This window comes from Paenibacillus sp. sg306046, assembly GCF_059821225.1.
The window spans coordinates 115,344-172,434 of sequence record NZ_JCAMRT010000008.1; the positions used below are offsets into that span (position 1 = coordinate 115,344).

Annotated in this window: 57 protein-coding genes and 1 pseudogene (2 of these 58 only partly in view); 41 read left to right on the forward strand and 17 right to left on the reverse strand. The window is 55.9% G+C overall.

Features of this window, described 5'->3' with window-relative positions; translation table 11 throughout:
* Together AC6ROY_RS10495 and AC6ROY_RS10500 are read right to left on the reverse strand one after the other, a co-directional pair.
* Window positions 1-65, reverse strand: partial view of a vWA domain-containing protein gene (locus tag AC6ROY_RS10495; RefSeq protein ID WP_500100299.1) — the start only. The gene continues 1,705 nt to the left of window position 1, outside the view; the window shows 65 of its 1,770 coding nt (coding positions 1-65); it begins with the start codon at window positions 63-65; its stop codon lies off the left edge, out of view.
* Window positions 66-108: 43 nt separating this feature from the next.
* On the reverse strand, window positions 109-1,410 hold the full coding sequence (locus tag AC6ROY_RS10500; protein ID WP_500100300.1) for an AAA family ATPase: 1,302 nt from the start codon (window positions 1,408-1,410) through the stop codon (window positions 109-111).
* A gap of 116 nt (window positions 1,411-1,526) precedes the next feature.
* Here AC6ROY_RS10500 and AC6ROY_RS10505 point away from each other — a divergent pair, with 116 nt between their 5' ends.
* The 4 genes from AC6ROY_RS10505 (at window position 1,527) to AC6ROY_RS10520 (ending at window position 5,307) form a co-directional block, all read left to right on the forward strand.
* The gene (locus AC6ROY_RS10505; RefSeq protein ID WP_500100301.1) at window positions 1,527-2,006 is read left to right on the forward strand and encodes a glutathione peroxidase; all 480 of its coding nucleotides are present in this window, start codon (window positions 1,527-1,529) and stop codon (window positions 2,004-2,006) included.
* Between the two features lie 198 nt (window positions 2,007-2,204).
* Window positions 2,205-3,047 (forward strand): ATP-dependent sacrificial sulfur transferase LarE, encoded by an 843-nt coding sequence (gene larE, locus AC6ROY_RS10510; RefSeq protein ID WP_500100302.1) that lies wholly within the window; start codon window positions 2,205-2,207, stop codon window positions 3,045-3,047.
* Window positions 3,040-4,062, forward strand: a complete 1,023-nt coding sequence (locus AC6ROY_RS10515) for a 2-hydroxyacid dehydrogenase (RefSeq protein WP_500100303.1) — start codon at window positions 3,040-3,042, stop codon at window positions 4,060-4,062. Before larE ends, AC6ROY_RS10515 begins: the two co-directional genes overlap by 8 nt.
* Before the next feature lie 264 nt (window positions 4,063-4,326).
* Window positions 4,327-5,307: a cation diffusion facilitator family transporter gene (locus AC6ROY_RS10520; RefSeq protein ID WP_500100304.1), complete on the forward strand. Its 981-nt coding sequence runs from the start codon at window positions 4,327-4,329 to the stop codon at window positions 5,305-5,307.
* Between the two features lie 399 nt (window positions 5,308-5,706).
* Here AC6ROY_RS10520 and AC6ROY_RS10525 read toward each other — a convergent pair whose 3' ends face one another.
* Both AC6ROY_RS10525 and AC6ROY_RS10530 read right to left on the reverse strand, forming a co-directional pair.
* Window positions 5,707-7,857: a HelD family protein gene (locus AC6ROY_RS10525; protein WP_500100305.1), complete on the reverse strand. Its 2,151-nt coding sequence runs from the start codon at window positions 7,855-7,857 to the stop codon at window positions 5,707-5,709.
* Window positions 7,858-8,032: 175 nt separating this feature from the next.
* Window positions 8,033-8,179 (reverse strand): DUF4023 domain-containing protein, encoded by a 147-nt coding sequence (locus AC6ROY_RS10530; RefSeq protein WP_500100306.1) that lies wholly within the window; start codon window positions 8,177-8,179, stop codon window positions 8,033-8,035.
* A 283-nt stretch (window positions 8,180-8,462) separates the two neighbouring features.
* Here AC6ROY_RS10530 and fumC point away from each other — a divergent pair, with 283 nt between their 5' ends.
* From fumC to nrdF, 5 genes are all read left to right on the forward strand, one after another.
* Window positions 8,463-9,854: a class II fumarate hydratase gene (gene fumC / locus AC6ROY_RS10535; protein WP_500100307.1), complete on the forward strand. Its 1,392-nt coding sequence runs from the start codon at window positions 8,463-8,465 to the stop codon at window positions 9,852-9,854.
* A 398-nt stretch (window positions 9,855-10,252) separates the two neighbouring features.
* A complete protein-coding gene (locus tag AC6ROY_RS10540; RefSeq protein WP_500100308.1) occupies window positions 10,253-10,795 on the forward strand; it encodes a hypothetical protein in 543 nt (180 codons plus the stop codon).
* Window positions 10,796-11,514: 719 nt separating this feature from the next.
* On the forward strand, window positions 11,515-11,874 hold the full coding sequence (nrdI, locus tag AC6ROY_RS10545; RefSeq protein ID WP_500100310.1) for a class Ib ribonucleoside-diphosphate reductase assembly flavoprotein NrdI: 360 nt from the start codon (window positions 11,515-11,517) through the stop codon (window positions 11,872-11,874).
* Window positions 11,861-13,945 carry a class 1b ribonucleoside-diphosphate reductase subunit alpha gene (nrdE, locus tag AC6ROY_RS10550; RefSeq protein ID WP_500100312.1) on the forward strand — a complete coding sequence of 695 codons (2,085 nt, stop codon included), beginning with the start codon at window positions 11,861-11,863 and terminating at the stop codon, window positions 13,943-13,945. The genes nrdI and nrdE overlap by 14 nt, the downstream gene beginning before the upstream one ends.
* A 32-nt stretch (window positions 13,946-13,977) precedes the next feature.
* Window positions 13,978-14,940, forward strand: a complete 963-nt coding sequence (gene nrdF, locus AC6ROY_RS10555) for a class 1b ribonucleoside-diphosphate reductase subunit beta (RefSeq protein ID WP_500100313.1) — start codon at window positions 13,978-13,980, stop codon at window positions 14,938-14,940.
* Between the two features lie 103 nt (window positions 14,941-15,043).
* Here nrdF and AC6ROY_RS10560 read toward each other — a convergent pair whose 3' ends face one another.
* The 5 genes from AC6ROY_RS10560 to AC6ROY_RS10580 all read right to left on the reverse strand — a co-directional run bounded on the left by AC6ROY_RS10560 (window position 15,044) and on the right by AC6ROY_RS10580 (window position 19,526).
* On the reverse strand, window positions 15,044-16,147 hold the full coding sequence (locus AC6ROY_RS10560) for a low temperature requirement protein A (protein ID WP_500100314.1): 1,104 nt from the start codon (window positions 16,145-16,147) through the stop codon (window positions 15,044-15,046).
* Between the two features lie 172 nt (window positions 16,148-16,319).
* Window positions 16,320-16,721, reverse strand: coding sequence for an anti-sigma factor (locus AC6ROY_RS10565; protein WP_500100315.1), 402 nt, complete (start codon window positions 16,719-16,721; stop codon window positions 16,320-16,322).
* A 75-nt stretch (window positions 16,722-16,796) separates the two neighbouring features.
* Entirely contained in the window at window positions 16,797-17,414 is a 618-nt protein-coding gene (locus AC6ROY_RS10570; RefSeq protein WP_500100317.1) for a sigma-70 family RNA polymerase sigma factor, read from the reverse strand.
* A 268-nt stretch (window positions 17,415-17,682) separates the two neighbouring features.
* Window positions 17,683-18,849 (reverse strand): hypothetical protein, encoded by a 1,167-nt coding sequence (locus AC6ROY_RS10575; protein WP_500100318.1) that lies wholly within the window; start codon window positions 18,847-18,849, stop codon window positions 17,683-17,685.
* 128 nt (window positions 18,850-18,977) lie between these two features.
* Complete coding sequence (locus AC6ROY_RS10580; protein ID WP_500100319.1) at window positions 18,978-19,526, reverse strand: glutathione peroxidase; 549 nt, start codon at window positions 19,524-19,526, stop codon at window positions 18,978-18,980.
* 282 nt (window positions 19,527-19,808) lie between these two features.
* Between AC6ROY_RS10580 and AC6ROY_RS10585 the strand changes: the two genes are divergently transcribed.
* From AC6ROY_RS10585 to AC6ROY_RS10595, 3 genes are all read left to right on the forward strand, one after another.
* Window positions 19,809-22,259 (forward strand): DNA topoisomerase 3, encoded by a 2,451-nt coding sequence (locus AC6ROY_RS10585; protein WP_500100320.1) that lies wholly within the window; start codon window positions 19,809-19,811, stop codon window positions 22,257-22,259.
* Between the two features lie 16 nt (window positions 22,260-22,275).
* Window positions 22,276-22,683, forward strand: a complete 408-nt coding sequence (locus AC6ROY_RS10590) for a DUF4395 domain-containing protein (protein ID WP_500100321.1) — start codon at window positions 22,276-22,278, stop codon at window positions 22,681-22,683.
* Window positions 22,684-22,883: 200 nt separating this feature from the next.
* Entirely contained in the window at window positions 22,884-23,507 is a 624-nt protein-coding gene (locus tag AC6ROY_RS10595) for an acetate uptake transporter (protein ID WP_500100323.1), read from the forward strand.
* A gap of 208 nt (window positions 23,508-23,715) precedes the next feature.
* On the opposite strand, the gene trhA is transcribed toward AC6ROY_RS10595, so the two are convergent.
* Together trhA and AC6ROY_RS10605 are read right to left on the reverse strand one after the other, a co-directional pair.
* Entirely contained in the window at window positions 23,716-24,351 is a 636-nt protein-coding gene (gene trhA / locus AC6ROY_RS10600) for a PAQR family membrane homeostasis protein TrhA (protein WP_500100325.1), read from the reverse strand.
* 57 nt (window positions 24,352-24,408) lie between these two features.
* Complete coding sequence (locus AC6ROY_RS10605; protein WP_500100326.1) at window positions 24,409-25,914, reverse strand: N-acyl-D-glucosamine 2-epimerase; 1,506 nt, start codon at window positions 25,912-25,914, stop codon at window positions 24,409-24,411.
* Window positions 25,915-26,014: 100 nt separating this feature from the next.
* Between AC6ROY_RS10605 and AC6ROY_RS10610 the strand changes: the two genes are divergently transcribed.
* The 13 genes and pseudogenes from AC6ROY_RS10610 (at window position 26,015) to AC6ROY_RS10670 (ending at window position 36,126) form a co-directional block, all read left to right on the forward strand.
* Window positions 26,015-27,232, forward strand: coding sequence for a CobW family GTP-binding protein (locus AC6ROY_RS10610; protein WP_500100327.1), 1,218 nt, complete (start codon window positions 26,015-26,017; stop codon window positions 27,230-27,232).
* Between the two features lie 198 nt (window positions 27,233-27,430).
* Window positions 27,431-27,571 (forward strand): MerR family transcriptional regulator, encoded by a 141-nt coding sequence (locus tag AC6ROY_RS10615; RefSeq protein ID WP_500100433.1) that lies wholly within the window; start codon window positions 27,431-27,433, stop codon window positions 27,569-27,571.
* Window positions 27,572-27,631: 60 nt separating this feature from the next.
* Window positions 27,632-27,739: pseudogene (locus AC6ROY_RS10620) on the forward strand (IS607 family transposase); the annotation flags it as partial.
* The gene (locus tag AC6ROY_RS10625) at window positions 27,717-28,826 is read left to right on the forward strand and encodes an RNA-guided endonuclease InsQ/TnpB family protein (protein WP_500100329.1); all 1,110 of its coding nucleotides are present in this window, start codon (window positions 27,717-27,719) and stop codon (window positions 28,824-28,826) included. The pseudogene AC6ROY_RS10620 and the gene AC6ROY_RS10625, both read left to right, overlap by 23 nt.
* A 314-nt stretch (window positions 28,827-29,140) precedes the next feature.
* Window positions 29,141-29,554 carry a Fur family transcriptional regulator gene (locus tag AC6ROY_RS10630; protein WP_500100435.1) on the forward strand — a complete coding sequence of 138 codons (414 nt, stop codon included), beginning with the start codon at window positions 29,141-29,143 and terminating at the stop codon, window positions 29,552-29,554.
* Window positions 29,555-29,629: 75 nt separating this feature from the next.
* Complete coding sequence (locus tag AC6ROY_RS10635; RefSeq protein WP_500100437.1) at window positions 29,630-29,881, forward strand: DUF2164 domain-containing protein; 252 nt, start codon at window positions 29,630-29,632, stop codon at window positions 29,879-29,881.
* A 234-nt stretch (window positions 29,882-30,115) separates the two neighbouring features.
* Complete coding sequence (locus tag AC6ROY_RS10640) at window positions 30,116-31,222, forward strand: sulfate ABC transporter substrate-binding protein (RefSeq protein ID WP_500100330.1); 1,107 nt, start codon at window positions 30,116-30,118, stop codon at window positions 31,220-31,222.
* 20 nt (window positions 31,223-31,242) lie between these two features.
* Entirely contained in the window at window positions 31,243-32,079 is an 837-nt protein-coding gene (gene cysT, locus AC6ROY_RS10645; protein WP_500100332.1) for a sulfate ABC transporter permease subunit CysT, read from the forward strand.
* Window positions 32,080-32,098: 19 nt separating this feature from the next.
* The gene (gene cysW, locus AC6ROY_RS10650) at window positions 32,099-32,986 is read left to right on the forward strand and encodes a sulfate ABC transporter permease subunit CysW (RefSeq protein WP_500100333.1); all 888 of its coding nucleotides are present in this window, start codon (window positions 32,099-32,101) and stop codon (window positions 32,984-32,986) included.
* A gap of 5 nt (window positions 32,987-32,991) precedes the next feature.
* Window positions 32,992-34,053: an ABC transporter ATP-binding protein gene (locus AC6ROY_RS10655; protein WP_500100334.1), complete on the forward strand. Its 1,062-nt coding sequence runs from the start codon at window positions 32,992-32,994 to the stop codon at window positions 34,051-34,053.
* A gap of 22 nt (window positions 34,054-34,075) precedes the next feature.
* Window positions 34,076-34,909, forward strand: coding sequence for an alpha/beta hydrolase (locus AC6ROY_RS10660; RefSeq protein WP_500100335.1), 834 nt, complete (start codon window positions 34,076-34,078; stop codon window positions 34,907-34,909).
* Between the two features lie 31 nt (window positions 34,910-34,940).
* Complete coding sequence (locus tag AC6ROY_RS10665; RefSeq protein WP_500100336.1) at window positions 34,941-35,144, forward strand: YezD family protein; 204 nt, start codon at window positions 34,941-34,943, stop codon at window positions 35,142-35,144.
* Between the two features lie 124 nt (window positions 35,145-35,268).
* A complete protein-coding gene (locus AC6ROY_RS10670) occupies window positions 35,269-36,126 on the forward strand; it encodes a transporter substrate-binding domain-containing protein (protein WP_500100338.1) in 858 nt (285 codons plus the stop codon).
* A 25-nt stretch (window positions 36,127-36,151) separates the two neighbouring features.
* On the opposite strand, the gene AC6ROY_RS10675 is transcribed toward AC6ROY_RS10670, so the two are convergent.
* From AC6ROY_RS10675 to AC6ROY_RS10685, 3 genes are all read right to left on the reverse strand, one after another.
* A complete protein-coding gene (locus AC6ROY_RS10675; protein ID WP_500100340.1) occupies window positions 36,152-37,348 on the reverse strand; it encodes a M20 family metallopeptidase in 1,197 nt (398 codons plus the stop codon).
* Window positions 37,349-37,543: 195 nt separating this feature from the next.
* The gene (locus AC6ROY_RS10680; RefSeq protein ID WP_500100342.1) at window positions 37,544-37,729 is read right to left on the reverse strand and encodes a hypothetical protein; all 186 of its coding nucleotides are present in this window, start codon (window positions 37,727-37,729) and stop codon (window positions 37,544-37,546) included.
* Window positions 37,730-37,904: 175 nt separating this feature from the next.
* A complete protein-coding gene (locus AC6ROY_RS10685; RefSeq protein WP_500100344.1) occupies window positions 37,905-38,075 on the reverse strand; it encodes a Spo0E family sporulation regulatory protein-aspartic acid phosphatase in 171 nt (56 codons plus the stop codon).
* Between the two features lie 187 nt (window positions 38,076-38,262).
* On the opposite strand from AC6ROY_RS10685, the gene AC6ROY_RS10690 reads away from it, so the two are divergent.
* Entirely contained in the window at window positions 38,263-38,409 is a 147-nt protein-coding gene (locus AC6ROY_RS10690; protein WP_500100345.1) for a hypothetical protein, read from the forward strand.
* 203 nt (window positions 38,410-38,612) lie between these two features.
* Complete coding sequence (locus AC6ROY_RS10695) at window positions 38,613-39,341, forward strand: phosphonate ABC transporter ATP-binding protein (RefSeq protein ID WP_500100347.1); 729 nt, start codon at window positions 38,613-38,615, stop codon at window positions 39,339-39,341.
* An 85-nt stretch (window positions 39,342-39,426) separates the two neighbouring features.
* On the opposite strand, the gene AC6ROY_RS10700 is transcribed toward AC6ROY_RS10695, so the two are convergent.
* Both AC6ROY_RS10700 and AC6ROY_RS10705 read right to left on the reverse strand, forming a co-directional pair.
* Window positions 39,427-40,413 (reverse strand): YpdA family putative bacillithiol disulfide reductase, encoded by a 987-nt coding sequence (locus AC6ROY_RS10700; RefSeq protein ID WP_500100348.1) that lies wholly within the window; start codon window positions 40,411-40,413, stop codon window positions 39,427-39,429.
* A 164-nt stretch (window positions 40,414-40,577) separates the two neighbouring features.
* Window positions 40,578-41,825 carry an NAD(P)/FAD-dependent oxidoreductase gene (locus AC6ROY_RS10705; RefSeq protein WP_500100350.1) on the reverse strand — a complete coding sequence of 416 codons (1,248 nt, stop codon included), beginning with the start codon at window positions 41,823-41,825 and terminating at the stop codon, window positions 40,578-40,580.
* Between the two features lie 206 nt (window positions 41,826-42,031).
* On the opposite strand from AC6ROY_RS10705, the gene AC6ROY_RS10710 reads away from it, so the two are divergent.
* From AC6ROY_RS10710 to floT, 5 genes are all read left to right on the forward strand, one after another.
* Window positions 42,032-42,256 (forward strand): hypothetical protein, encoded by a 225-nt coding sequence (locus AC6ROY_RS10710; protein ID WP_500100352.1) that lies wholly within the window; start codon window positions 42,032-42,034, stop codon window positions 42,254-42,256.
* Between the two features lie 29 nt (window positions 42,257-42,285).
* On the forward strand, window positions 42,286-42,711 hold the full coding sequence (locus AC6ROY_RS10715; protein ID WP_500100353.1) for a spore coat protein: 426 nt from the start codon (window positions 42,286-42,288) through the stop codon (window positions 42,709-42,711).
* A 236-nt stretch (window positions 42,712-42,947) separates the two neighbouring features.
* The gene (locus tag AC6ROY_RS10720; protein ID WP_500100355.1) at window positions 42,948-43,790 is read left to right on the forward strand and encodes a phosphodiester glycosidase family protein; all 843 of its coding nucleotides are present in this window, start codon (window positions 42,948-42,950) and stop codon (window positions 43,788-43,790) included.
* 138 nt (window positions 43,791-43,928) lie between these two features.
* On the forward strand, window positions 43,929-44,483 hold the full coding sequence (locus AC6ROY_RS10725) for an NfeD family membrane protein (protein ID WP_500100356.1): 555 nt from the start codon (window positions 43,929-43,931) through the stop codon (window positions 44,481-44,483).
* Window positions 44,480-46,021: a flotillin lipid rafts scaffold protein FloT gene (gene floT / locus AC6ROY_RS10730; protein WP_500100357.1), complete on the forward strand. Its 1,542-nt coding sequence runs from the start codon at window positions 44,480-44,482 to the stop codon at window positions 46,019-46,021. Before AC6ROY_RS10725 ends, floT begins: the two co-directional genes overlap by 4 nt.
* Before the next feature lie 40 nt (window positions 46,022-46,061).
* On the opposite strand, the gene udk is transcribed toward floT, so the two are convergent.
* Window positions 46,062-46,676, reverse strand: a complete 615-nt coding sequence (gene udk, locus AC6ROY_RS10735; protein ID WP_500100358.1) for a uridine kinase — start codon at window positions 46,674-46,676, stop codon at window positions 46,062-46,064.
* 256 nt (window positions 46,677-46,932) lie between these two features.
* Here udk and AC6ROY_RS10740 point away from each other — a divergent pair, with 256 nt between their 5' ends.
* From AC6ROY_RS10740 to AC6ROY_RS10780, 9 genes are all read left to right on the forward strand, one after another.
* Window positions 46,933-47,715 carry a hypothetical protein gene (locus AC6ROY_RS10740; protein ID WP_500100359.1) on the forward strand — a complete coding sequence of 261 codons (783 nt, stop codon included), beginning with the start codon at window positions 46,933-46,935 and terminating at the stop codon, window positions 47,713-47,715.
* Window positions 47,716-47,845: 130 nt separating this feature from the next.
* Window positions 47,846-48,529, forward strand: a complete 684-nt coding sequence (locus AC6ROY_RS10745; RefSeq protein ID WP_500100360.1) for a response regulator transcription factor — start codon at window positions 47,846-47,848, stop codon at window positions 48,527-48,529.
* Window positions 48,522-49,739, forward strand: a complete 1,218-nt coding sequence (locus AC6ROY_RS10750) for a sensor histidine kinase (RefSeq protein WP_500100362.1) — start codon at window positions 48,522-48,524, stop codon at window positions 49,737-49,739. Before AC6ROY_RS10745 ends, AC6ROY_RS10750 begins: the two co-directional genes overlap by 8 nt.
* Window positions 49,740-49,997: 258 nt before the next feature.
* Window positions 49,998-51,047 carry an alpha/beta fold hydrolase gene (locus tag AC6ROY_RS10755; RefSeq protein ID WP_500100363.1) on the forward strand — a complete coding sequence of 350 codons (1,050 nt, stop codon included), beginning with the start codon at window positions 49,998-50,000 and terminating at the stop codon, window positions 51,045-51,047.
* Between the two features lie 256 nt (window positions 51,048-51,303).
* Complete coding sequence (locus tag AC6ROY_RS10760) at window positions 51,304-52,011, forward strand: DNA alkylation repair protein (RefSeq protein ID WP_500100364.1); 708 nt, start codon at window positions 51,304-51,306, stop codon at window positions 52,009-52,011.
* Between the two features lie 304 nt (window positions 52,012-52,315).
* Window positions 52,316-54,013: a permuted SH3 domain-containing protein gene (locus AC6ROY_RS10765; protein WP_500100366.1), complete on the forward strand. Its 1,698-nt coding sequence runs from the start codon at window positions 52,316-52,318 to the stop codon at window positions 54,011-54,013.
* A gap of 23 nt (window positions 54,014-54,036) precedes the next feature.
* Window positions 54,037-54,768 carry an ABC transporter ATP-binding protein gene (locus AC6ROY_RS10770; protein WP_500100367.1) on the forward strand — a complete coding sequence of 244 codons (732 nt, stop codon included), beginning with the start codon at window positions 54,037-54,039 and terminating at the stop codon, window positions 54,766-54,768.
* On the forward strand, window positions 54,765-55,940 hold the full coding sequence (locus AC6ROY_RS10775) for an ABC transporter permease (RefSeq protein WP_500100369.1): 1,176 nt from the start codon (window positions 54,765-54,767) through the stop codon (window positions 55,938-55,940). Before AC6ROY_RS10770 ends, AC6ROY_RS10775 begins: the two co-directional genes overlap by 4 nt.
* An 86-nt stretch (window positions 55,941-56,026) precedes the next feature.
* Window positions 56,027-57,091: the start of a hypothetical protein gene (locus tag AC6ROY_RS10780; RefSeq protein ID WP_500100370.1), read on the forward strand. Its footprint extends 1,080 nt past the window's final position; only the first 1,065 of its 2,145 coding nucleotides appear in the window; its start codon is at window positions 56,027-56,029; the stop codon falls past the right edge of the window.

Below are 57,091 nucleotides of genomic sequence, written 5' to 3' on the forward strand. Positions count from 1 at the left end.
GCGCGGGAATTTGTAACGAAGCCGTCAAACACATAGCGGTCAATCTTGGCCGCACGGATGATCATAAGCTCACCTCGTCCTCGTCATAGGGGAAAGCGCCGTCCGGCCTCACAGCGTATAATCATATTCGATGCCGGGCAGCTCGCGGTCAAACAAGGTGCGGTACAAGCCTTGCAGCGTCTGGAGCGTCCGCTCCCCCTGAATGCGCAGATGCGTATACTTCACGGCGTAATGCGCTGTCTGCAGCACCAGGAAGTTGCGATTGCGGATATACCCCGGCAAATCCTTCTCCCGCTGCAGCCACTGGACGAGCTTGCCCTGCAGCTCGCGGGCTGTTTCCTCCAGCTCCTGCTTGCATTCCTCCAGATTGGCTTTCGCCTTTTGCTGGTCCTCCTGGCTGAGCCGCGCGCCGATTTCCTTCTTGAACTGAAAGGCATGCAGCGCATCTTCCTGCGCGAGCCAATGCTTGGCGATCCGGTCGTAGCGGCGCAGCGGCAGCTCGCGTTCCGTCTCGGCCTTGAGCGTTTCCTGGAAGCTTTTCTGGAACAGCTCATTCAGCGGGCCGAAATCCTCCGGATGATCCCATAACATATGCGGGGTAAATACGGTGTCCCATACGAGCGCTTCCGTCCGTCCGTTCAGAGCGGCGGATGTTTGCCACACTTGGCCGATTTTGCGCCAGCGCCGGTCGGACAGCGTAAACTCCTGTTCCTCCATGGCGGTTTTCAGCTGGTACAGCATATAAATAAGCGTCTCCGGCAGCGTGACCCTGGCCGCGGCAGTCCGCACCGTGTCGATATGCGACAGCGACAGGGAAGCGGGGATGGGCTCGTCCGTCAGCTGAAACATGCGTTCATAGCTTGACATTTGCTTGAGATAATCGACCTCGTACCGGATCAGAAAACGGTCATACAGCGCCTCAAGCTGCTCCTGCTCCTCCGGCAGCTCGTTGGAGGCCGCGATCAGAAAGCGGAGCGGGGCTTGCTGCTTCGTTTGTCCGTTAAAAAAGATACGTTCGTTCAGCAGCGACAGCAGCGCATTCAGAATCGCACTGTTCGACTTGAATATTTCATCCAGAAACGCAAAGTCCGCGTCCGGGAGATACCCTTCCGTCTGGCGGATGTAACGGTCCAGCTTCAGCTGGCGCAGCGATACGGGGCCGAACATTTCATCCGGCGTCGTAAACCGCGTGAGCAGGTAGTCAAACCAGCGCCCTCCATCAAACAGCTGGGCGATGCCGCGAGCAAGCTGCGACTTGGCGGTTCCGGGAGGGCCGACCAGCAGCACGTGCTCGCCCGACAGCAGTCCGAGCAGCATCAGACGAATCAGCTCCTCCCGTTCGAGGAACCGGGCTTCAAGCTGCGCGATCGCCTGCTCCAGCTTCTGTTGGATCGTTGCAATTTCATTCATGGCAGACAGCTCCTTCCGTCATACGGTGAATTGGATTTATTGTACCAGACGCGATACAATTTCTCTAATGCGCTGAGCAGGCATTTGCACCCACACGCTGAGGAGGATGTTAGACGATGAATGTAGCGAATTTTACCGTACAAACGATTGACGGCCAAGAGCAGCCCTTGTCCGCATATGCCGGCAAGGTGCTGCTTATTGTGAATACGGCCAGCGCCTGCGGCTTGACGCCGCAATACCAGGGCTTGCAGGAGCTGCATGAGACGTATGCGGAGCAAGGTCTGGCCGTGCTTGGCTTCCCGTGCAACCAGTTTGCGGGCCAGGAGCCGGGAACGGAAGCGGAGATCAAGCAGTTTTGCGAGCTGAACTACAAGGTGTCCTTCCCGCTGTTTGCGAAAATCGACGTGAAGGGCGAGCACGCCCACCCGTTGTACCGGTATTTGGTCGATCAGGTGCCGCCGCCGTATCGTACGGGAGACGTCGAGTGGAACTTTGTGAAATTTCTTGTGAACCGCGAAGGTGACGTGGTCAAGCAGTTCAGCGCGCGCACTGCGCCCTCCGAGCTGAAGCCGGACATCGAGCAGCTGCTCGGGTAGCTGTTGCGATCGTTGTCCTCCTTGAACGGCCTCGATAGAGGTTTTTTAAAACTTTTCCTGCAAAACAATTTCTTCTTGGCCCAAAACGTTCTATAATAAGTAAGCATGCCTTCTGTACATAAAATGTGCGGGAGGCCGGCTTGGAAAACGTGTGCATAACGGTTTGCCGTTGTGGGATCAAAGGAGGAGGCCGAACGTATGACCGGCAATGAAGCAAGCATGGAAAGTAAATACGAAAGGCTGCAACATATATTGCGTGATATGGGGAAGGTTGTGGTGGCGTTTTCCGGAGGGGTGGACAGCGCTTTCCTGCTGAAGGCGGCCTTGGATACGCTTGGCCCGGAGCATGTGCTGGCTATTACCGCAGACTCGGAGACGTATCCGGCTCGCGAGAAAGCGGAGGCGATTGCGCTGGCTCAGTCGCTGGGCGCGCCGCATGAGGTCATTCCGACCAGTGAGCTGAACATTCCTGGCTACGCCGAAAATCCGACAAACCGCTGCTATTTCTGCAAAAATTCGCTGTTCGACCATCTGATTCCGATTGCGGAGGCGAAGGGGTATTCCTATGTCGTGTTCGGCGCCATTGCCGACGACCTGGGCGAGCATCGTCCCGGCTTGCAGGCCGCCCATGAGCGCGGCGTACTTGCGCCGCTGCTGGAGGCAGGCATCCGCAAATCCGAAATCCGCCATATGTCCCGCCGCTTCGGGCTGGCGACCTGGGATAAGCCGTCCTTCGCCTGCCTGTCATCGCGTATCCCGTACGGCGAGGAAATTACAGCGCGCAAGCTGTCGATGATCGACCAGGCGGAGGACTTCATCATGCAGCTTGGCTTCCGTCAGGTACGCGTCCGCCAGCATGGCAATCTTGCCAGGATCGAGGTGGCGGCTGCCGATCTGGCCGAGCTGCTGCCGGTGGCGGAAACGGTGCACGCCAAGCTGCGCGAAATCGGCTACGACTATGTCACCCTGGACCTGCTTGGCTACCGCTCCGGCAGCCTGAACGAGGTGCTCCCGGCGGCGGAGCAGGCCGTGCATGCTTAACGAAAGCGGGAAGCAAGTCACGCGCAAGCCGGCCGTGTATATTACAAAGCCGATACCTGCCGACGTGCTTGATTATTTGCAGCAGCATACGGCTTGCCGGATGTGGGACGGACGGGGCGGCGCCTCGCGGGAGCAGCTGCTCGCCGAGCTTGGCGAGGTGGAAGGGCTGCTGATGCCCGGCGGCCTCGTCAACCGCGAGCTGCTGGATCGCGCGCCGAAGCTGCGGGCCGTCAGCACGATTTCGGTCGGGTATAACCACTTCGATCTGGAAGCGATGAACGAGCGCGGCGTGATCGGGACACATACGCCTTACGTGCTGGATGATACGGTGGCCGATCTGGTGCTTGGCTTGATGCTGTCCGCGTCGCGCCGCATCCCGGAGCTTGACGCCTATGTAAAGCGGGGAGAATGGCAGCGGGGCAAGGGACTGGCGGAAGAAGCGCTTTTCGGTCTCGATGTGCATCACCGGACGATTGGCTTGATCGGGCTGGGCCGGATCGGTGAAGCGATCGCCCAGCGCGCCGTGCATGGCTTTGGGATGAAGCTGCATTACCATAGCCGCACGCGCAAGCCGGAGGCCGAGCAGCAGTACGGCGCGGTGTACGGCAGCCTGGAGGAGGTGCTGCGGGAGGCGGACTTCGTTGTGCTGATGACGCCGCTGACGCCTGAAACCCGGCATATGATTCGCCGCGAGCATTTTGCGCTGATGAAGCCGACGGCGTTTTTCATCAATGCGTCGCGCGGTCAGACCGTGGACGAGGCGGCGCTGGTAGAGGCGCTGCAGAACGGCGTCATTCGCGGCGCAGGTCTTGATGTGTTTGATCCGGAGCCGCCGCAGCCGGACCATCCGCTGCTGGCGATGCCCCAGGTCGTAACGCTGCCGCATATCGGCTCGGCAACGTCGGCGACCCGCCGCGACATGGCGATGCTCGCTGCGCGCAATTTGGTCGAGGCGCTGCAAGGCGGGCGGCCGCCGCATGTGGTGCCGGAACTGCGGCATCTCGTTCGGGAGTAAGTCGAACGAGGCTGACGCCTCCGCACGTCGCTTCGTGGCAGAGATGTTAGCCTGCTGCGTGGCAGCGTGCTGTTCGCGCCGGCCATTGCCGTATGATCCGTCTGCTCCTCCAGAGCAGGCGGATTTTTGGCATACAGCCGCATGGGCAGGTTGGCGGCGGAACGACACGCTAGGCTGGAAAATTTGTCCGGCCCCTCTTTTGGCGGAACGTACAATCGGGTAAGATAGGAAGGGATTGGACGAACATCTAAAGAGGAGGCTGTTATGGGCAGCTTGTGGGCAATGATGAAAAAGGGCAATACGTCGTCTGCGGCGGCGGCGCTGGGCAATACGGGCATTGCTATTCTTAAGGGAGTGGCCGCCTCCTTCAGCGGGAGCGGGGCGATGTTTGCCTCCGCGATGCATTCAGTCGCTGACGCTGTGAATCAAGGCTTTGTTTTCGCGGGCAGCGTATGGGCGGAGAAGCAGCCGAACCGGCGTTTTCCGGCCGGATATGGCCGTGTGATCAACATTTTCTGCATGGTCGCGGTTATTGTCGTGACGATCATGGCGTATGAGACAATTAAAGAAGGCTGGCATCTGCTGATGCATCCTGCGGAAGCGCACAGCTTCTGGCTCAGCTTGGTTGTGCTGCTCATTTCAGTGGCCGTGGACGGCGCTATATTATTGAAGGCCATGAAGGAAATTGTCCGCGAAACGCGGGTAGAGGCAAGCGGCTGGGCCGTTATTCCAACCGCCTTCAAGCATGTCGGACGCGCAGCGCCGCCGACCCGGCTTGTATTTTATGAAGATATTGTGGCTACATCGGGTGCGCTGCTGGCGTTAATCGCTATCATCATTGCCGAGCTGACGCCGTTCAGGCTATTCGACGGGATTGCGACGATTTTGATCGGGATTCTGATGATTGGTGTCGCGTTTAAGGTCGGCTATGATAACATGGTCGGACTGATCGGGGTCGCTGCGCCGATTGAGGTGGAGAACAAGATCGCGGCGATTATTTTGCATGATCCGGATGTACGGGACATTAACAAGCTGCGCATTATTCAGGAGGGCCGCGCTTACCACGTTGAAGGCTACATCGAGCTGCGCGCCGGGCTGAGCTTGGCGGATGCGGACGATATTAAGTTCCGGGTGCGGGACCTGCTGCTTGCCGATCCGGATATTTCCGATGTGACGCTTGGTATTCTGGAGGATGACGGACGGCGCAGCTGGCAGCCGGAGCGGGCGACCGAGAAGCAGGCCTAGAGGCAGGATTAGAAGCAGGATTAGAAGCAGGTCTAGCAGCAGGTCTAGCAGCGATAATGCCTTCAAGATATTAGAAGCCGGAACAGCCGACGATCGTTTGCTGCGGGAAGGCTCAGACAACGACAAGGGGATAAAACGGAGTAGAGACGACGAATCAGAAGAAAAGCAGCGAAATATGGAAGCAAGTCAAACCGGAGGCGGCGCGCCTTCGGTTTTTGCTGGTTAATCCGAATGTGACGGAAGTAATCACGTCGTGCACGGCCTTGAAATTCGCCACAAATTGGATATAATTATCAGTGATAATCATTATCAAAATTGTAGGCAAAGCCGGTATTTACGCGCATTGCCAAAAAAGCAGGCCAACGGGTGAACGCAGGCCTGCCCGGCTAAGCTACTTGATCACTCGGCTACAAGCGGCGAAGCTTCGCCGTCGTAGAACAGCTTCAGCTCGTGGAGCGCGCGGGTGCAGCCGACATACAGAAGCTTGGCGTCCCAGGCGGTCGGCTCGTAATGCTCGCGGCTGGCGTCCACAATCAGCACGGCGTCAAATTCCAGCCCTTTGGACATGTAGACAGGCAGCACGGATACGCCGCCCTCGTAGTGCTGCTGCCCTGCGCCGATCCGGTGCACGGACGTGCAGCCTGCCTGCAGCAGCCGATCGTGAAGCTGCAGGCTTCGTGCTTCGGTGCGGGCCAGCACGGCAAGTGTTCCTTGCTCATTTGACGCGCGGAAGCGGCTAATTTCTGCGGTCAGCAGCTCGATCAGCTCGCTTTCGGCGGCATGGGTCACCGTCACTTCCTGACCGCTGCGGAACACGGGGACCGCCAGTGTCGGCGGCGGCTCGGGCGAGCGTTCCAGCACCCGGTTTGCGAAGTGGATAATTTCCATCGTAGACCGGTAGCTGCGGTTTAAGGTGAAGAACCCGCGCTGCTCCGCCGGGAACAGCTCCAGCAGCTCCTCCCAGCGCCGCACGCCCTGGTAGGCATGAATGCCTTGGGAGACGTCGCCGAGAATCGTAAAGGAGCCGTTTTTCGTATGCCGGTTCAGCAGCGCAACCTGGAAGGGCGAGAAGTCCTGCGCTTCGTCGATAACGGTATGATCGAAGCGATGGTCGCCGTGAATGCCGTGGAAGCGCTCGCGGATGAGCAGCAGGGCGGGCAAATCCTCCGGCTGTACCTGCTTCTTTTTCGCCAGACGGTAGGTCGCTTCACGCAGCGTGTCAGGCAAGCGGAAGGCGTCTTCCCCGGCAGCCGCCGGGGCGGCAAGTGGCGGCGCGTCCGCAGTCGGCGCAAACAGCTCCCGATAAAAGGCAAGCGGCGTGTAGGCGGCCCATCGTTTGCCGTATTCGCGCAGGCGGGTTGCGAGCTTCTTCTTATGCTCCTTGCGCAGATGGACTTCCCACACCTTGTCAAGCTCCATCTCGGCCCAGCGCTTGATCCGTGCGAGCACCCGCTCGCGCCGTTTCATCAGCGGCTCGTGTTTGTTTTCCACATCAAACCATTGCCGGATGGTGGCGGCGGGCAATCGTTTCCCGTCCCAAGGCTGGAAAGCGTCCACCTGGCCAGCGAGCTGCTCGTAATCGTCCAGTCGTTGTACGATCCACTTCATGTAGCGGAGCGAGCCTTTGATCCGTCCCGGGGCATCGTCATCCGCCTTGGGCCGGGCGGGCCCGACGGCAAACCAGGCATTCAGCTTGTCTGCCGGGTCAGGCAGCGTGACTTCATGATCGAGCAGCTCCAGCGCCCAGTCGCTGAACGTGGTCTGCTGAATATGGCCTACGCCCAGCTCTGGCAGCACGCGGGATATATAGTCCAGGAACATCCGGTTGGGGGCGAAAATAATCATGCGCTCCGCCTTGACCTGGTCCCGGTATTGATACAGTAAAAAGGCAAGCCGGTGCAGCGCAACCGTTGTTTTCCCGCTGCCTGCGACGCCTTGAATGACCAGCGCCTCGTTTTTGCCTGCTCGGATGATCGCATCCTGCTCGGCCTGGATCGTGGAGACGATGTCGCGCAGCTTGTTGTCCTTGTTTTCGCCAAGCCGATACAGCAAAAACTCATCGGTAACGGCCATTGCGTTTTGCTCGCGGTCGAACGTATCGACTACCCGTTGCAACATACGCTGGCGGATGGCCAGATTTCGTTTCAAATAAACGAGCCCTTCAATCGTGCCGTCGGGCGATTCGTAAGCAGCCGCATCCAGTCCGCCGGTAAAGGAATAGAAAAGACTGGCTACCGGGGCGCGCCAATCGACGACCAGCACATCAGGCGAGTTTGCTTTCTCCACGCCGAATTTGCCGATGTACAGCTGCGCAGGGCCGGGTTTGCCTGCCTCCTGAAAGTCGAGTCGGCCAAAATACGGCTCCGGTGTCGCATGCCGCAGATTGCGGCGCTTCTGCTCGCGGATGGATTCCAGGACCTGCTCCGACACAACATGACCGGTATAGCGCGGTATCGCTTCCAGCTGAAGCAGATGATCGTCCATATCGCAGATCGTCTGCTCCAGTCGCTGCAGTTCTTCTTGATAAGCTTGGTGCAAAGCGGTTTCCAACAGTGATTCCTCCCATTCGGTTGCAGGTTTCCAGCCATTGTAAGCTGGTTGACAGGAGAATGAGTATATCATAGATCGGAGCCGCGGGGCAATATGGATCAGACAACAAAAACCGGAAGCCTCAAGGCTCCCGGTTGCGACTCTAGATGCTTGAGAAGCAGGCCAAGCGGGAAGACTAATTGCCGTTGCGATGCTGCTCGCCGGGAAGCTTGCTCTCCGGATGGCCTCCGCCGTTGTGCTTGCGGTTTTTGTCGTCCTTGGCCTGGGTATCGTGGAGCTTATTGATGTATTGCTCCGTGGTGCCCTTCAAGTTGTCCTTCATGGGTACTCCCTCCTTCATTCAGTTGATTTCTATGCATCATGTTGAATAAGGATGGTCGCCGGACAGCCGGTGAAAGAAACCTGCGATCGTGGATCGTTTCCTCTATTCAACTTATATAGGTTGCCCGGCTTACGTTCGGAAGTATACCTGAAACCGGATGCATGAGGAAGCTGCACCTGTGACACCGAGCTAGCCTTCATCATTTAACGACTTATACAGCTGGCTCCATCTAACCATTAGCGCTGGTTGCTTCGAGCCCTAAAAACTCCAGGAGGTTTTACAAATGACGGACTACCGGATTGAAAAAGATACAATGGGCGAAATTCAAGTTCCGAATGACAAGCTGTGGGGCGCGCAAACGCAGCGGAGCCGCGAAAACTTCCGGATCGGCACCGAGCGGATGCCGCTGGAGGTTGTGCATGCCTTCGGCCTATTGAAAAAAACGGCTGCGCAAGCGAACCTGAAGCTTGGCAAGCTGGAGCAGGCCAAAGCCGACGCCATTGCCGCAGCCGCGGCAGAAGTGGTTGCAGGCGAATGGGACGAGCATTTCCCGCTTGTCGTCTGGCAGACGGGCAGCGGTACGCAATCCAACATGAACGCCAACGAGGTGATCGCCCGGCTGGCCAACCAGCGGCTGGAGCAGCAGGGGGCAGACGTCCGCATTCATCCGAATGATGATGTGAACCGTTCCCAGAGCTCCAACGATACGTTCCCGACCGCGATGCATATGGCCGGCGTGCTGGCGCTGCATCGCAGGCTGTTTCCCGCGCTGGCTGCGCTGAAGGAAACGCTGCAGCGCAAGTCGGAGGCATTTGCAGCTATTGTGAAAATTGGCCGTACGCATCTGCAGGACGCGACCCCGCTGACGCTGGGGCAGGAAATGAGCGGCTGGTGGGCGATGCTTGACAAAACCGAGCGGATGATCCGCCAAAGCATGGAGACGATGCACGAGCTGGCGATCGGCGGCACCGCCGTTGGCACCGGGCTGAACGCGCATCCGCAGTTCGGCGATACGACAGCGGCCGAGATTGCCCGTGAAACCGGCATTCCGTTCGTGTCGGCTGACAATAAGTTCCACGGACTGACCAGCCATGACCAGATCGTTTATACGCACGGCGCTTTGAAGGCGCTGGCGGCCGATCTGATGAAAATTGCCAATGATGTCCGTTGGCTTGCGAGCGGCCCGCGCAGCGGCATCGGCGAGCTGACGATTCCGGAAAATGAGCCGGGCAGCTCGATCATGCCGGGCAAGGTGAATCCGACTCAAAGCGAAGCGATGACGATGGTCGCATGCCAGGTGATGGGCAATGACGCGGCGATTGGCTTCGCGGCGAGTCAGGGCAATTTTGAGCTGAACGTGTTCAAGCCGGTTATTATTCATAATTTCCTGCAGTCCGTGCGGCTGCTGGCGGACGCGATGAACTCGTTCAACGAGCATTGCGCGGTCGGCATCGAACCGAACCACGCGGTCATTACGCGGCATCTGGAGCAGTCGCTGATGCTGGTCACGGCGTTGAACCCTCATATTGGATATGAGAGGGCGGCTTCCATCGCCAAAACGGCGCACAAGGAAGGCTTGACGCTGAAGGAAGCGGCCGTACGCAGCGGCTATTTGACCGCCGAGCGGTTCGATGAGGTCGTCAAGCCGGAGGATATGATTCATCCCAAGGCATAGTGGGTAACTATGGGATAGCTCCCGGGATTTCATGAGAGAGGCGCTTCCGATCCCTGTGAAGGGGAGGAGGCGTCTTTTTGTATACCCGCCCCATACATCGTTTAAAGCGCAGTGGCCCTGCCTATCATCTGCACAGCGGCACGGTGTATTTGCTAATCCGGCATCATGGACCGGCTTGCTCCTTTCATTAATAGGGCAGGCCATCCGGGCGTATAAGCCGGAGATCATCGTTCCAAAGCGCCGCTGGCCCGAGCATTCTCGTTCTTCCCGTGCTCAGTCTGACCGCGTATCGTCGGTTGCCTTGCTTTGGCAGGCTGTGGTAAGATGATCTCGTTATTTAGTACAATGTATTATAAAAAATCACGATTTACGTAGCCGGAGAAGGAAGGGATAATCGGATGATTGCTGCGCTTATTATCAGTTGTGAAATTGGATTCTGGGTATGTGTGGCCGCAGGCTTGTTTGCACGGTACGTGTGGCGGAAGCAGGGTCTTGGCATGGTGCTGTTGGCCTGCTCGCCGCTGATTGATCTGCTGCTGCTGGCTGTGACCGCTGTCGATCTGCAGCGTGGCGCGGCAGCCAACTGGTCGCATGCGCTGGCGGCCATTTATGTAGCCGTGTCCGTCGTGTACGGACACCGGATGATCCGCTGGGCCGACGCCCGGTTTGCGCACCGCTTTGCCGGGGGGCCCCGGCCGCTGCGCGCGCCTCGCTTTGGAGCGGCCCACGCCAGCCGTGAACGGCGGATGTGGCTGCTGCATGCGCTGGCGTGGGCGCTGGGCAGCGCGATCCTTTATGGATTGATTCTCTGGACGGGCGATGCGGCGCGGACGGACAGCCTGCGGCAGACGATTCGTCTGTGGGGGCTGATAGTCGGCATAGATTTCCTGATCAGCTTCAGCTATACGTTATGGCCGCGCAAGGAGAAAGCGCGCGCTTGACAGAACGGCGCCATCCACAGGCCGCGTCGAACTTGGCCGGGGTTTCCAGAGCGGGCGGGGTCAGCGGGCGTATCTGTGCGGCGAGGAGGGGCGAAGAGGCTCGGGGTGCACTTGCGGTTCCGAGTGCTGGGACGATCCGAAGCGGCTCGACATGCACTTGAGGTTCCGAGTGGCGGGACGATCCGAAGCACCCTTCGAGCAGTCGTTTCGGCGCAGCTGGGTCTGTCCACAGTCGGCAAAAAAAATACGCAAAACGGATAGGTCTTTGGATGGAAAATTTATAGCTTTACGGCTGCCGGATGATGTCGGGCCGTCGTGCAAGAAGCCGCCTGCCAAGCGGCTTCTTGCCGTTTTCAATCGTTTTCAACGCGTAATTTCAAGGGTCTGCGGGCCGCAAACTGTCCCGATTTGTCGATAAGTTTCACGTTGACAACCAGCGCCAGACACTATATATTGATATAAGTTTGTTTCGGATATCTACATATGGGTTAAATCGTCCATATCCTACATATGCGTCCTACCAGAGAGGCTGCAGAACGGCGTCTCGCAAGCGAGACACGAGCGCGATATCCGACATATTCGGAGCAGGGCTGTCGGCCCTCTCGACGCCCGCTGCGAAGCGACAGCGCCGGTTTCATACGGCGGGCTTGCCGCACGCTTCCGAATACATAGCTGCCGGCTTCGGCCGACGGGAGATTTTAGACAGGGGGATACCTCTTATGCTGGTTGTATACGATTCGAAAACAGGCAACGTGCGGCGGTTTATCCGCAAGCTGAATGTGCGCTCCGTGCAAATTGAGGACAGCCTGATCACACGCGAGCCGTTTGTGCTTGTCACCTATACGACGGGCTTCGGTCAAGTGCCTGATCGCGTAGCCGCCTTCCTGGAGCACAATGCGGAATACATACAAGGCGTAGCCGCCAGCGGCAACCGCAATTGGGGGACAAGCTTTGCGATCAGCGCCGACAAAATCGCCGCCGCCTACCAGGTGCCGATTTTGGCCAAGTTCGAGCTCGCGGGCACACAGCGGGATGTGCAACAATTTATGATGGGAGTGGACAACGTTGCGGCATATTGAACTCAATAACCTTCTGATGCAACGGGGGGCCGACGGATTTTTTCAGTTGGACAAGGACAGAGAAGCGGTACAATCGTTTATGGACGAGGTGTATGCGAAAAGCCTGTCGTTCGACAACCACCTGGCCAAGGTGCGCTACATGATTGAACAGGATTACTATGAGGACGTATTTGCGCACTATTCGCCTTCCGAGGTGGAGAGCGTGTACCGCATCACGCATGAGTACGGCTTCGAGTTTCCTTCCTATATGGCCGCTTCCAAGTTTTATACGGACTACGCGGTGAAAAGCAATGATCGCTCCGTTTACCTGGAGCATTACCCGGACCGGGTCGCGATTGTGGCGCTGTATCTGGGACACGGACGGTTTGACGTTGCGTGTACGCTCGCTTCCTCGATGATGGAGCAGCGGCTGCAGCCGGCGACGCCGACCTTCCTGAACGCAGGCAAAAGCCGCCGGGGCGAAATGGTATCCTGCTTCCTGCTGGAGATGGATGATGCGCTCAACTCGATCAACTACGTGCTGGCGACCTGCATGCAGCTGTCCAAAATCGGCGGCGGCGTAGCTGTCAATTTGTCCAAGCTGCGCGGGCGCGGCGAGCCGATCAAGGGCGTCGAGGGCGCAGCCAAGGGCATTATGCCGGTGCTCAAGCTGATGGAGGACGCGTTTTCCTATGCCGATCAGATGGGACAGCGCAAAGGCTCCGGCGCGGCGTACTACAACATTTTCGGCTGGGACCTGATGGAGTTTCTCGACAGCAAAAAAATCAACGCCGACGAAAAAACGCGGCTGCAGACGTTGTCCATCGGCCTGATCGTGCCGAACCGCTTCTACAAGCTGGCGGAGGACAATGAACCGCTGCATGTGTTTGCGCCATTTACCGTCTACAAGGCGTACGGCCGACATCTGGACGATATGGACCTTGATGAGATGTACGATACGCTGCTGGCGGATGACCGGGTGCGCAAGAAGGTGGTTATGAGCGCGCGCGACATGCTGGTGAAAATCGCGGCGATCCAGCTTGAATCCGGCTATCCGTACATCATGAACCGCAGCAATGCCAACAAGGCGCATGCGTTGAACGGCATCGGCAACATCAAGATGTCCAACCTGTGCACGGAAATTTTCCAGCTGCAGGAAACGTCGACGATCGGCGATTACGGCTATGGCGACCAGATTCGTCGTGACATCTGCTGCAACCTCGCTTCGCTGAACATTGTGAATGTGATGGAGCGCCGTAAGGTGCGCGAGTCGGTGCACGAGGGCATCGTGGCGCTGACGTCGGTCAGCGATATGACCGAGGTCGGCAATGCGCCGGGCGTCGCCAAGGCGAACCGCGAGCTGCATGCGGTCGGTCTTGGAGCGATGAACCTGCACGGTTATTTGGCGAAAAACCGGATCGCCTACGACAGCGCGGAGGCTCGTGATTTTGCCGGCGCGTTTTTCATGATGATGAACTATTATTCCCTGGAGAAAAGCGCGCAAATCGCGCGTGAAACGGGCAGAACGTTCGACGGCTTCGAGCTGTCGGATTATGCGAGCGGGGTTTACTTCGACCGGTATGTGACGACGGATTACACGCCGAAGACGGACAAGGTCAAGCAGCTGTTCGAGGGCATCCATGTACCGACGACGGACGACTGGCGGGCGCTTGGCGAGCAGGTGAAACGCGACGGGCTGTACCATGCCTACCGTCTGGCGATTGCGCCGACGCAAAGCATTTCGTATATCCAAAACGCGACCAGCAGCGTCATGCCGATTGTGGAGCAAATCGAAACGCGCACCTACGCAAACTCGACAACGTATTATCCAATGCCGTATATGGACCGCAACAATGTGTTCTATTATAAGTCGGCTTACCAGACAGACCAGTTCAAGGTGCTGGACCTGATCGCCGAAATCCAGTCGCATATCGACCAGGGCGTTTCTACCGTGCTGCACGTGAACAGCGACGTGACGACACGCCAGCTGGCGCGCTACTATATTTACGCGGCCCGCAAAGGCCTCAAATCGTTGTATTACACCCGAACGAACCGGCTGTCGGTTGAGGAATGCCTGAGCTGCTCGGTTTAACGCATAAGATACAGAAAGGGGCGCCTGCAAGGATGAGCGTCTTCAAAGCCGTAAATTGGAACAGACCCGACGATGATTTCTCCATCACGTTCTGGAACCAGAACCTGATGCAGTTTTGGACCGATGAGGAGATTCCGTTGTCTGATGATAAAATGTCCTGGATTACGCTAAGCGCGGAGCAACGGGATACGTACAAAAAGGTGCTGGGCGGGCTGACGCTGCTCGATACGGTGCAGGGCGGAATCGGTATGCCCAAGCTGCTGGAGCATGTCGAAGGGCTGCAGCGCAAAGCGGTGCTTGGCTTCATGGGTATGATGGAGCAAATTCACGCGAAGTCGTACAGCAGCATTTTCACGACGCTGGCGACGACGGAGGAAATCGACGAGGTGTTCCGCTGGGTGGAGCAAAACCCGCATCTGCAGCTCAAGGCGGAGACGATTTCGCAATATTACCAAAGCATTGAGACGCCCAAAGGGCTGTACCTGGCGATGGCCGCTTCCGTGCTGCTGGAAAGCTACCTGTTTTATAGCGGATTTTTTTACCCGCTGTATTTGGCGGGGCAGGGGAAAATGACGAGCAGCGGCGAGATCATCGACCTTATTTTGCGCGACGAAAGTATTCATGGCCTGTACGTCGGCGTGCTGGCGCAGGAGGTGTACGCCGGCTTGTCCGAGGACGAGCAGGATGAGGCGCTGGAGACGCTGCAAGGGCTGCTGCGTTATTTGCATGCGAACGAGGAGCAGTATACGGAGCAGCTGTATGCGCCGATCGGTTTGGCTGAGGATGTCAAGGTGTTTCTGCGCTATAACGCCAATAAGGCGATGATGAACCTCGGGCAGGAGCCGCTGTTTGACGAAGAAGACATCAACCCGATCGTGCTGAACGGAATCAGCACCCGGACGAAGCAGCATGACTTTTTCTCGAAAAAAGGCAATGGTTACGTACGCACGCTTCATATGGAAGCTTTGACCGATGATGATTTCCGATTCGATTAAGCAGTTCGTGTTCCTATTATATAGAAGAAAACCCCTGCCTGAACTGGGCGGGGGCTTTTTCGTGAGCGCATGGGCGGCTCGGGAGCGATTCCCGAAACGCGGATCAAGCTGTCGCCCGGGCGAACACGATGAAAAATACCATGATTTCCGCCAGGATGACGGTTGGCGACACTTGGACGAGCAAATCGAGTACAAACAAGGCTGCAAGCAGCGCGGTCAAGGACACAACGACTTGCCGACTCGTGCGGAAGTGGCTGAACTTGTAGCGATGGAACACCAGCATCACCGACAGGAAGTAAATCAGCACCGAAGCAAACGTAAAGATGAGCAGCGGCGTATATGGCAATTGCTCCTTATACAACAGCTGAATCGAGGCGGCGATCATGCTGAGCGAGAAAAAGACAAACAGATGCCCATAGATGATCGTCTGTCCTGCGGTCTGCTTCGACTTGTCCACCCGTTTCTCGACATTTTCGAAGTATTGCCACCAGATCGCGATGACCAACATAAAAGCCAGCGCGGCGAATACGATGGAGGAAGCTGTGAACCGATCCGTCTGGAGAATGGCCAGCATGCTGATCAGCGATTCCCCGAGTAAAATAAGCGTAAACAGCGCAAAACGCTCCAGCACATGCGCCGTATGAAGCGGAGTGACGATCAGCTTGCGGCGGCCGATCAGCGGCACGGCAATATCGACGGCAATCCCGGCGTACAAAATCGCATAACGCAGCCATGAATCAGCCAGCAAGGAGCTGGCGGAAATTGCGATCCCAATCCAGAAGAACGTTCCGAAAAACCGGGCCGTATCTTGACGATGGCCGGTTTCGGTTCGCGCAGTTAGCGCATACTGAATGGCGGTCAAGCAGCGCAGGCCGATATAGCCGGTTAAAAAGGGGGCATAATTCGCATCAAAATCGGCATCCAGACTGGCGGTCATAATGAGCACGAAAAACAGCTCCAGCGCCATAAATACTCGCTGCACCGTCGAATCGCGGCCATACCGGTTGTTGTAGACGGATTGTCCGACCCAGGCCCACCAGATCGGGACAAAAATCAGCAGGAAGGTGCCGAGCTGAGGCAGCGACAGATGACCGTCATGCTCCAGATGCAATAAGACATGGGTGGCTTTGGAAACGGCTGCTACAAATAGCAGATCGTAAAACAGCTCAAGCCACGTTACCTTTTTTTCAAAGCCGTGTTCAGACATAAGTACATTCCTTTCTCCAACGATTCTCCGCCTTCATTGTACAGGTTTTCCGCTCGTCTGTCTGCGTGCAATTCGAACCGGCTTCAACACAGAAAAACAGGGCTGCCCTCCAGGCCGCAAGATGACCAGGAAAGACAGCCCTTCATGTATTGGGGAAATAGCTAAAACCAGTTTAACTAGCTCGGAACATCTGAGGTCCTCTCGGCTGATCTCCCCCAGCGTTCGGTTCTAAGGTGATTTTAATCGAGTTTAATGGTAAGGTTTGATTTGTCAAAGGGACAGACAGCACAGCGATTCCCTGCTTATTGTCAATTCTCATCCTGCCGGCGCTTTGACTTCCATTCTCATGCTCCAACCAGACTTGATAAACTTCGTCGCCGGTCGTTGGCGGCGTATTAAATAAATAGACCACAAACTGCTTGGCGGACCCGCTTTCGACGATACACGCCACTCCATACCCGCTGCTTTTGTTCATGGCTTCGAGGCGCACCGCCTGTTTTACTTGGGAGGCTGGCAGGCTCAGAGCATGCTCTATAGTCATGGGAGGCCTGGACCGCTCTTGAACTAAAAGCACATTTCCCAATAAGCTGGCGATGAAAAGAATAAAGAAGGAAGCCGCAACAGTTTTAACAGGCCATCCGGCAAATCGTTAATTTGCTTTAGGGGAGGTCTCGGTCGCAAATGCGGCATTCATAACCTGTTGTTTTAAATCCACCGGCAATTCGACTTGCTCCATGCTCAAAGGAATCGTCTCCCAGACTAAATGTAGCTCTTCAAGCTCGATCTGACATGCTTCACAGGTGGCGAGGTGTCGTTCAAAAATGTCCTGTTCTTCTTTGCTGCAAGCTCCGGACACATACTCGATGATGAATTCACAAGGGCAATTGTGCTGCATCAGGCTGTATCCTTGCCAATAAAAATGCTCAAGCAGCTCAATTTGCTGATCGGACAAATAACGGCTCATCCCCTTGATTTGATCCTTCAGCAGATGCTTCTCCAAATGATTTTCAGGCGAAGCTTCCTTGGGATCAGCGACTTGCTCCAGCTTCTCGGGGAGATAAGAAACGAGACTCGTGACCTGCCGGCGTTGTTGACGCAGCCAATCGGTCGATACATTGCGGGTAATGGTTAACACCCAGCTTTTGAACTGACCTTTGTCGGGATCATAGTCGGATTCGGTTGTCCAAATTCGTACAAAGACAGATTGCACAACCTCGCGTACGGCCTCTTCATTTTTAAGCGATCGCCAAGCAAACGAATAGATCAAGGTGGCATACCGATCATAAAGCTCGGAGAATGCTTCCTGTTTTTTTGTTTGACAAGCAGCATCAATTCATAATCGGAATGATTCTGCATCCGAAAAGCCCCCCAGATCTCCCATAAAATACATTCGTCGAAAAACTGCACATGGAGTCTAGCTAGAAATGATCTTAATCACTTGTTTCACGCTCCGTGGCAGACAGCTTTTTATCCGTACGGGGCAAGGCTTCACTCGCTTTCCAATAGTTTGGCCTTCAAGAACGCTCGGCTATCGCTCACTTTCCGGCCGTTGAACCGGAGAAGGTAGCTGGGTTCACGACGAACCAGACATTGTTCAGCTTGTGGCCGTTTAGGTCTCCGGCAGATTTATCGCCAATGAACGTATACAATGGATATCCTTTATACGTCGTCTGATTGCTTCCGTCCGAACGCTTGATAGAGCCAAAGCTCTCTTTGGACAAAGTGGAGGGAACGCTTCCTTCCTCCATGCTGAATGCCGGCCAATTGGCAAGGCACTGGTTTTCACAGACACTCTTGCCGGGGATATCTTTATCAAAATAATACAACGTTTGTCCAGCCGTAGTTGTCAAATAATCACCTAACTGCTTATCCGTTCCGATCATCACGGAATAATCCGGCTTTGCTACAAACCACGCGTTTGCAACAGCCTCCCCGTTCACATCGCCGAACATCTTATCCTGGCTAAAGGAATACAACGGATGTCCCTTGTACATCCATTGCTGTTTTCCGTCTTCGCGACTCAACAATGTAAAGGCGGATGCTTCAAGCGCAGGAGGAATGATCAAGCTTTCGGAAGCAAACACGGGCCAATGCTCCAGACAGACGCCCGTGCACGAGTTTGGGTCTGGAATATCCTTGGTAAACACATACACAGCGCGGCCCTGTTCATCGGTGAAATACATGCCTAGCTTGTCATTAGTCCGTACGTCGATCCGGTGGCTGTTTCGTAAGGCGTCCGCCTGGATTACTCCGCTCGACCGCAGCCTGTCCAATAACGAATGCCCCTGCGCCGTTGTGCCCGACAGAGCTTCTACCAAGGCAGTCGCAATATGTTGATTTGTCAGCAGCGTGTTCCCGGCAATTAAAGAGAGACCTTTACCGGCAGCGAATGCTTCGGTGTGGGCATACTGGAAATCTGTTCCTGCGCGATAGCCCTTTGCTTCCAGCATGACTTTATACAATTGTTGAGAGCTGATGAGGGCAAGCGGATCAAATTTATCATCACTTGTCCCTGACCATCCCGCCTCAGGGTGGTCCTTCAAATAAGTTAAAATCGACTGGTTATTTTCTTGTACAAGGTCAGCGTCAGCAAACCTGACGGCCGCCTCGATAGGCGATTGCCTCCTCCAGCTTTCCTTGCAGGCGAAGGGAGATAATGGCGGCTTGCATACGCGTGCTGCGTTTGGCCAAATACGCGTCATTCACACCCTGCCCTTCTCCGGCGACACGAACGGTTTGATAGCTTGAAAATTTTCTCGTAAATGGCCAAAAGAACCCTCAAATCCACACCTAAAGTGGAGATGAAGGTTCTGTTCCTTCGGAGATCGGGCTACAGGAGCTGTTCAATGCTGGACTGGATATCATCCATTGATGCAATCGGCTCAAACCGTTTGACCACATGCCCTTCGGCGTCAATAAGGAATTTCGTGAAGTTCCACTTAATGGAATCCCCATGCAGCCATTCCGGCGTTTTATCGGTAATCATCAGCTTCAACAGCTTCGCCTGAATGTTGGATTCGTCGAATCCGCCAAACGGGCCCGACTTTTTCAAAAAATCGTACAGCGGATGGGCGTCATTGCCGTTTACGTCGATTTTGGCGAACATCGGGAATTTGACCCCATAATTAATCTGGCAAAATGACGCGGCCTCTTCGCTCGATCCAGGCTCCTGCTCCGCAAATTGATTGCAGGGAAAGCCGATGATCTGCAGCCCCTGGTCCTTGTACTGGTCATACAGCTTCTGCAGATCGTCAAATTGGTGGGTATATTTGCATTTGCTTGCCGTGTTGACGATCAAAACCGGCTTGCCTTCGTATTGATAGAGCGGAAAGCGTACGCCGCCGGGCTTTGTAACCGTAAAATCGTAGATCGTTGTCATGAGTAAGTTGGCACCTCGCATTTTTAAGTGGGTCAAGCCTGCCGCAGCGAGCGGTCTATGGTAATTCATTATAGGCCATGAAGCTGCGGAGTGGAAGACTGCGCAGGCTTGCGCGGTCAGCGCAACCGCATTATTTACAGACCGGATGGCAAATGCTATAATACGTGTACATCTGACAGTGTCCATTTATGGCCCAGAGCATTCGCATCTTGGGCCTTTTTTGTCTGCGATTTTGGCGGCCTGTCTGGCGTGGGGATAGACCGATGAAGGAGCGATTGACTGATGAAGACGTTGATTATTGCCGAGAAGCCTGATATGGGGCGGAATATCGCGGCTGCAATCGAACCGAAAGCTAAAAACAACCGCACCTATCTGGAAGGCGAGCGTTATATTATTACTTGGGCGATTGGGCATTTGCTTGGTCTGGCCGAGCCGGATGCTTATGATGATAAATATAAGAAGTGGAATATTCAGGACCTGCCGATCATTCCGGATACGTTCAAGCTTGTTCCGAACCCGCGTACGCGGGATCAGCTCAAGGTTATCAAGGAGCTGGCCCAACGCTGCGACAGCCTGGTTAACGCCTGCGACGCCGGGCGCGAGGGGCAGCATATTTTTTCACTGATCCAGCGCCATCTTCGGCTGAAGCAGCCGGTCAAACGGCTGTGGATATCGGATTTGACGCCGGAAACGATCCGCAAAGGCTTCGGCGAGCTGCGTCCCGGCGCAGATTTCGATCCGCTGACACGGGCGGCGCGCGCCCGCAGCGAGGCGGATTGGCTGATCGGCATGAACGGGTCCCGCGCCTTCACGACGAAGCACCGGGAGCTGCTGTCGGTTGGGCGGGTGCAGACCCCTGTGCTGGCTATTTTGCATGACCGGCAGAAGGAAATAGAAGCCTTCAAATCGAGTAAATATTATGAGGTGGAGGCGTCGTTTGCCCAGGAGCAGACGGAGTACCGAGGTTTGTGGCAAGGCGAGCGGCTGACCGACAAGGAGAAGGCCGAGGCGCTGGCGGCGAAGGTAAAGGGCAAGCCGGGCCGGATCGCCAGCTATGATATTAAGGATACGAAGGAGTATCCGTTTAAGCTGTATGATCTGACGCTGCTGCAGCGGGAGGCGAACGCGAAATTTGGCTTTTCCGCCAAGAAGACGCTCGATGTCGCTCAGGCGCTGTATGAAAAGCACAAGGCGATCAGCTATCCGAGAACGAATTCCAACTATGTGACGGAGCAAAATGTGCCGGACATGCATCGCACGCTGGAGAAGCTCAAGCAGACCGGATACGCGGCGCTTGCCGGACAAGCGAACAAGCAGCTGGTGCATACCGGAAACCGGGCCGTGTGCAACCCGTCGAAGGTCGAGGATCACCACGCGATTTTACCGACGCACAAGATGCCGGGCGCGCTTGCTCCCGACGAGAAGAAGCTGTACGATTTGATCGTCAAACGGTTTTTGGCGCATTTTTTTCCGCCTGCGTTGTATAAAGTTCATACGGTGCTGACGGTGTGCGAGGACCAAACGTTTAAAAGCATCGTGAAGCAGGAGCTGTCGCCTGGCTGGAAGATTGTATATGCCGGCGACGCGAAGGAAAACCAGAAGGAAGGCGCGAAGGACGCGAAGCCGACCTCCCGTGGCGGGAAAAAAACGGGCGAGCACGAGGACGACAACGAGCCGGCAGAGGAAGAGACGACGTTGGCTTTTAAGCTGGATGCCGCTTCCGGCGTGTTATGCCGCAAGTCTGCGGCCAAGGAAAAGGAAACAAAGCCGCCGAAGGCGTATACCGAGGGTACGTTATTGAAGGCGATGGAAAGCGCGGGCAAGCAAATCGAAGACGAGGAGCTGCGCGACGCGATGAAGGATTCCGGTCTTGGCACGCCTGCGACGCGCGCATCGGTCATCGAGCGGCTCAAGCAGGTCGGCTACGTCGTCATGCAGGGCAAGCGGATTGAAATTACGCTCAAGGGGCGGATGGCCGTTGAGCTGATTCGCGGCGCAGGCGTCGAACTGCTCACCTCGCCGGAGATGACAGGCCAATGGGAGCGGCGTTTGAACGAAATCGCGCGCGGCGCGGCGTCAGACGAGACGTTTATGCAAAACGTCAAGCGATTTACGGTGTCGATCGTGGACAAAGTACGCGCCCAGCAGCCGGCGGAAAAGCAAGCCTTCGGCACGGAGGGCGATGCTCGGCAGGAGAAAAAGCAGCCCGCAAAGCGGCGCAGCACAGCGAAAGCAGGCGCCGCGGCCGACCCGGAGACGGGAGGCGGGCAAGCAGCGCCGAAGCGGCGCAGCACGGCGAAAGCAGGCGCCGCGGCCGACCCGGAGGCGGGGAGCGGACAAGCAGCGACGAAGCGGCGCAGCACGGCGAAAGCGAGCAGTGCCGCCGTGCCCGTGCAAGCGGCCAGCTCCCAGCCACAGCAGACAGCGGCTGGGATCGAGGGATATGCACCGCTGGGCGCCTGTCCGCGTGCGGGCTGCTCAGGCCGGATCATTCGCGGCAAGCGCGGTTACGGATGCAGCGCCTACAAATCAGGCTGTGCGTTTGTCATTTGGAAGGACAGCTTTGGCGCTTCATTGACGGATACGGCTGTCGCCTATTTGCTCCGGCATGGGAAAACGGCTCGCATGCGGTTGAAAAACAGCGGAGGCGGCTGGATGGAGGGCAGCATCGTACTGCTGAACCGCAATACCGGCGAGCTCGGAATTGAGCCGATGGGTGGCGCGGGAACATAAGCTGGGAGGGATGTTCGTGAAGGAAATACCGGTGCCGTTTGTGCGCGCCAATCAGGTTGGCATCGTGCTGTTTGTAGCGGCGGCGATTTTGCTGCGTCAACCGGCGCTGATTGCTGCGCTTTGGGCGGTGCAGAGCATTACGTTATGGCGCGGTCTGCAAGTCAATTTGTTTGTCCAGCTGGCGGCCCCTTGGCTGAAAAAGCGGGTAGCCGGAGCCATGACCGAATCACGCGAGCTGCAGCGATTCAACAATGCGATTGCTGTGGGCCTGCTGACCTTGTCCATGCTGGCGGTTGCGCTGGATCGTGATGGCTGGATCGGCTATGTGCTGGCCGGGCTGGTCGGATTGGCCGCGTTAGCGGCCATCATGGGTTATTGCGTCGGCTGCGTGCTGTATTACCAATGGAAGCGGCTGTTCCGCTAGACGAAAGCGCGGGCTGCAGGACAGCCCCTTCGGCATGATTAGAAAAGCTGGCTTTATTGTGAACCCGGCGCTTATGTATCATTTATCATAGTCATGGTGCGCGAACTGCTGTACAGTAGCATAGTATGAATTCTGGCATCGGCAGAAGGATTATGTACTCGGCAGGGGGAAGCCCTGCATGCTGGAGGCTCAGGTTACCTATGCATACGAATACGTACACCCATGTCAAAGTTGTTACAGCCGATCCGAGCGCACTCGGGTTATTCGGTCTGGCTATCGTTACGCTGGTTGCTTCCTCGCAAAAGCTCGGGTTGACCGAAGGGCTCGGCCTGGTCATCCCTTGGGCCGTCTTTCTGGGCGCGTGCGCCCAACTGTTCGCCTCCATTCAGGATGCGAAGCATAATAATACGTTTGGCATGACCGCGTTTGGCGCGTATGCCTTTTTCTGGCTTGCGATGGCAGGCGGCTGGCTGATCAAGCTGGGGGTGTTTGGCCCGGAGCTGGCCGGGGCAGTGGACGGCAAGCAGCTTGGCTTTGCTTTTGCCGGTTATTTGATCTTTACGCTGTTTATGACCGTCGGGGCGATGGAAACGCATAAAGTGCTGTTTTCGATTTTTGTTCTGATCGACCTGCTGTTTCTGGGCTTGACCTTTGATGCCTTCGGGATCGCGCCGAAGCTGTTCCATACGCTGGCGGCGATCGCGGAGCTGGCCATTGGGCTGCTTTCGCTCTACGCAGCGGGGGCTGCGGTGCTCAATACCCATTTCGGCAAAGCTGTGTTGCCGGTTGGCCGGCCTTTTGGCGTATTTAAGCCTCGCGCTTAGGACAAGCAGTCGGCCGGAAGCTTCTTCCTTGCCGCTGCCAACTGGCGGCTGGCCTTTATTTCAACGCATACAGCTGATCCATTTAAACCGTCTTGCGCGCCGATCCGCGTCAAGACGGTTTTTCCATGTGTATCCCCGCATGGCAGGGGACGCCAAGATGACTGATTCATCGAATCAGCCAAGGGAGCAGCAGCGGTACGGTGGCGAGTTAATTGGACAGCACGTAGAAGTAAACGGACACGAAGTGGCACATACTGCCGAGGAGCACAAACAGATGCCAGACCGCGTGATGGTAAAACAGCTTCTTCCATAAATAAAAGACGGTGCCGAGCGTGTACAGGACGCCTCCCGCAATCAGCCAGGCGATGCCCGGTTGCGGAAGATGCTGCTGGAGCGGCTGAAAGGCAACCAGGATCATCCAGCCCATCGCGATATAAAAGAGGGTGGACAGCACGTTGAAGCGGCCGATAAACAGCAGCTTTAACAGGATGCCCGCCAACGCAAGCCCCCAGACGATACCGAACAAGCTCCAGCCGAGCGCGCCCCGGATCGTGACAAGCAGAAACGGTGTGTACGTTCCCGCAATGAGCACATAAATCGCGGCATGATCCATAATCTCGAAGATGCGAATAAGGCGGGGCCGGCGCGCGCTGTGCAGCAGGGTGGAGCATACATAAAGCAGCAGCAGCGACGTTCCGAAGATGGCAAAGCTGACCACATGCCAGACGGTGCCGTGGAGGGCCGAGCGGACAACAAGCAGCACAAGGGCGACAAGACTTAGCACTGCACCGATGCCATGACTGATCGCATTGGCGCGTTCTTGCTTCAATAAGGCGGCGTTCACAGCGGTCCACATCCTTTCCTTACCAGTATACCTTGTCTGCCTCCCAATAACCAATGTTCAATTCTTAAAAGCCGGGATACGGAAACAGGTGCCGGGTGGCGTCTCCAGCGCCCTCATGCCCCGGAGCAGCCAGCGATCCGGCGTGTCGCGGATACCGGCGATGTCCAGGCTGAACTCGCCGTTGGGCAGGTCGGCAGCTTGCAGCTCCAGCAATTGGCCGTCGACGTGGAGCTGCTGAATGGTAAGCGGCTGTACATGAAGCGGCTTGGCGCGCAAGCCCGCTCGCGCTTGCCGCCCGCCGAGCAGACTTGCCGCTTTCGCCGCCACAGCCGCAGCGACAGTCACCGCTGGCGGCCGAGCAGCAGACCGCTGCTCCTCCGCCCAATTGGCGGAAGCAACGGGAAGCGGGGCAGAGGCTTCCGATTGCGCGCCAACTGCATACACGGCGCTGCGGGCGGACGCTTCATCAATGCGCTTGCTGAACGCCAGACGCAGCCGGTCGGGCGCAAGCCGGACGGCATGGACGGGCACGGGCGGCTCGTCATACATCCAGCGGCCGATGCTGTATTCGTAAGCGGTCCAGAACGAGTAACCAAGCCGCTGCGCTTCATCGGCAAACCGGCTCATCCAGGCCGAGCTGCGCCGCATGCGCCGCAATGAGCCGATATCCGTCTGCACGCCAAGCGGCAGCTTCGGGAAGGCGGCGCGAATCGGAGCGGCAAAGACGTCATAGCGCCGCACATAGTCGGCAGGAAGGCGGAGGCGCATCCAGTCCGGCCAGTGCGTCTGCAGCACGTGGGTGTCCGGCTGTACGAGCCGGATCAGCGCCGGCGCGTCGAGCCCCTGCAGCTCGCGGACAGCGGCCGCGGGGTCCGCGCCTGCATCGACGGCGACCGACCAGGTCGCCACGCGAAGCTCCGGGCGCGCGTCTCTGACGCCTCCGGCGCCGTTAATCAGCTCATGGACGAACCGGTTAACCGCGTCCACCCGGCACTCAACCCACAGCGCATAACGCGCGGTGTCTTTTTTGTAATAGCGCGGCGAACTGCTTTGGCGAAATTCCGGCAGCTGCCCGCCGCCGAAGGAGCGGAAGGCCGCTTGCGCCTGCGGGCCGATATCTCCGTATACGCCTGTGGCGAGGCCGTTCCATTCCGGGAAGTAGCATTCGGCCACCTCGATTCCCGTGAATGGAAGCGAACGGACGAGTTGGGCCATCGCCGCCTTCTTCCAGGCCGTATACCCCGGATGAAACAGGGACAGCCGCAGGTAGCCGTCATGAACCGGCTTGAGCAGCTCCATCTGCCAACGCTCCCAGCCTGCCGGAAGCGGGGCCGCGGTATAAGCGCCATTGCCAAGCACCATCGCCCATACCGCCAGACCTTGCTCCCTGAGCGCATGAACGAGCGGGCCGTTCACCCGCGTCTCGTCGGTGACGAAATAACGGACAGCGCTGTAGCCTGCCTGGGCAAGCTCGGCGGCGATACTGGCTGGGCTGCGGTCCGTATAATAAGCGAACGTAGGGTCAATCTGAATGGTTGCTTCCGTACGCTGAGAAGCTGGCATAGGCTGCCTCCTTTATGAAAATCGTAATCATTACTCAAAATTGACTTTCTGGACGCACGGGCATACAATTTGAAGAAAAACAAAGAGGGGATAAGACATCATGCATTCACACCCGACACAAGCTGTATCACAAATCCTTGCCCAATCTGCGTCCAAGGGCGCTGCGTCTCCAACGCCGCATGCGGTCCCTGTGCATATATTAAGCGGCTTTCTCGGCAGTGGCAAGACAACGCTGCTGACGCGGGCGCTCGATTATTACAAGCTGAGCGGCCGGACGCCTGCGGTGCTGATGAACGAACTGGGCGAAGTCAACCTCGACGGCATGCTGCTTGGAGCGGACGTGCCGATGACCGAGATGCTCGGAGGCTGCATTTGCTGCACTGTGCGCGGCGATCTTGGCATGGAGCTGAAGCAGCTGATTGACGAGCATCAGCCTGATGTGATTTTCGTCGAATCGACGGGAGCCGCCAATCCGCTGGAAATGCTTGACGGTGTAACAGATGCCTCCTTGCTGACGCATGTGAAGCTGGCGTCCGTTATCACGGTTGTCGATGCCGCCCAATTCGCCGAAAAATCGGTGTCGCCGCGCTCCCGGACGTATCGGCTGATGGCCGATCAGATCCGCTGTGCAACGCTGCTGCTGCTGAATAAAACCGATCTCGTGCCGCCGACGGAATGGCCGGGGCTGGAAGCGAAAATCCGCGAGCTAAACCCTCATGCTCCGATGCAGCTGACGATCCGCAGTGAAATCGACTTTACGTGGTTTGACACTCTGGACAAGGGCTCCGTGCCGCGGGCGGAAGTGAAGCCGTCGCCCGCGTCCTGCTCCTGCGCCGCTCACAGCGCGCCGGAGGGCGAGCGCAGCGACCCGTCCGACAGCACGGCGCACTATAGCGCCCACAAGCACGAGCAGGACGCCTCCTGCGCCGTTCATGGACATGGATCTGGATCGCCTCACCCGCACAGCGCGCCGCATGAGTCGCATGAGCACGTGATGGCGTACACGCATTATTTCCGGGGCCCGGTGGACAGCGAGCAATTTGAGGCGCTGATCGGCCGGCTGCCTGCTGACATATTCCGGGCGAAGGGTATTTTGCGATTTACCGATACGGCCAGCCTGTTTATGTTTCAATATGCGTACCGCGAGCTGGATTTTCTGAAAATTACGCCGAAAACCGAGGTGCCGAATGTAGCGGTGTTTATCGGCGAGCACTTTGATAAATCCGGGCTTGCCGCCGAACTGACTGCGCTGGAGGAAGCGGCAGAGGCGGCGGTTGAGTTGTCCGGAGCGGCTGCGACCAAACCGGAGCTGCGCTAAGCTTCACGTTTCTCGCCTGCTGTGATCGCGCTCCGGGAAGACCGGGAAGGCTGCAGCGCCTTGACGGACCGCGTCCCGTTCAGGCATTATTAGAAGAGAGGCGGTAACGATAGCTTAGAGAAGAGGCGGTAAACAGTAACAATTAACTATATACATTTTTTAACATATCTCTAATTATGATATAGGAGAACAACATGTATTCTACTAGGTAAATTTGCTAAGCTGATAGGTGTCGCGCCTAAGACGTTGCGCTTAGGGCATGAGTCAGGGAAGTTTGTTCCTGCACTTACGAAGGATAATGGATACCGCTACTACACGGATGAAGACCTACATACGTAAGCCGACCGTTGATCGGGAACGCATGACAATCGGTTACTGCCGTGTATCCAGTCACAAGCGATTCAGATGGTGACTGTGTATAGTTGTCGCTTGCAAGGCAAACGCGCAAACCAAGCTAAGAAGAGGATGAAGGAGTTGATGGCTGATGATCCTGGCGACGAAAGTTAGGATCAAGCCTACACCAGATCAGGAACGGCAGCTCTGGAAGTCGGCGGGGATTGCGCGTTGGGCCTACAATTGGACATTGGCACGACAAGAAGAAAATCACAAAACGGGCGGAACGTTTATTTCGGACGGCGTGCTTCGCAAGGAACTCACAAAGCTCAAACAATCCGATGAGCTGAAATGGCTGTTTGACGTATCGAACAACATCACCAAACAGGCCATTAAGGATGCCTGTGACGCGTACAAGAAGCTTTTTAAGGGTTTGGCAGCCAAACCACGTTTCAAAAGCAGGAAAAAGTCAAAGCCAGCGTTCTACCACGATACGGACAAACTGAAAGTGAACGGCGATATGGTTCGGATTGAAAAAGTCGGGTGGGTGAAGACAACAGAGCGTTTGCCTGTTTCAGCCAAGTACACGAACCCCCGGATCAGCTTTGACGGAAAGTATTGGTACATGTCTGTGGGAGTTGATCAGGAACCATCCGTAGACAACCTGACGGATGAGAAAATTGGAATTGACGTTGGGATTAAGGAATTGGCTGTGTTGTCCACTGGGAATCGAGTGAAGAACATCAACAAGACAACGACAGTTAAGAAAGCCGAGAAGCGATTGCGTAGGTTGCAACGCCGCGTTTCTCGTAAATACGAAATGAACAAGGAGGGAAACCGTTTTGTCAAAACAAGCAACATTGTGAAGCTTGAACAATCGATTCGTTTGCTGCATCGGAGATTGACGAACCTGCGAACCAACCACCTTCATCAGGAAACAAGCGCGATCGCGAAAACCAAGCCGAGCGCCGTTGTCATGGAGACTCTGAATGTCAAAGGTATGATGAAGAACGCACACGTGTCCAAAGCGATTGCCCAACAGAAACTCGGTGAGTTCAAACGCCAGATGCAATACAAATGCGAGAAATACGGGATACGCTTTGTTGAAGCAGATCGGTGGTTTCCGTCATCGAAGCTTTGCTCAAGCTGCGGACAGATGAAATCAGACCTGAAACTTTCAGACCGTACCTATGAGTGTGAATGTGGACTGAGCATAGACCGCGATCTAAACGCGGCTATCAACCTTTCAAAATTAGCGTAACCGCACAACCAAGCAAACGCTAATGTGTAGGAGTCGTTGCATCCGAATTTACGCCTGCGGAGTGTTACACCAAATGCGAGTAGCTTCGGCAAAAGCAGACACGACGAAACAGGAAGCAAACAACAGATTGGGTAGAGGTTTACGATCTTTTGGCAACGGTCGCTATGGATACACACGAGCATAAGCATGGACATGGACACGAAGAGGGTCACCGCCACGATCACAGTCATCAGTATGACCGCCCCGATGATCACAGCCATGAGCATGATCACGGGCAGGATGTGCAGGAGCTGATCCGTGAAATTATCGCCGCGATGTCTGCCAAGGGCTGGCGGATTACAGATCAGCGCAAAAGCTTGGCGGCGCTGTTCGCCGAATCAACGGGGTATTTGTCCCCGAAGGATGTCTATGAGTATATGCGGATGTCCTACCCGGGCGTCAGCTTTGATACGGTGTACCGCAATTTGCGCCTGCTTAGCGAGATGGGCGTGCTGGAGCAAATTTATTTGAATGACGGGTTGAAATTCCGCGCCCGCTGCCGGTCTCACCACCACCATCACCTGATCTGTCTGAGCTGTGAGAAGACGATCCCCTTCGAATTTTGTCCGATGAAGCATATGTCTACGGTGCCTCAGGATTTCCGGATCGTCAATCACCGGTTCGATATTCTCGGATACTGTGAAGCGTGCAGCCCAGCCGGAACGGCGGGAGCTGTGGAAGCGGACTGAGGTTCGTACAGACAGTCGGGCGTTCGGTTCGGGATCGTCTATGAATGATTTTAAGAGCTGGAGCTGATGGAGGTGATGATTGTCAAACTGCCGAGAGACCAGAAAGAGCAGCTCATTGCGCGTGTGCAAGCTTATTTTCTGCAGGAGCGGGACGAGGAAATCGGCGAGCTGGCTGCCGAGCTTTGTTTGGATTATATGATTCGGGAGCTTGGCCCTGTCCTCTACAACCAGGCGTTGGCCGATGCAGCCAAGCTGGTCAGCGAACGAATGGTGTCGCTGGAGGAGGATTTGCACGCGCTGGAGAAGCGGCCGCCTGCCGCCAGATAACCTGTTTCGGTTTGTTTGTACGCTTAACCTGTATGTACCGCTTTGGCGGCGCATGCAGGTTTTTTTGTTCGTTGTCCGCAATTGTTTCCAAAAAACGATTGACAGGACGAAATCAGCGATGCTAATATACCAATAACAAAGTAAGTTTATCGGAATTATAAGATAGTTACCGGACGACCGGAACGCTTATCCGTTGTACTTATGAGAGTGATGTAAAAGGGGAGAGAGAATCTTATGTCAACTGTACAACCTAGCGTATTTCGGTCTTTCGGTAAATGGTCCTTATATGGCGCACTTGTCTTATCGCTTGCAGGCTTGACGGCTTGCGGCGGCGGAACGAAGCAGGGAGCTGCGGGCGGGGCTGCTGCGCCGGCCGACGCATCGAAGACAGCGACAGCGGCCAAGCCGGCTGTAGAGCTGCTGAACGTCAGCTATGATCCGACACGTGAATTGTACGTGAGCTATAATAAAGCATTTGCAGCCTACTGGAAAAATAAAACCGGCCAGGACGTCACAATCAAGCAATCTCATGGCGGCTCCGGCAAGCAGGGACGCTCGGTCATTGACGGTCTGGCGGCCGATGTGACGACGCTGGCGCTCGCTTACGATATTGATGCGATCAAGGATGCCGGCTATATCAATGAAGGCTGGCAAAGCAAGCTGAAGGATAACAGCACCCCGTACACCTCGACGATTGTGTTTCTTGTCAAAAAGGGCAATCCGAAGGGGATCAAGGACTGGGACGATCTGATCAAGCCGGGCGTTCAAGTGATTACGCCGAACCCGAAAACGTCGGGCGGCGCCCGCTGGAACTACTTGGCAGCCTGGGGTTATTCCTACCAGAAGAACAACAAGGATGAGGCCAAGGTGCTGGAATTCATGCAGAAGCTGTTCAAAAATGTGCCGGTGCTTGATTCCGGCGCGCGTGATGCGACCAACACCTTTGTTCAAAAAGGAATTGGCGACGTGCTGCTGGCTTGGGAAAATGAAGCCTACTTGTCCATCAACGAGTTTGGCAAGGACAAATTTGATATCGTAACCCCGTCGATCAGCGTGCTGGCGGAGCCGCCGGTGGCAATCGTTGACAAGGTCGTCGACAAAAAGGGCACGCGTGAGGTTGCGCAGGCGTATCTGGAATATTTGTACTCGGAGGAAGGCCAGGAAATCGCTGCGAAAAACTACTACCGTCCGCGTCTCGAAGCGGTGGCGAAAAAATATGAAAACCAGTTTGCCAAGGTCAATCTGTTTACAATTAACGATGAGCCGTTCGGCGGCTGGACCAAAGCACAGAAGACCCACTTCAGCGATGGAGGAACCTTCGACAAGATTTACAAACCATAACTTGGGGAGAGACCGCCGGTATGCGTAAAGCTTGGAAGGAGCGCAGTATTTTACCCGGATTCGGGCTGTCGATGGGGTTTACTGTTTTGTACTTGAGCCTGATCGTGCTGTTCCCGCTATCCGCTATTTTTATCACCACGTCCGGCATGGGCTGGACTGCTTTCTGGACGACGGTGTCGGATGAACGTGTGATCGCTTCGCTGAAAATCAGCTTCGGCACCGCGTTCGCCGCCGCCCTCGTTAACGCCGTGTTTGGCTTTATCGTAGCCTGGGTGCTGGTCCGCTATACGTTTCCGGGCAAAAAGGTTGTCGACGCGCTGGTGGATTTGCCGTTTGCGCTGCCGACAGCCGTCGCCGGGATCGCGTTGACGACGATTTATTCCCAGAACGGCTGGGTCGGCAAGCTGCTGGAGCCGTACGGCATCAAAATTGTGTTTACGCCACTTGGCATTACACTAGCCTTAACGTTTATCGGCATTCCGTTTGTCGTACGCACGCTGCAGCCCGTGATTGAGGAACTGGAGAAAGATGTGGAGGAAGCGGCGGTAAGCCTCGGAGCGAACCGCTGGCGCACCTTCCGCAGCATTATTTTCCCGGCGCTGCTGCCCGCGCTGCTGACTGGCTTCACACTGGCCTTTGCCCGCGGGGTAGGCGAATACGGCTCAGTCGTCTTTATTGCCGGGAATATGCCGATGAAAACGGAGATCGCACCGCTGCTGATCATGACGAAGCTGGAGCAGTACAATTACGCTGGAGCAACGGCAATTGCGCTGGTCATGCTGCTGATCTCCTTCATGACGCTGTTGATTATCAATCTGATCCAATGGCGGGTCAACCGCCGCTTTACGGCCGTGTAGGTCAGAAGGAGGAGCTTTCATGGCCGGTTATGTAACGGCAACACCGAAGGCGGGATTGCGACGTACCGATCGCCCCCGCCATATTACCGAAGCGCCGGTGATCAAATTTTTGCTGATCGGCATCGCCCTGCTGTTCCTTGGCTTGCTGCTGGTGCTGCCGCTGATCAGCGTATTCGCAGAGGCGTTCCGCAAAGGCTGGGAAGTGTACACAGCCGCACTGACCGAGCCGGACGCGGCGGCGGCGATCCGCTTGACCTTGCAGGTGGCGGCCATCGCCGTGCCGCTGAATCTGATCTTCGGCCTTACGGCAGCCTGGGCGATTGCCAAGTTCCGCTTCAAGGGCAAGCAGCTGCTGCTGACGCTGATTGATTTGCCATTTGCCGTGTCGCCGGTCATCGCCGGGTTGATTTTCGTCCTGCTGTTTGGCGCGAAGGGCTGGTTTGGCCCGTTTTTGCAGGAGCATGACATTAAAATTTTGTTCGCTTTGCCGGGCATGGTGCTCGCGACGATTTTCGTCACGTTCCCGTTTGTGGCCCGCGAGCTGATTCCGCTGATGCAGGCACAGGGCACGCAGGAGGAAGAGGCGGCGGTGACGCTGGGCGCGAAAGGCTGGCTCGTGTTCTGGAAGGTGACGATCCCGAATATCAAATGGGGGCTGCTGTACGGCATCATCCTGTGTAATGCGCGAGCTATGGGCGAATTCGGAGCGGTTTCCGTCGTCTCCGGCCATATCCGGGGCGAAACAAATACGATGCCGCTGCACATTCAAATCTTGTATAATGAATATAATTTTGCCGGCTCCTTTGCGATTGCTTCCTTGCTGGTGCTGCTGGCGGTTGTGACACTGCTGGTCAAATCGGCTGTCGAATGGAAGCATCAGCGCGAGCTGAGCCGGGAAGGGGTATAACGCCTATGCATATCGTTGCCAAACACTTGACGAAAAGCTTTGGCAGCTTCCAAGCGACCAAAGACGTCAGCTTCGAGATTGAAAAAGGCAAGCTGATCGGCCTGCTCGGGCCGAGCGGCGGCGGCAAAACGACCATTTTGCGCATGCTGGCCGGGCTCGAGGAGCCGGATTCCGGCGATATCCTGTTCTACGGCCAGCGGGTCAATGATCAGCCGCCGCAGGCACGGGGCATCGGCTTCGTATTTCAGAACTACGCGTTGTTCCGCCATATGACCGTGTACGATAACATCGCCTTCGGGCTGACCGTACAGAAACGCAGCCGCGCCCAGATCCGCGAGCGGGTACAGGAGCTGATCGAGCTGACGGGACTGAAGGGGATGGAGAAGCGGCTGCCGCACCAGCTGTCGGGCGGTCAGCGCCAGCGGGTCGCCTTTGCCCGCGCGATTGCTCCGGAGCCGCAGCTGCTGCTGCTGGATGAGCCGTTTGCGGCGATTGATGCTAAGGTGCGCAAGGAGCTGCGTACGTGGCTCAAGGATATGATCGACCGCGTCGGCATTACGACGATTTTCGTGACGCATGACCAGGAGGAAGCCGTTGAGGTGGCTGACCAGATTATGATTATTCATGACGGTCAGCTGGAGCAGCAGGGGACGCCGATAGCGATTTACAAGCAGCCGCGGACGCCGTTTGTAGCGAGCTTTATCGGGGAGTCGAACCCGGTTGCGGACGTTTCCCGGCTGCGGGGCTTCGATGCGGAGCGGCTGCCGGGGGCGAAGGCGATGATCCGGCCGGAATTTATCGAGATTGGCCGCTCAGGCGAAATTGCCTTCCCGTCGGCCGCCGAATCAGGCGTCGTCAAGCAGGTGTATTTCCGCGGCATCCACTGGCAGATTGAAGTCGAAGTGCCCGGCGGGCTGCTGTTCGCTTATCGCTCGGTTGAATTGCCTGAGCTGCATCCGGGCGACGCCGTGTCGGTCTTGATTCACCGGTTGTATTTATTTAACGGCAGCGAGCAGCTGATGCTGGAAAACGGACTGAAAAACGATCCGCTGCCGGTTCACATCTAATTTTAGCAAAGAGGGGTTTGCGATGGAGCATCACATTACCATACAAAGCGGCGGCCTGGATCTTGCGGCTACCTTACACTACCCGGCATTCGGCGATAAGGGCGGCGAGTGCCGCGCCAACGAGCGGCTGCCCATCGTCATTATCGCCCACGGCTTTATCGGCAGCCGGATCGGCGTGGACCGTCTGTTTGTCCTGACGGCGCGGGAGCTGGCCCGGCACGGCTATATGGTGCTGCGCTTTGATTACGGCGGCTGCGGCGAAAGCTCCGGCGACTATGGCGACGGAGGGCTGGACTCGCTGATCAACCAGACGCGCAGCGTCATTGATTATGCGCTCGGGATCGACTGCGTCGATGCGCAGCGGGTGATTTTGCTCGGCCATAGCCTGGGCGGAGCTGTAGCCCTGCTGACCGCCGCTCGCGATAAACGGGTGAAGTCACTGGTGATGTGGTCTTCGGTCGCGTACCCCTTCAACGATATTGTACAGATTACGGGCAAGCAGACCTATGAGCAAGCGGTTCGAATCGGCGCAGCGGATTATCTCGGCTACTCGCTCAAGCCGGTCTTTTTCGAAAGCCTTGCACGGCATCAGCCGTTTGAGCAGCTGCGCAAATTCAGCGGCGATGTGCTGCTCATACACGGTACCTCGGATGAGGTCATACCGGTCGATTATTGCTTCCTGTACCAGAAGCTGTTCTGGATGCGCAGTCAGGGACAATGCGACAAGGAAGTTATTTTCCAGGCGGATCATACGTATTCCGGCGGTTTGGCCAAGGAGCAGGTCATCAGCAAAACACGCGACTGGCTGCTTGTGCAGGATAAGCGCAAGCAGGAATGGAATGACTGGACCATTTAATCAGCCCTAAACCAACAGAGAGGTGAGCGATATGGCCAAACCACTTGATGTGGATGATCTATGGACGAAACGCATTATTCAGAGCGTCAATGGGCTGGAATACGGCAGTGTGCAAATTGTGGTGCATGACGGCCGGATCGTCCAGATCGAGCGTACAGAACGGAAGCGCTTCGAAGCGGCGGAGTCCACGGCCAGACGGGCCGCGGCTGAAGCGAAATCGCAGGCCCATCCATAGCTCCGGGCAACGGTCTTTCCTTTAGTGGGAAAGGCCGTTTTTTGCGTGTATAATAGAAGGCTCAGGCATCTCGGAGCGAAAGCTGGAAGTATGCAAAGATGAAGAGGGAGAGGAGATGGAACGTATGCGCAAGCAAGCCTTGCTCAAGCCTGTCGCGATCAGCTGTCTGCTCGGTGCGGCGCTCATGCTGACGTCCTGCAGCAGCTCGTCGTCTGGGAGCGGGACAAGCCCGGCCCCGACCCCGGTCGCGACGGTACCTATCAACAATGTGGAGCAAATCAAGAAAAACGGTAAATTGCTCGTCGGCACAAGCGCTGATTACCCGGCGTATGAGTTCCATAAGGAAGTTGATAAAAAAGATACGATTGTCGGCTTCGATATCGAAATCGCCAAGTCGATTGCCAAGGAGCTGGGCGTGGCGCTGGAGCTCAAAGAGATGAAATTTGACGGGCTGCTGGAGGCATTGGAGACCGGCAGCGTGGACATGGTCATCTCCGCCATGAAGCCGACCGCCGAGCGGAAAAACCGGGCAGCCTTCAGCGACGTGTATTATACAGCCGTGCAGACGGTGCTAATTCGCGCTGAGGACAAGGATAAGTACACGACGATCGACAGCCTGAAGGCGAAAAAAGTCGGCGCGCCCAAAGGCGCAGTTCAGGAGTCGGTCGTGAAGGAGCAGCTGCCGAAATCAGAGCTGAAGTCGATGGGCAAAACCTCCGAGCTGGTTCAGGAGCTGCGGAGCAAAAAAATTGAAGCGCTGGTGCTGGAGCAGCCGGTTGCGGCTGCGTATATAAGCAAGCATAAGGAGCTGACCTTGGCCGAAGTCAAGCTGCTGGCTGAAGATACAGGCTCAGCGATCGCGGTTCATAAGCAAAATCCCGAGCTGGTTGCGGCGATCAACAAAACGTTGGACGAGCTGATCGCCGATAAAGCCATCGAGAAGTTTGTGGCGGAGGCCAACGAGCTGCTGGAGAAAAAATAAGCTTGCCTTTCTTATAGCGATTGTCCTAATCCGGTTGCAGCGCGGCTTGCCCGATGCTTTGACGAAACTGCTCTTTGATCTGCCGGAGCAGCTCAGGCGAAGCCGCAGCCTCGCAAGCGGTCAGCGCGAGCGCCTTTGCGCCAAGCAGCATTCCCTCGAAGGCGCGGGGCTGGCGGGCGAGATCGCGAAACTCAGGCGTATGCAGTAAATGCTTTTCGTCGATGACCTTGACAAACGGATGGATAGCCGGACAGTGGCGAGACACATTGCCCAGATCAAGTGAGCCGTGATCCTTGCCGACTTGAATATCCGCTTCCGGGACGCCCAGCGCCACCAGCTGCCGGGTGAACGTCTCGGACAATGCCTCGTTCGTCATCAGCTCATCATAGGAGTATTCATAATTCGACCAGCTCACCGTACAGCCCGTTTGCAGCGCGGCTCCTTCCGCACAGCGGATCAGCCTGCGGGCCAACTCGTCTGTGTACGGGCGGTCAGCGGACCGCACATAAAATTGGGCGACCGTATGGTCAGGAATAATGTTCGGCGCCTGTCCGCCTTCCTTGATAATGCCGTGTACCCGGGCGTCGCTGCGCAGCTGCTGCCTGAGCAGGCCAACGGATTGAAACAGCAGCAGCAGCGCATCGAGCGCGTTGACGCCTTCATGCGGAGCAGCGGCGGCATGCGCCGATCTGCCTGTATAGGTAAACTGCAGCGCATCCATCGCCAGCGACTGTCCGGAACGCTCGTAGGCGTAGTAGGGGTGGGCCATCAGCGCCAGATCGACGTCGTCAAATAACCCTGCCGCTGCCATCGTTACTTTGGCGCCTTTTGTTTCTTCGGCGGGCGTGCCGTAGACGCGGATCGTACCGCCGAGCTGCTCGACGACACTTTGGTAGCCGACGGCAGCGGCCAGTCCCATCGCGGCGATCAGATGGTGGCCGCAGGCGTGCCCCAGCTCTGGCAGTGCGTCGTATTCGCACAGGAAGGCGACGGTAGGGCCAGGCTTGGCGGCGGTGTAGGTCGCCAGAAACGCCGTAGGAATGTGCAGCACGGGCGAAATGACCTCGAAGCCGTGACGAGCGAGAGCTTCCTTCAACCGGGCGGAGGCCAAAAATTCCTCATGGCCCAGCTCCGGATGGTCCGCGATAAAGGCGGCCAGCTCGGTAAATTCAGCCGCATGCCGGTCGATCTGCGAGAGGATGATCGTTGAATATGTAAGCATCAGGGTGTAGCCTCCTGTCGGGTGTTGAATGTCCGGTCGAACGATCGGACGAATAAACGAATCGTAGTGAACGAAGAAGCATTACGTTCAGTATAGAGCTTGTGCGCGGCGGGGGCAATGCAAGCGAGGTCAGCCGCCGCAAGCGCATACAAAAGACCCGCCGGATCATGATCCGGCGGGTTCGCTGCGATTCATTTATTGCAAATCTTTCCGACGGTCAATAAACCGCTCCTCCAGCTGACGTTTGATTTTGTGCATCGCATCAACCTCAAGCTGATGGTTCTGCGGGAATCGGACGCCAGTCAGGGCAAGGGCTTCGTTCCAGGTCAGTTCGACGGAAATCGTTTTCTCCTGCGGGGCTTGCTGTTCTTCATAAGACATGGTGCATCGCTCCTTTAAGCATAGTAGTGAGGGTGCATCAATGAGTAGGTCTATATGGAGTGAAGAAACATCATGTAAGGTATAAACCTTGATATTCCTCGTTTTTAATATAACACATCGTGTTAACTTTATCAAGTCCGGGTGTAAAAAAGAGGCGGATTCCGAATCGCCTCCGCTACTCGATTCGTTGGTTCATTTTGATTCTTTGAATCGTCAGGACGAGGCAATCAATTCGCTGGCTAAGCTCGACGACCTGGGGATCTACGAAACTGCCCTGCTGTTCAACCAGCAGGTAAAGCTGGATTTGCATGCTTTCCAAACATCGCTTCAATTCGACCTCTTCCATCTTACCTTACCCAACTCCCACCCGATAAGTTGTCCGTACCTCGGACTATTATAATATGGATGGCTTGTAAAGTTTGTAGTTCGTTGTCGAAACGTTCAGTAATATTTTCTGACATATTTAAGCAAAATTCGTATAGATCCATCGTCATTGCGGTATATTACTGGCGGAAGCGGAGGTGAGTCAAACGATGAGTGAAATGGATCGTCAAGACGGTAATTCGCCGAACTTTAAGGAAAACAAGTTTGTGCAGGAGGAAAAGCCCGCCCGAGCCGCTAAGGCTGCCAAACGCCCGGCGAGCTTGAACGGTGTTCCGAAGGAAAACAACCCGCAATAGCTGTCTGTTTTCGTCAGTCTGCCGTGGAAGGAGAAGCCCGTGCACCTCGTGTACCGGGTTTCTTGGCGCGGCAATTGGGCCGGGAATGGTCCGCAGGTGGTATTAATCAGGAAAAACATGCTATAGTTAGAGAAAGGCCGATCCGGGCACGATTCGGATGAGAACGGATTCAGGCCGTTCGTATAAAGGAGAAATCGTCGGCAATGATCATCGTACGCAATTTATCGAAGACGTATCCGCCTGACCAACGGGTGCTCCAGCGACTTAGCTTTCAGGCCGATGAGGGCGAGCTTGTCGCGCTGATCGGCGCCAGCGGCAGCGGCAAAACGACGTTGTTCCGCTGTCTGATGCTCAAGGAGAAGTGGGATGAGGGGCAATTTATTTACGAAGGCAAGGAAATTACAGGCATCGGCGGCTGGGAGAAGCTGAAGCTGCGCAAGCAGTGGGCGTACCTCGAAGAGAAGCCGCAATTTAACCCTAAAAAATCCGCGTTGAAAAACGTCCTGGGCGCGCTGCTGTTTAAAAAATCGTGGTGGCGGTTCCTGACTAATTCCGTCTCGCAGGACGACCATATGGAAGCGATGGATTATCTTGACCGGGTAGGGCTGCTGGATAAGGCGCATGAGCCGATTGAAAAGCTGAGCGGGGGCGAGAAGCAGCGGGTTGCCTTGTGCCGCGCACTGATCAAGGGCGCACGGGTGATCTATGCGGATGAGCCGGTTTCCGGGCTTGATCCGGAGGCGGCCAGCCTTGTACTGCAGGACTTGCAGGCGATCTGCCGGAAGGAGAAGCTGCTTGTTTTCTGCAGCTTGCATCAGATCGAGCTTGCGGAGAAGTACGGCTCGCGCATCTGGGGATTGGCCGACGGCAAGTTTGTCGTCGACATCGCCGGTCGGCGGCTGACCCAGCGGGAGAAGGATCTAATTTTTTAAGACAAAGCAAGGCCGGGACGACGTCAGATAATGACGGTCCCGGCCTTGCTTGCTGTTGCGGGGCGGCATTCAGAGCTTCGCCGGGCTAGAGCGATGCCCGTGCAGCTACATGCTCCGCGATCCAGCGGCCGTGCAGCCGCCCGGTTTCGATGAACACTTCATTCGCGTTCCGTCCGGAAGCGGCGACACCTGCGATGTACACGCCGGGGACGGTCGTTTCCATCGTGTCGGGGTTATACAAGGGCACCTCGTCGTCGTCCTTGAAGGCCGCTCCGAGCGAACGCAGCAGGCTGCGGTCCGGCCGGAATCCAGTCAGCGCGAGCACAAAATCATTGCCTATTTTCTCGATCACATCCCCCGAAGAGAGGGTCACGCACGCCGGATCAATCGCGACGACCCGCGAGTTGAATTTCATCTGGATGCTTCCCTTGTTGACCAGACTTTCGAAGGTGGGCCGCACCCAGGGCTTGATAACCGGCGAATACGTTTCGCCCCGGTACACAACGGTGACGTCCGCACCTGCCCGGTGCAGCTCCAGCGCGGCATCTACAGCCGAGTTGCTGCCGCCGATGACGGCGACCCGCGTTCCGGTGTACGGATGAGCTTCGCGGAAGTAATGGCTGACCTTGGGCAGCCCCTCGCCGGGAATGCCCAGCAGGTTCGGATGGTCGAAGTAACCGGTAGCGACGACCACACACGCGGCAGCAACCCGGCTTGAATGACCGTTGCGGTCCGTCACATCCAGCTCGTAATGGCCGTCTGGCATCCGGCGAATTTCCGTGACCCGATGATACGGCTTGATCCGCAGGTTGCGGCGGGCAGCTACGGTGCGGTAATAAGTCAGAGCTTCCAGCCTGTAAGGCTTGTCATTGGGCGTGGAAAACGGATGATCTCCAATTTCGAGCAGCTCCGGCGTGCTGAAAAATTGCATGTACGTAGGATACAAATAAATCGAGTGCACAACATTTTCTTTCTCGATAAGAAGGGGCTCGATCCCGACACGCTGCAGCTCCAAGGCGGCTGACAGCCCGCAGGGTCCGGCCCCGATAATGACAACTTTCTCCCGTTCCAACCGGATTCACCTCGCTGTTGCAGTTCTACGGTTGCATGGACGCGGAGGTCCATACTTTCCCATAGTAACCGATCCGCAGATGCAGCGCCAGTCCACCGTCCAGCTTGGCGGCGATGCAAACGCAGAAGCTGCGCTTCGGACAGAGGCGCGCCGCTTTCAGCGGATCAGCTCCAGACATCCGCGGGCAAGGTGCGGGAAGGACGGTCGAAGCGAAACACGGCGGCATCCGGGTGTGCGCCCTCGGTTACGAGCCCGACGATGATGCGGGAAGCAATTGCGCTGTAGATGGTGCCGTTGCCGCCATAGACGAGGGCGAAGTAGCGGTGCGGAAAGCCGTCCTGCTCGCCGATCAGCGGCAGGCCGTCATGGGTGCTGCCGAAGGTTGCGGCCCAGCTGTAGTCGATTTTAACACCTGCCAGAGCAGGAAACAGCTTGACTGTTTCCGCCATCAGCCGCTTCCCTTTCTCCGCCAGCTGCCGATCCCGTTCCGCAGGCTCCACGCCCCGAATATCCAGGCCGCCCGCCACTACCCGATTGTCGGCTGTTCGCCGCATATACAGATACGGTCTTGCTGTTTCCCACACGAGGCATCGGTCCGGCCAGCCGGGAATGTCTTTGCCGGCTACAGGCTCGGTTGCGATCGCGAAGGTGCTGGTCAGCACTGCGTTCTTATTTGCCTTCAGCTCCTGGGACTCATAACCCATCGTCAGCACCGCTTTGCGCGCCCGGATTGTTCGCCCGTCTGTCGTCACAAAGGAGATCCCGTCAGCGTCCGCCTTATGATGGCGCACTTCCGTTTGCTCGTAGACGCGCAGCCCGCGCCGGTGGCCGGTCCGGGTCAGAGAGCGGGCGTAGGCAAACGGGTTGAGCTCGGCATCGTCCCTGCTCAGGATCGCCCCCGCCTTCTCAAAGGAAAACCGCGCGCGAATGTCGGCAGGCTGCAAGTAGCTGACCGGAAAGCCGTAATTCGACAGCGTGGCGAATTCCTCCTGCAGCTTGGGGACGTCCTGCGGCTCCGAAGCGAAGTACAAGCTGTCCCTGCGATAAAAGTCAGGAAACGCATCAAGCTCGGCGGCTACGGCCTCCAGGTCGTTCAGCGCCGTCCGGCACATCCGGTAAAAGGCGACGCCCGTTGGCTCGCCGAAAGTATGGATGCAGGAGGTCAGCGTTTTGTCATTGCTGAACTGGAGCAGGCCGGTGTTCGCCGATGTGCTGCCGAAGCCGATGCGGCGTTTATCCACAAGCACTGTGTCCACGCCCGCTTTCTGCAGCGCATAGGCGCAGGAGGCGCCGGTAACCCCGCCGCCAACCACGAGACAATCGCACGTGATGTCCTCTTCCAGCTTCGGATAGACCGTTTCCCGGTCGAACGGGGTATCGAACCAGTACAGCTGCCCGGATGTAAGCTTCATACCCTAAGACTCCTTTGTCATATCGAACAACGTTTAGTATGGAGGGAACGCCTCCTTTTCATTCCTGAGCAGGGTATAGGCTCCTGCGGGGTTGGGGTACCCTAAGCACGGGCCGGGCCGATGCTGCTTGCGGCATGGGCTGAGCCTGTCTGTTTACAACTTGGGAAACGGGAAATCAAGAACAATCCGGGAAGGAGAGAAAATCCATGTATATGCAGCCGCTCACCTCGAAAGAGCTGGAGTATATCGCCGATTCCATGTCCAACGAAGACTTGCTGATCAAACAAACCGCCGCAACAGCGGCCAGCGTGCAGCTGCCTGCTGCCAGCCAGCTTTGCACAGAGATGGTGTCGATCCACCGTAAGCATTATGACCTGCTGCTGCAATGCCTGCATCAGCATCAGGCCGCAGCGCCAACGCAGCCTCAATAACTAGCAAAGCCCAGGAAAGGATGAGCAAATTGAACTTCAATGTGAACGGAACTGTTAACTCGGCCCAGTCGGCGAACGCCAACTCATTTATGCCGGATGGCGACCTGCTGTACACGATTTTGGCCGATCTGAAGCGCACATGCCGCGAATATACGACGGCGGCGACGGAAGCGAATTGTCCGACTGTCCGTCAACTGTTCACGCATCTGATGAATGAGACGCTGCAGCTTCAAGGGCGTATGTTCCAGTTGATGCAGCAGCATAATCTGTACAATGTTTCTTCCTCGGCGCTGCGCCAGGATATCGACAAGCAGCTCCGGGAATATGTACAGACGGCGCAGGAAACCGCTCAGTTTGTGCAAAGCAAATCGCAGTCAGCCGGAGGCAGCTTCCAGCCTGCGATGGGCATGGGCTACAGCCATGGACAGGCGCCTGTACAGACGAGCTACAATTAGCCGGTTGGATTCGCAGATGGCAGCAGGCTGAGCTTTGACCCGAATGCAGCCGCCGGACACAGCCGGACCGATCCATGAGACCGATGATCGGGCCATCCGCACAGGACGCTTCCCCGCCGCCGATGAGGCGGCTGTGGAGGCGTCTTTGGCTTTGAGCCAGCATAAATCTAGCTCGCTGCTCATAGACTGGATGCTAGATAAGCTGAAGTTTGCCAAGACGGAAAGGAAGAGGCCGTATGCGAGTTTCACGCGCCGCCCGTTTTCCCCGCTGGACGCAGGCCCGTACGAATCAATTGCTGCTCCTGCTTGTTTGTTTTGCGTTTGGCGTCTGGCTTGCGCTGCTGTGGCGCGGGGGGATGACGCTTCCGGTGTCGGTGCGCCCGCGCCAGCCCGCGCCCGATGCTTACCGTTATGCAGCCTATGAGGCGTCGAACGGGGTGAGGCTGCATACGATGCAGACGAGCCCGGACAATGTCCGGCTGCTCGCGATCCGCTCCAATGTGACGGATACGGCCGAATACGGCATCAATGGCGGTTTTTTCTGGAACGGCGATCTGCTGAGCATTGCCGTGGAGGATGACCGGCCGCTCAAGGGTCAGCCGCATGATTACGGCTCAGGCTGGAGCAATATCGACGTGCCCAAGGGGACGCTCGTCTGGGACAAGCAGTCCCGGCAATTTTCCGTACAGGTGGCGGAAGCGGCCAATCGGCTGCTTGTCACGGACCGGAGCCGGTACTGGGCGCAGGGCGGCGTCAGCATGTCGCTGCAGGCGGAGTCGCGCTGGTACGGGCAAGCGCTTGCGGAGGATATGCCTTTGATTGACCAGCGGCGTCTTCGCTCCGCAGCCGTCTACGATGCCGATAACCGGCTGTGGATGGCTGTCACGGACCGGCCAAGCACGGCGGAAGAGTTCCGCTCGGCGATTATGGAGCGGATTGCGCCGGGGCGGCTGATCGACGGCATTTTCCTCGATGGGGACGGTTCCTCTCAAATGCGGAATGCGGAGGCCCGGCTGCCGGGCGATCGGCGTGCTGTATACCAGATGATGTCGTTGATTCATCAATCTTTCGACCGCTAGCCGGAGATATTCGGACTGCGGTCGCTTTTTTAGCGGAAAAACGGCCGAATTTTGTGAAAATTGATAAAAAGTGCAACGATTTGGGTATTTATACGTATAACCTTATGTGGAGCACAACAGAGACCAGGAGGGATGGAGATGGTGGAGGTTTACGCAGGGATGCTGATTACCGGTGTGCTGTTTGCTGTCGTATCGGTCTTATTCGGCGACGTGCTGAGTAATGCGCTTGACGGCATGCTGGATTGGATGAGCGGAGAAGTGCATCACGCGCTGCAGCCGATGGTGCTGTTCAGCGGCATCACGGTCATGGGAGGAGCAGGGTGGCTGCTCACCCGGTACAGCGCATTCGGCACGGCGGCCATTCTTGGACTAAGCATCCTGGCAGCCGCAGGCGGCTCCATCCTGATTTATCTGGTCTACATCAAGCCTATGGGGAGGACAGACAGCTCGGTCGCATTTTCGATGCAAGACCTGATCGGCCGCATCGGCGAAGTGTCGATCCCGGTGCCTGCCGTTGGCAGCGGCGAGGTGCTGTTCCGCATCGGCGGCAGTGTAACGAACCAGATCGCCGAAAGCTTTGATCAGGAGAGCATTCCGGCAGGAGTGCGGGTGGTGACGGTTGAGGTCCGTGACGGAGCCGTGCTGGTTTCGCCGCTGGACACCCATTCAACGATAAGGAGTGGTGATGCATGAATGAAGTAGGCAGCGATGTATTCGTAGTTCCCGGTATTATCATAGGTGTCATTATTGTGCTTGGGTTGGCGTTCTGGGCCCGGTACAAAACGGTCAGCCCGGATGAGGCGATGATTGTGACTGGATCATTTCTTGGCAGCCGCAACGTGCTGGAGGATGACACCGGACGGCGGATTAAAATTGTGCGCGGCGGCGGTTCGTTTATTTTACCGATATTCCAGCAAGCGGAGTTTCTGTCCCTGCTGTCGCATAAACTCGACGTTTCAACCCCGGAGGTTTACACCGAGCAAGGGGTTCCGGTGATGACGGACGCCGTGGCTATTATCAAAATCGGCGGTGCCGTCGAGGACGTCGCGACAGCGGCAGAGCAGTTTATGGGCAAACCGACCGAGGCGCTCAAAAGCGAGGCGCAGGAGGTGCTCGAAGGGCATCTGCGGGCGATTCTCGGCTCGATGACGGTCGAGGAGGTATACCGGAACCGCGATAAATTCGCGCAGGAGGTGCAGGGCGTCGCGGCCAAGGATTTGAAAAAGATGGGGCTGCAAATCGTCTCGTTTACGATCAAGGATGTGCGCGACAAGCACGGTTACCTGGATGCGCTTGGCAAGCCGCGGATTGCGGCGGTGAAGCGGGATGCGGACATTGCCGAAGCCGAAGCGATCAGGGATTCCCGGATCAAGAAGGCACAGGCCGAGGAGGAAGGGCAGAAGGCCGAGCTCGTGCGCGATACGAATATCGCGGAAGCGACCAAGGAAAAGGAGCTGAAGGTCGCCTCCTTCAAAAAAGATCAGGATATGGCCCGCGCCGAAGCGGATCAGGCTTATCATATTCAGGAGGCCCGCGCCAAGCAAAGCGTGGTCGAGGAGCAGATGCGCGTCGAAATCGTCCGCAAGGAGCGGGAAATCGACCTGGAGGCGAAAGAAATTTTACGTCGCGAGAAGCAATATGATGCGGAAGTGAAAAAGAAAGCGGATGCTGACCGCTACTCCGTCATTCAGGCGGCGGAAGCCGACAAGGCGAAGCAAATTACGCAGGCGGAAGCGATGCAATTCCGGATCGAAGCCGAGGCGAAAGCGATGGCCGAGCAGAAGCGGCTGGAAGGCTTGGCGATCGCCGATGCGGAGCGGGCCAAAGGTACGGCTGAAGCCGAGGTGATCCGGCTGCGCGGCTTGGCGGAAGCGGAAGCGAAGGAAAAGCTGGCCGAGGCATTCGAGAAGTTTGGCGAAGCGGCGGTTCTGGACATTATCGTCAAGATGCTGCCTGAGCTGGCCGGACGGATCGCGGAGCCGCTCCAGTCGATCGACAAGCTGACCGTCGTCGATACCGGCAACGGTCAAGGCGCAACCCGCGTCAGCAACTATGTGACCGAGCTGATGGCGACGGCGCCCGAGATGCTCCGCAGCGTCAGCGGTCTTGATGTCGAACAGCTGATCAAAAAATTCACAGGTAAAACGGCGGCCAAATTCGCCGCTCCCGCCGCTCCGTCGTCCGAGCCGCTTGCGGTGCAGGCGGACACAAAGCCGACGAAGCCGGAGTAAGCAAGCTCTAACGGGATCAATCATTTAAGCCGTATTTCGTTCAGGACGTTAAATATTTCTCCGTCAAAATCGACAGCAGCTGGATGCCGACTTCATTTTGCCCGCCTTCGGGGATGATGATGTCGGCATATTTTTTGGACGGCTCGATAAACGCTTCATGCATCGGCTTGACGGTGTTCAGGTATTGATCATGAACGGACTGGATCGACCGGCCGCGCTCATCAATGTCCCGCAGCACGCGGCGCAAAATCCGAACGTCCGGATCGGTATCAACAAACACTTTAATATCAAGAATGCCGCGAAGCTGCCCATCGGACAGCACGTGCAATCCTTCGAGGATGACGATTTTGTTGGGCGCAAGCGGCAGCGTTTCAGTCGCCGAGCGGGCATGGTTGGCAAAGTCGTAGACCGGCGCGGCAATCGACTGCTGCTGCTTTAACTGCTGCAAGTGCGTATACAGCAGCTCATTGTCGAAGGCGAGAGGGTGGTCATAGTTGATCGCTTCGCGTTCGCTGAAAGGAAGATGGGGATTGTCTTTATAATAGTTGTCTTGCGAGATGAAGGTGACCTTGTCCTGGCCGAGCCGTTCGATAACGGATTTGGCGACCGTCGTCTTGCCGGACCCGGTGCCTCCGGCGATACCGATAATTAACATGTTGGGGTTGTCCTCCTGGCAGCGATCTGATTCAGTTGTCTTCTTATTCGATTGTCTATTGTAGCACATCATCCGGGGGAAAACGAGCATAGCGCTATTCGGTTTTGATCCGGCTCCTTATTCGTTCTATTTGTTTCCATGTAAAAAATTGAACGATTTTAGTTTAAAAAATCTGTGCATTTTCCGATAAATATAAATATAGATAGAGATAGTAAATCGTATATATCGTATATATTGAGGATAGCGAGGGAAACGAATGAAGATTTCTGAGATCAAGCTGCCATACATTCCACCAGTGAAGTTAACGACCAAAGCCGAGCTTGTTGAGATCCGGTTGAAAGAAAATCCAGAAGCGATGAATGAGAAGCTGGGCACCGTGACTGTTGTTTATGACGGCTTTTATAGTGGAGTTCTTTCTCCGATGACGGAGATGGAAGGTCTTACAGAGGATGAAAGCAGAAGCATAACACTTGCGCTACAAAAAGCGCTCACACATGGGCTAAATTCCTATGATGATACAACAGAAGCCGCCACGATTGCGCTCAGAAAGGCAAAGCTCGATTATATTACAAATAATCTCGTGCCAGAGCGATTGAGAGAGCAGGCGAAGCAGTACGTGAACGATCATATTTCCCATGTTATCGATCAACGGAACCGAAGTATCGAGTGGTCAATGAAGGCCAGCGAAAAGATTGCGGCTATGTATAACAGGAATCTGGATCAGTTCCAGAATGGCAGCGAACGGACACATACGGAAATGGAGCAAATGCTGTCGTATACAGCTTCCATTGATTTCGGAAGCCCGCAGGCGTTGTCTTCGTCGCTCAACACAGCATTTTCAAATATAGAAGCATTGATGACCAACTCGGTGAGAGGCTGGCGAACGGATGCTCAGGAGGGTTTGGCTCATATGGGAGAACAGGTGCAGCGCTTGAAGGACAACTGGGTCGAGTTTGTCCATAATGTGCATCAACCGTTGCCAGCGTTACAGTCGCGTGATCTATCGGACGAAGTTTGGAACGCGCAGCCGATCCGGTAGAGGGTGTCGTTTCATCCACTTGTGTTAGCCACGGGAGCCGACTGCCGCCCAAGCTCTTGCTTCGCAAGCCAAAAGGTGATTAACTGGTCTGAGACGAAACCGATTTTTGTTCAGACAGGAGTGCGTTGGCTTGCGTGTGCTGATCGTTGAGGATGATATCCGTTTATTGGAAGCTATAGCATCAGTGCTGGAGGATGAGCAGTACCAGGTGGACCGGGCGGATAACGGGCATGAGGGGCTGCTGCTGGCCCAGCAGGATTGCTACGACCTGCTGGTGCTCGATATTATGCTGCCGGCGATGGACGGGCTGGCGCTGATTCAGGCGCTTCGCAAAGATGGAATCCGTACGCCATGCCTGTTTCTGACGGCCAAGGATTCGATTGATGCGCGGGTTCGGGGGCTTGATGCGGGAGCGGATGATTATCTGGTCAAACCGTTTGCAATTGATGAGCTGCTGGCGCGGCTGCGCGCGCTGCAGCGGAGAAAGGGGCAAGAGGCGGAGACGGCGCTGACGTATGCCGGGTTGACGTTGTCCCAGCGGGAATGCGAGGCGCTGTATGACGGCAGTCGGGTGAAGCTGACAGCGAAGGAAAGTGAGCTGCTTGCCTTTCTGATCCGGCATAAGGAGCAAATTGTGCGGCGTGACCAAGTATTTGTCCGGGTATGGGGGATGGATTCGGAGTCTAACGAGACGGCTGTCGATCTGTACGTGCATTATTTGCGTAAAAAGCTGCATGCCTGCGGCTGCGACGATTATATTCGCACGATCCGCAGCGTGGGCTACATGCTGAAGGCAGAGCGTGCCCATGTTTAACCGGACGCGCTACCGGCTGACGCTGCTGTTTTCCATCGTATTTTTTCTGCTGCTGAACGGACTGGTCGTGACGCTGTACATTTCGACCGAGAAGCGGCTGTACCTGCAGACGGACCGGGTGCTTGAGAATGAAATGCGCGGCTTCGAGGGGGCGCTGACCCGGCAGTCGCGGCGGGAATTTCCGTTCCGTCCCGTGCGGCTGGTCACGATGCTGCAATGGGATGCGGACGGCAAGCTGCAGCTGCAAATTCCCCGCGACCTTGTGGACGAGAAGCTTCCGGCGCTGCTGCGCGCCTCCGGGGTTGAGGGGAGCATCGTTAATGTGTCGGCCAGCGATGCGGAGTATCGGCTGCTGACAAAGGAAACTGCAGCCGGACGGCTGCAAATCGCGTATAACCTCGAGCCGGAGCGCAGTGTGCTGCACAATTTGCTTGTCGTAGCTGCGACAGGCAGTCTGATCAGCGTCGTGATTGCGGTGCTGGCGGGGTTATTTCTGGCTGCCCGCGCGCTGGTCCCGATTCGCAAGGCGTGGGAGCAGCAGCAGCAGTTTGTGTCCGATGCGTCGCATGAGCTGCGTACGCCGCTTTCGGTGCTGCACATTCATCTGGAGCGGCTGTTCCGCCATCCGGACCGGACAATCGAGCAGGAAAGCGAGAAAATCGCGGTCATGATGGACGAGACGCGCCGGATGAGCAAGCTGGTCGGCGATCTGCTGACGCTGGCGCGCTCAGATGCGCAGGAGCTGAAGCTGCACCGGTCCCGCGTGGAGCTGGACGAGCTGGTGGCCAAGGCCGTGCGCGGCTTTGAGGAGCTGAGCCGCATGCGCGGCATCCGGCTGCAAAGCGCGGTGCCGCATCCGGCGACATTGGCTGGCGACCCGGATTATTTGCACCAGCTGCTGGTCATTTTGCTGGATAATGCGCTGAAATATACCCGCGAAGGGACAATCGCCATCGAGACAGCGGTTGAAGGAACGCAGGTCATGCTGCGGATTACGGACACCGGCGTCGGCATTGCGAAGGACGATCTGCCGCATATTTTCGACCGGTTTTACCGGGCCGACAAGGTTCGCGGACGAGCGGACGGGGGAAGCGGTCTCGGCTTGTCGATTGCGAGGTGGATCGTGCAGGCGCATCAGGGTACGATTCATGCGGAAAGCGTCGAAGGCGAAGGCACAGCGGTCGAGGTGTGGCTGCCGCTGGAGCGGTAGTTGTGCTCGGCGGCCAGCGATGAGATTCAGGGTTTGACCCCTTGGATTTCGTCAGTTACTTTTAAATACGCAACGTAATTGGGATGCTGATGTGCGGAGTATGGGGTAGTATGGCAAGGTATTAACACAAAAATGAGACAATCATTAGTCCGTTATTTAAGAAAATATTTTATTCTCAGAGCTCTCCTTTTCTAGGGGAGGCGGTTCTGAAGGATAGATTAAAATCATTTATTAAATACCGACTTAAGGAGTCGTCAATTGAAAAGAAAGTACATAAAGATAACAAAAATAAGTGTTTTTATTATTGTTTTGCTTCTTGCAGTCGGATTGGTGTTTCCAACATGGACACCTCGAATTGAAGGAGATACTAGCATAAGTACTTTAAAACAGATCGAGATTAATGGCACTGATCATGAAGTCATGATTAGAGGAGTGGACCGACGCAATCCGATAGTAATCTTTGTTCATGGTGGTCCTGGTTGTTCTGAAATTCCTTATGTGCGGAAATATCAAGATTTACTTGAAAAAAACTTTACAATTGTACACTATGATCAACGTGGAAGCGGGAAGTCGTATCACTTTTTTGAGGATTACTCTAATTTATCCGCAGACTTGCTCGTAGATGATTTGTTGGCATTAACTGATTATGTTGAGAAGGAATTTGGACAAGAAAAAGTGTTGCTGATAGGCCATTCTTTTGGCACATATATTGGGACAAAAGCTGCCGCAAAAGCGCCTGACAAATTTGTTGCTTATATTGGAATCGGGCAGGTTGCCGATCATGGGAAAAGCGAGTTGGATAGCTTGAATTATTCCATTGAACAAGCAAAATTAGCCGGTAATTTAAAGGATGCAGAACGATTAGAACAGCTTCGAGGTCCAATAGAAAAAGGGGAGCAGCTTACTCCAAGAGATATGGTTCGAAAATATGGCGGAGCAGCTAGATTAATTGATGATAATAGGGATTATTACACAGGGTTTCTCTTTAATCCGGAGTACAATTTGCTTGATCTTATTCGCTATTTAAAAGGAGTTTCATTATCACAAGAAATTTTGTTGGATGAAGAGTCAAAACATACTATTACAAGTATTGTTGATAAAGTAGATATACCCGTTTATTTTGTCATGGGACAATATGATTATATGACATCTGTAAACGCGGCAAAAGAATACTTTGAAGTACTGGAAGCGCCCAAGAAAGAGTTTGTTATTTTCGAAAAATCCGCTCATTATCCTCAGTTTGAGGAGAAAGAGTTATTTGCTGAATGGTTAAAAAAACAAGGAATCAACTTAAATTCTGAGGAGTAGTCAGTCTCTACTCGTCAGATGTGGAGTCGGGATACTTTAAAGAGTTCAGGTCACCTTGATCGGGTTTTAGCCGGTGCTCCGGATTGAAATTATTGTTCGGCATTTATGAGAGAAAAATATTTACATTTTGTTAATTCATGCTTGGAAATCGGCAGGAGGCTGAAGACGCGGCGCAAGAGGTAGGGCACGATATGTAGCTTCTGAAGTCCGGAATGTGATAGGGTAGGGCTAAAAGTAGACAAGGAGTGTGCCATCTATGAATGTGCAAGCGGTTATGCAGGAGCTTGAGGCTCTCGGCAAGGAACGGCTGAAAAAAATGTACGTGTCCAATGGCGCGCACGAGCCTGTTTTTGGCGTGGCAGCAGGGGCGATGAAGCCGCTCTTCAAGAAAATTAAAATCAATCAACCGTTAGCTGAAGAGCTGTACGCTACCGGGAACTACGACGCTATGTACTTTGCGGGAATGATCGCGGACCAAGAAGCAATGACCGAGGCGGATTTTGAGCGTTGGATTGACGGGGCTTATTTTTATATGCTGTCCGATTATGTGGTAGCCGTAACCTTGTCGGAGTCGGCTATTGCGCAGGAGGTGGCCGATAAGTGGATCGCCAGCGGCAAAGAACTGAACATGTCGGCGGGTTGGAGCTGCTACTGCTGGCTTCTGGGCAGCCGGCCGGACGATGGATTTTCCGAAAGCAAGCTGGCTAACATGTTAAAGCTTGTGGAGCATACCATTCACGATTCTCCCGAGAGAACGAAATCGGCAATGAATCAATTTATTTACACGGTGGCGATATCGTTCATTCCGCTCCATGAGCAGGCGCTTGAGACGGCGAAAGGGGTCGGACAAGTGGAAATCAAACGGAACAATAAAAAGAGCAGCTTCCTGAATGCTGCGGAGAGCATTCAAAGGGCGGTGGAGAAAGGCCAGTCAGGCTTCAAGCGAAAACATGTCCGATGTTAAAGGAGCGTAAAGAGCTGATGCTTCGATAGCTGCATTTCGCACAAAGCACTCGGTAACCAGGGGGAATTTTGTCATACAAACGGTCAGCCGTCAGCTTGCGGCTGGCCTGTTTGCGTGCGCCAGGAGGATGCCGGACTGTGCTTTCATCGGGTAGCCGGATGACGGGCTGGCACTGATTTTTGGGTTCATCCTCAGCGGACGTTCAGCTAATTTTAAGCTTTTCCAATATAAATTTAAGCTAGGTCTGATTTAATGAATACATAGATCGCCGAGATCAGTAGTCATATCGGGAGGTACATAGCCTGTGAACAAGAAAAAGACGATCATTATTACCGTGGCTGCGCTGCTGGTGGCAGGAGCCGGAACGACGGTATGGGTTACCCAAACCGGGGCCACGAAGGCCAAAACGACAGCGACGGCACAGCAGCAGACGACCAAGGTGACCAAAGGCAATCTGCAATCCACAATCACAGGCACCGCGCAGCTCGCGGCTGAACAATTGCAAATGATTACGCCGCCCAAGGAAGGGATGATCAAGACGATCAACCTGACTCGGAATCAAAATGTCAAGCAAGGAGACCTGCTGCTGGAGCTGACGGACACGAGCCTGGTGGAGAAGCTGGACAGTGCGCAGGTGTCGCTTGACCAGTACACGAAGGATTTGCAGGACCTGCAGGAACAGCAGGCAGCGCTGCGGGTGAAATCCCCGGCGGCCGGCCGGCTGATTTTGGCTCAGAACATCAGCGAAGGCTCGTCTGTATCCAAAACGACGAAGCTGGCAACGATCGCCGATACGAGCGTGCTGACGGTGACGCTGCCGTTTATCCAGGAGGAAGTGGCGCAGCTGAACAACGGCGACGCGATCCAGCTGACCGTCGATGGCTACCTGCTGTCGAAGAGCGGGGTTGTGGAGTCGATCACAGCGGGAAGCAAGGCGGACAGCAAGGGGAACCGGCTGAGCGAGGTCAAGGTGCGGATCGACAATGACGGGACGCTGGACGCCGAGCTGAACGTGCAGGGCTCCGTGACGCTGAACGGATTGAAGGTCGAATCGTCCGGCTCTGCGAAGCTGCAATACAAATCGACATCAACGGTGTTTGCAGGCGTTTCCGGCACGATCGGCAAGCTGGAGGGCACCGAAACGCGTAATGTTCGTTCCGGCGAAGCGCTCGCTACGATTGTCAACGATACGCTTGCGCGCGATATGACCAACAAGCAGCAGCAAATTGACCAGCAGACGAAAACGATTCAGGATTTAAATGATCAGCTGGCGAATCTGAAAGTATACGCGCCGTTCGATGGTGTGTTCTCTACCGACTTCGCAGATACGAAAACGAATGTGCTGTCTTCCTACCGCGTAGGCTCCACGATAAAAAGCGATGTGAAGCTCGGAGCGGTCGCGAGCCTGGATACGCTGCAGCTTGCCGTCAGCGTCGATGAGCTGGACTTGCCCAAGGTGCAGGTCGGCCAGAAGGCGCGGGTGCGTGTAGACGCGATTTCCGGCAAAACCTATGAGGCAACGGTCGCGCAAGTGTCCACGGTCGGCACAACGGCCAACGGCGTCAGCACGTACAGCGTTATTCTGGGGATGAAAAGCAGCCCTGAGCTGAAATACGGGATGACAGCCAGCGCCGATATTATCGTGACGGACAAGAAGGGCGTGCTGCTGCTGCCGGTGCAAGCCGTACAGACACGGAATGGCAAAAGCTCCGTCGGGATCAAAAAAGCGGACGGCACAACCGAGCGTAAAGATGTAACCGTCGGAGTCAATAACAGCACGCAGGTTGAAATTGTTGAAGGGTTGGCCGAGGGCGACGAGGTTGTACTTGGCGGAACGACACGCAGCAGCAATCTGACGGAGCAGCAAATTCAGCAGATGCGCAACCAGTTCCAGCAGGGAGCGAACAATGTCGGAGGCGGCAATACCGGAGGCGGATTCCCTGGCGGTGGCGGCGGGTTCCCTGGAGGCGGCGGTGGCACAGGCGGCGGTGGAACGAGATAGAGTGCCGGGGAGAGGTGAAGCGGATGAGCTTGATTGAATTAAAAGATATTGTGAAGCAATTCAAGCGCGGTACGGAGGATTTGACGATTTTAAGGAGCGTGTCCCTGTCCGTGGAGCAAGGCGACTTTATCGCCATTGTAGGGCCGAGCGGCTCCGGCAAGTCCACGCTGATGAATACGATTGGCCTGCTGGATATGCCAACCTCCGGCTCCTACAAGCTGGATGGCGTCGTGACCGAGAAGCTCAAGGATGATCAGCTGGCTGAAGTACGGAATAAGAAAATCGGATTTATTTTCCAACAATTTAATTTGCTGCCCAGGCTCACCGCGATTGAAAATGTTGAGCTGCCGATGATTTACGCGGGGATGTCCAAAAAAGAGCGGAGAGAGCGCGGCATGCGCATGCTGGAGACACTGGGGATGGGCCAACGCTCCCATCACCGGCCTAGCGAGCTGTCAGGCGGACAGCAGCAGCGTGTTGCGATCGCCCGCGCGCTGGCGATCGGTCCGGCGATTTTGCTGGCGGATGAGCCGACAGGGGCGCTTGATTCAACGACTGGTCAAGAGGTGCTGGAGCTGATGATCGAGCTGAACCGTTCCGGCAATACGATTGTGCTGATCACCCATGACCTGCATATTGCGGATCATGCGAAGCGGGTCGTGACGATTCGTGACGGGGAAATTGTCAGCGACAAGCGCAATGACCTGACGTCCGGCGGCTTGCCTGGCTTGCAGACGGCGGAGGTAGGCGTATGAGGGCTTCTGAATTAATCTCGATGGCGCTAAAGACGATTACCGCCAGCTGGATGCGCACCCTGCTGACGATGCTGGGGGTAATTATCGGCGTCGCCTCCGTCGTAACGCTCGTATCCATCGGGCGCGGAACGACTGCGGCGATTGAGAAGCAGTATGAGAACCTGGGAACAAATCTGATTACGGTCAACATTCTCGGGCAAGGCCGGGCGAGCAGTCTGGATTACAACGAGGTGATGCAGTTTGAGGAATTCCCGGAGTTTAATTATTTGGCTCCCGCGGTGTCGGGCGGCAATGTCAATGTGAAATATGACCGGACCCAGGACACCTATACGGTGATGGGCACGAATGACCGGTATTTTTCCATTACGAAAACCGAGCTGGCTTCGGGCAGGCTGATGTCGGAGTCGGATATCGGCTTCCGGACGAATGTGGCGGTGCTCGGCAGCACCGTAGCGACCGAACTGTTCGAATCGGCCGATCCCATAGGAAAAACGATTAACATCAAGGGCTACGAGTTTGTCGTGATCGGGGTGCTCAAAACGAAGGGCAGCAGCTTCGGCGTATCGGTGGATGAGTCCATCGTGGTGCCGCTGACAACAGCGCAGCGCCAGCTCGCGCTGGGCAATATTCGAACCACGTATATCGAAGCGAAAACGAAGGACCAGATGACGCTTGCTCAGACGACGTTTTCCAACTATTTGAAAACCAAGTATAAAAGCGCAAACGGCTTCCGGATTTTGAACCAGGATTCACTGGTGGAGGCGCGGACGGCAGCGACCAGCTCGCTGACCAGCCAACTGGTTACCGTCGCATGCATCTCGTTGCTCGTCGGTGGCATCGGGATTATGAATATTATGCTCGTGACGGTGACGGAGCGGACCCGGGAGATCGGGATTCGCAAGTCGATCGGCGCGAAGCGCAAAAATATTTTGGCGCAGTTTTTGGTCGAGGCCGTGGTCATCAGCGGCTTGGGCGGCTTGCTCGGCCTGATTCTGGGCATCGGTATTTCGCTGGCCTGGCCTTATTTGAATAAAAATCAGCTTACCGTCATTTCATGGGACATCAGCTTTTACGCCTTTCTGTTTTCAGTCGCGGTCGGTATTATTTTCGGCCTCTATCCGGCCAACAAGGCGTCCAAGCTGCGTCCGATTGATGCGCTGCGTACCGACTGACTGCCTGGGCGCCGTTCCTGCTGCCGCGGTGTGCATGCTGTCCTTCGGTTAATCGTCAAGTCAAGTCATTCAAGGAGGTTTCTACATTGGATAACAAGTTGAATTACAGTCCACCCCGCCGGATGAAATATCCGCTGATCGCCTGGGTGCTGATCATTGCCTGCCTGGTGCTTTACAGTCTGTGCCCAGGCATCTCGTACGCGGGCAAGGAGGGCGTGTTCGTCAACAACAGCGTGTTTTTCACGCTGGAGGAAGCTTCGCTGTCGCGCAGCGCCGATAGCCAGTCGATGCAGTTCCGCGTGATGCTGACCAATGGCGGCAGCTCGGCGCTGGACTTTAACAACTATGGCATTAATGTAACGACGGCCGACGGAAGAAGCTATTATTCGCAGCTAAGCGAGAAGGCGGATGCGCGGGTAGCGCCGCAATCCAGCCAAACGTTCGCCTTTATTGCGAAGATCGCGCCGGATTTGGCGTCCGACCAGCTGAGCGTTACGTTTTACGACCGCAGCCGCAGCATGCTGGAGCTAGGCTCGCTGTCCGTATCCAAGGCGATGTTGTTCCAGCAAAACGATCACCAGTTTGTCTTTGATCTTGCCAAGGTAGACGCTTCGCTGACCGGCAGCACCTTTGTCACTGTTCAGCTGGGTCACTCTTATGCTTATCCGTCCGATGGCAAATGGAACATCGCGCTGGACGCAACCGCCAGCGTCTCCGGCACAAACAGCACCTGGGACCCGACAGGCATCAACTATGTGCTGCTGGACAGCCAAGGCCGCAGTACAGCGCTGACCGTCACAAAAACAGCGGACAGCAAGCTCGCCGGCGCAACAGTCAATCATCTGCTGTTGACGGCCAAGCTTGACGCACAGCCTGAGCTGGGTCGGCTCGCGCTTGGTTTGAATGTAAAGGCGACAGCGAAGGAGCTGGGCCAGTTGGGGCTGCAGTCGTTGTTTACCCAGGTCAAGCCAGGCGAGAAAGCGCCATTGACCGGCTCCGGCAAGGAAGGCTTGACCTTGGAGGCAACCAAGGCTGAGCAGGTGATGCAATCCGGCAAACGCCTCGGCATCGTAACCGCCGCGCTGCATAATGGCAGCAGCCGCTCGATTGCCAATCCGGTGCTGACCGGACTACTCGTCTCGAAGGATCAG

Coding starts and splice junctions, on each gene's coding strand:
- AC6ROY_RS10500 (WP_500100300.1), bottom strand. CDS start 1,410: ATGAATGAAATTGCAACGATCCAACAGAAGCTGGAGCAGGCGATCGCG.
- AC6ROY_RS10505 (WP_500100301.1), top strand. CDS start 1,527: ATGAATGTAGCGAATTTTACCGTACAAACGATTGACGGCCAAGAGCAG.
- larE (WP_500100302.1), top strand. CDS start 2,205: ATGACCGGCAATGAAGCAAGCATGGAAAGTAAATACGAAAGGCTGCAA.
- AC6ROY_RS10515 (WP_500100303.1), top strand. CDS start 3,040: ATGCTTAACGAAAGCGGGAAGCAAGTCACGCGCAAGCCGGCCGTGTAT.
- AC6ROY_RS10520 (WP_500100304.1), top strand. CDS start 4,327: ATGGGCAGCTTGTGGGCAATGATGAAAAAGGGCAATACGTCGTCTGCG.
- AC6ROY_RS10530 (WP_500100306.1), bottom strand. CDS start 8,179: ATGAAGGACAACTTGAAGGGCACCACGGAGCAATACATCAATAAGCTC.
- fumC (WP_500100307.1), top strand. CDS start 8,463: ATGACGGACTACCGGATTGAAAAAGATACAATGGGCGAAATTCAAGTT.
- AC6ROY_RS10540 (WP_500100308.1), top strand. CDS start 10,253: ATGATTGCTGCGCTTATTATCAGTTGTGAAATTGGATTCTGGGTATGT.
- nrdI (WP_500100310.1), top strand. CDS start 11,515: ATGCTGGTTGTATACGATTCGAAAACAGGCAACGTGCGGCGGTTTATC.
- nrdF (WP_500100313.1), top strand. CDS start 13,978: ATGAGCGTCTTCAAAGCCGTAAATTGGAACAGACCCGACGATGATTTC.
- AC6ROY_RS10560 (WP_500100314.1), bottom strand. CDS start 16,147: ATGTCTGAACACGGCTTTGAAAAAAAGGTAACGTGGCTTGAGCTGTTT.
- AC6ROY_RS10575 (WP_500100318.1), bottom strand. CDS start 18,849: ATGACGCGTATTTGGCCAAACGCAGCACGCGTATGCAAGCCGCCATTA.
- AC6ROY_RS10580 (WP_500100319.1), bottom strand. CDS start 19,526: ATGACAACGATCTACGATTTTACGGTTACAAAGCCCGGCGGCGTACGC.
- AC6ROY_RS10585 (WP_500100320.1), top strand. CDS start 19,809: ATGAAGACGTTGATTATTGCCGAGAAGCCTGATATGGGGCGGAATATC.
- AC6ROY_RS10595 (WP_500100323.1), top strand. CDS start 22,884: ATGCATACGAATACGTACACCCATGTCAAAGTTGTTACAGCCGATCCG.
- AC6ROY_RS10605 (WP_500100326.1), bottom strand. CDS start 25,914: ATGCCAGCTTCTCAGCGTACGGAAGCAACCATTCAGATTGACCCTACG.
- AC6ROY_RS10610 (WP_500100327.1), top strand. CDS start 26,015: ATGCATTCACACCCGACACAAGCTGTATCACAAATCCTTGCCCAATCT.
- AC6ROY_RS10625 (WP_500100329.1), top strand. CDS start 27,717: ATGATCCTGGCGACGAAAGTTAGGATCAAGCCTACACCAGATCAGGAA.
- AC6ROY_RS10630 (WP_500100435.1), top strand. CDS start 29,141: ATGTCTGCCAAGGGCTGGCGGATTACAGATCAGCGCAAAAGCTTGGCG.
- AC6ROY_RS10635 (WP_500100437.1), top strand. CDS start 29,630: ATGATTGTCAAACTGCCGAGAGACCAGAAAGAGCAGCTCATTGCGCGT.
- AC6ROY_RS10640 (WP_500100330.1), top strand. CDS start 30,116: ATGTCAACTGTACAACCTAGCGTATTTCGGTCTTTCGGTAAATGGTCC.
- cysT (WP_500100332.1), top strand. CDS start 31,243: ATGCGTAAAGCTTGGAAGGAGCGCAGTATTTTACCCGGATTCGGGCTG.
- cysW (WP_500100333.1), top strand. CDS start 32,099: ATGGCCGGTTATGTAACGGCAACACCGAAGGCGGGATTGCGACGTACC.
- AC6ROY_RS10655 (WP_500100334.1), top strand. CDS start 32,992: ATGCATATCGTTGCCAAACACTTGACGAAAAGCTTTGGCAGCTTCCAA.
- AC6ROY_RS10660 (WP_500100335.1), top strand. CDS start 34,076: ATGGAGCATCACATTACCATACAAAGCGGCGGCCTGGATCTTGCGGCT.
- AC6ROY_RS10665 (WP_500100336.1), top strand. CDS start 34,941: ATGGCCAAACCACTTGATGTGGATGATCTATGGACGAAACGCATTATT.
- AC6ROY_RS10670 (WP_500100338.1), top strand. CDS start 35,269: ATGCGCAAGCAAGCCTTGCTCAAGCCTGTCGCGATCAGCTGTCTGCTC.
- AC6ROY_RS10675 (WP_500100340.1), bottom strand. CDS start 37,348: ATGCTTACATATTCAACGATCATCCTCTCGCAGATCGACCGGCATGCG.
- AC6ROY_RS10680 (WP_500100342.1), bottom strand. CDS start 37,729: ATGTCTTATGAAGAACAGCAAGCCCCGCAGGAGAAAACGATTTCCGTC.
- AC6ROY_RS10685 (WP_500100344.1), bottom strand. CDS start 38,075: ATGGAAGAGGTCGAATTGAAGCGATGTTTGGAAAGCATGCAAATCCAG.
- AC6ROY_RS10690 (WP_500100345.1), top strand. CDS start 38,263: ATGAGTGAAATGGATCGTCAAGACGGTAATTCGCCGAACTTTAAGGAA.
- AC6ROY_RS10695 (WP_500100347.1), top strand. CDS start 38,613: ATGATCATCGTACGCAATTTATCGAAGACGTATCCGCCTGACCAACGG.
- AC6ROY_RS10705 (WP_500100350.1), bottom strand. CDS start 41,825: ATGAAGCTTACATCCGGGCAGCTGTACTGGTTCGATACCCCGTTCGAC.
- AC6ROY_RS10710 (WP_500100352.1), top strand. CDS start 42,032: ATGTATATGCAGCCGCTCACCTCGAAAGAGCTGGAGTATATCGCCGAT.
- AC6ROY_RS10720 (WP_500100355.1), top strand. CDS start 42,948: ATGCGAGTTTCACGCGCCGCCCGTTTTCCCCGCTGGACGCAGGCCCGT.
- AC6ROY_RS10725 (WP_500100356.1), top strand. CDS start 43,929: ATGGTGGAGGTTTACGCAGGGATGCTGATTACCGGTGTGCTGTTTGCT.
- floT (WP_500100357.1), top strand. CDS start 44,480: ATGAATGAAGTAGGCAGCGATGTATTCGTAGTTCCCGGTATTATCATA.
- udk (WP_500100358.1), bottom strand. CDS start 46,676: ATGTTAATTATCGGTATCGCCGGAGGCACCGGGTCCGGCAAGACGACG.
- AC6ROY_RS10740 (WP_500100359.1), top strand. CDS start 46,933: ATGAAGATTTCTGAGATCAAGCTGCCATACATTCCACCAGTGAAGTTA.
- AC6ROY_RS10750 (WP_500100362.1), top strand. CDS start 48,522: ATGTTTAACCGGACGCGCTACCGGCTGACGCTGCTGTTTTCCATCGTA.
- AC6ROY_RS10760 (WP_500100364.1), top strand. CDS start 51,304: ATGAATGTGCAAGCGGTTATGCAGGAGCTTGAGGCTCTCGGCAAGGAA.
- AC6ROY_RS10770 (WP_500100367.1), top strand. CDS start 54,037: ATGAGCTTGATTGAATTAAAAGATATTGTGAAGCAATTCAAGCGCGGT.
- AC6ROY_RS10775 (WP_500100369.1), top strand. CDS start 54,765: ATGAGGGCTTCTGAATTAATCTCGATGGCGCTAAAGACGATTACCGCC.